Here is a 45,498-nt window from a genome sequence, read left to right on the forward strand (position 1 = left end):
GCGCTTAAACTCTTCGCTGAAATTCGATTTGCTCATGATGCTCTTCTTGCCTCAAAATTAGGAAAGAAGGCGTCTACAAATCTTGGGGCTATTCAGAATGCCAGTGGAACAGTCCCTCATGACGCAGCGGCCCATGCCAACTTCGATAGACATCTGCCATCATCTCGGCGATCCCCCGCTCTTGGGGGCGGATCTGTCTATCATCAGTGTTTAGCCCGAACTGTCGGCGGAGTGACGACTGGACACTCACGCGGTCCAGAAATTCCCCCTCAATCTCTGAGGTCTTGACCGCGTCGTCGCTCAGCAACTCAATGCGAAGTTGGTTGCTGTCGTCCTCGTTGAAATGCCGGACAGCACCGATAACCTCTCCGGCTGATTGCAGGAATTTCTGCTCCAGCGGTACCAGGCTTGCGGTGTCGCACCTGAAGTTTGGCCAATCAGTGTTTTGCCAGTTCCATTCCATGAGTTATAGAATCCCTCTCTATAACTCATAATTATTGCCATAAATGAGCTATTGCAAGCCCGTCTATCGCTCAGCACCAAAATCTGCAGCTCTCCATTCAAGAGGCAGCGATCGACAGCTAACCACTTGCCCTAAACATATTTTGTTAACGGGCGCTCAAGCGAAGAGCTGCAAAAACGATCCGTTCGTCGACCATGATGGCAGCTGACGGATTATCCGATTCAATAAGTGCGAAGATGACGTCTCGATCTTATCGCGCAAACGCTGAGCAAGTAAGCTTCACGACTTGCGTGCCACTGCTTTAAGCCGCGCTTACCCGCTACGTTTCTCAAACTATGCCTCGACTTTACCGTCCGAGACGCCCGGTCGAGAGAAATTAGTTCAGCCCCAACCTTGTTACGGGCGGGGCTGGTCAAATAAGTGCATGGATAAGGGCTTGCGGATAATCTATTGGGCCAGGTGCGTGAGGCGAGGTCTATGCTCGATCTCCTGCTACGCAAATCGCCCCCTACGTTTCGTCGAGGCGGCTTTGAAGAAGGTCCATTCTGCTTCCAAACGAATGTGGATTGAAGCAGGTTGACACCTGTCGGCGCTCAGTTTCCTTTGGCCTCGTTATCTTTCTTAGCCTGATCGTGATGCCACTTGATGGCGTAGTACATGCCGATGCCCAGTACGATAATTTTGAACGGCAAGAAAACTATTGGGAAAAAGTCTACCCATTCCAGGTCAGCCATTTCGAGTACTTCCAGTCTGTTGCTTGGAATTGTCTGTGCTTTTGCATAGGACCCACCCGAAATGCTCCTTTAACAACTCAATTACAAGATCGACAGGCATGGTCTTTTTGACGCAGCCTCGCCTCCTTTGTGCCGGCTGCTAACGTGATACAGGGCTCCTCAATCAGGAGCGACACGCCGCCGCGCGCAGGTGCATGCTGGCTATCAGGCCGGATGGAAAGACTGTTGACACCGATACGGTCGGACCGGTCTCGGCCTCGAATGCGAGTTGGCACGCGTTTGGATCGGATGGCCGCATCGCTCTCACATGCCAATCGGTTCACGCCCATAGGCGCAAGTTCGGTGACGATGTGCCCGGAAGCTCGCATGTCTACAACTGTTTCGAAAACCTGGCCGCCAGTGCTTCTGATCCGCGCGCCAGCAATGCGACATCGACACCGACGGCAGTGAACAGCGTTCCCAATTCCATGCAACGTGCCGCGAATTTCTCGTCAGGCGTGAGTATTCCTGCCGGCTTTCCGAGCCGTTTGAGTAGTGCGATCGTATTTTCAATCGCCTCGACCACTTCCGGGTGGCCTGGTTGTCCCGGATAGCCGAAACTGGCTGCGAGATCCGCCGGGCCGATAAATATCCCGTCCACCCCTTCGACCGATGCCATGGCCTCGATATGAGTAATAGCTTCCCGCGTTTCGACTTGAACGAGAACGCAAATCTCCCCCTCCGCCTGCTGGGCATAATTCTTTACCCTGCCGAAACGTGTGGCACGCGTAAGGGCCGAAACGCCTCGAATTCCTTTCGGTGGATAGCGGGTTGCTTCCACCGCGGCTTTCGCTTCGTCTGCATTTTGAACAAAGGGGATTAGAAGAGATTGTACACCAATATCTAGGAATCGCTTGATCAGCACTGGATCGTTGACAGCCGGGCGCACCACCGGGGCGACATCGTAGGCGGCGATCGCCTGCAATTGTGGCAGTACGGTCAGCACGTCGCTGGGGGAATGTTCAGTATCAAACAACAGCCAATCGAAGCCGGCTGGCGCCACGATTTCGGCAGCGTAGCTCCCTGGAAGCCCGCACCAAAGTCCTATCTGGCTTTGCCCGACCTGCAGTTTTGCTTTAAATTTATTGACTGGAAGATCCATCTCTACCTCACGTAAAAGAGACGCCGATCGAGCCAACTGGCCCATAATCAGCCTGAATGACATCGCCCTTTATGATGTCGACCGGTCTCGTAAATGAGCCCGCAAGGACGATCTGACCTTTTTTCAAGCCGCCGCCGACGGCATGAAGTTTGTTGACCAGCCATGCAACGCCGGCGGCCGGATGACCCATGATCGCGGCTGAAACCCCGGACTCTTCGATAATGCCGTTTTTCGACAGAGTTGCTCCGACCCAGCGTATGTCGATATCAAACGGGCGGATCACCCGCCCACCCACGACGATTGCTCCGAAGGCTGCATTGTCGGCGATTGTGTCGGTAATCGCACGCGGAACTTCGGTTCTGTAATCGATGATCTCGAGCGCAGGCAGAATGAACTCCGTCGCGCGCATGACGTCATAGATACGGGTGCCCGCTCCTTCCAGGTCTTCACCCATTACGAACGCCAACTCGACTTCCAGACGCGGCTTGATGAACAAATCCGCATTAATTTGCGCGCCATCATTGTAGAGCGCATCATCCAGGATCACCCCATAATCCGGCTCGGTCATCTTGGATGCCATTTGCATGGCGCGAGACGTCAGACCTATTTTGTGACCGACAATCCGCGCGCCGCGCGACACACGCAACTCGGCCCAAAGCGCCTGAATGCGATACGCATCCTCAATTTCGAGCTCGGGATAAGTTTTGCTGGGTTGGACAATGGGGGTCCGCGTGGTTTCGGCCTCCAGGATGGCCCTGGCTGCTGACAGGCGTTGTTCCTCGGTAATCATTATCCGGCTCCAAATAACGTTATTTGATTGGCGGGCGCGGCAAGAGCGCCTCGCCTGCTTCCATGACATAAGTGTAGTCGAGCGAGAACCACGGCGCCTGAATGTCTCGGTTGGTTGGATGCGGTTCGTCGTGGCGAATGAAATCGCCGGTAAGTGCCGCAGTCACGCCAAACTGAACGTCGGATTCGATATTCGGATCGCTCGGATCGAAAACCTGCGAAATCAGCGTCTTATAACCCCGCTTGAAGATCAGCGCGTGCAAATGTGCCGGTCGAAAAGGATGACGGCCCTGAGCCTTGAGCATGCGTCCGACGACTCCATCGACGGGGATGGGATAACCAATCATCTTGACTGTCTGGAACCAGAAACGTCCCTCCCCGTCCGTCGTGAATTTGCCGCGCAAGTTCATCTCCGCCTGATCCGGATCCTGGTTCTCATAAAGACCGACAGGGGATGCGTGCCAGACGTCGACTTCGGCACCTGATATCGGATTGCCTTCGCGATCGATTACACGAGCATGGACGAAAAGCGGGGTACCAGGCGTGTAGGACCGGATGATCGTGCCGCCGTTTTCAACTCTTGGAGAATTCAGGCGCCAAAATGGTCCAAGAAGCGACTGTGAAGTCTCTGTTTGCCCCTTGTCACCGTTATTGAGCAGGCAGACAAGGGACGAAACGCCAAGTGAGCCGGACATGAGGACAAATTCGTTATGACTGTCGGTTTGCATTTGGCCGATCTCGTTGAGAATAGCAGTCGCTTCCCGGAATTCCACCTCGGTCAGCCGCACTTCGCGAACGAAAGCATGGAGATGTTTCACCAGCGCCATCAGGATGTCCCGCATCCTTGGATCAGAGGTCTGGCCCATGGCCGCAATCACGGCGGGCGTTAAGGCTCTTTCAGATTTAATCACCATCGTTACCTCCCAACGCTCGAGTGATACGTAAATAATCGATTATCTGTCAAGCGCTCATCAACGCCCCCAGCGTCGGGATTTGTGAAATTACAAAATTGTGAGATAAATAGCCGATATCGGCGTTTTTTTCTCGATATTCTGAATTGTCCGGTCAAACGATGATGGAAAACTCCAAATTCGTTGACAAGAATAATCGTTTATAATATCGCCCATCAACCAAGCGCGACATTCGCGTGGGAGGTTTTATGAAGCGACAGAGTGCCTCACCCGACGCACCCAGCGAGCAAGCTGGAAATGGTGACTTTGCCGATGACGGCAAGAATACGATTGGAAGCCAACTAGCATTCCGGCTGCGCGAAGCAATTATTTCCGGAGGGCTGGAGGCTGGCAGCAAGATCAATCTCGACAAGGCGCGACAGTCATTCAATGTGAGCCTCAGCCCCTTGCGCGAAGGGCTTGCGCGCTTGATTTCCGACGGGCTGGTAGAGTTTGAAGACAATCGCGGCTACCGGGTCGCGCCAGTATCACTGGCAAATCTGGAAGAGATCACGAGTCTTCGCGAGGAGTTGGAGGTTTTCGCGTTGAAAGAGTCGATTAGGCTCGGTGACGCGGAGTGGGAGAGCAATGTCATGCGCGCGCTTCACAAGCTCAACCGTGCCGACCGCGATGCGAACAAGCCGGAAACTCTCGAATATTGGGAGATGGCGCATCGCGACTTCCATCTAACCCTTATTTCGGACTGCGGAAAGCCGCTTCTCCTGCAGTTCTGCAGGACCCTACTCAATCTAAATGATCGATATCGCAGAAAATTCCTGACCCAGACTTCAGGCGATCGAAATGTCAGCCAGGAGCATAGTGAAATCGCTCAGGGCGCTGTGGCGAGAGACAGCGATTACGCGACTGACAAGCTTCGTCAGCACATCCATCGCACCGGCGCTAACCTGCTTGATCATTTGGCTCGTACCGGAGTTGTGCGATGACCGATGCGGTGAAAGAGTCGCCCGTCGGCATCGCCCATTTCTCTGCGATCCAACTGCCGCCCCAGCAGTTCGTCAGGCATGCTGCAGTCGCAGGCTTCAATTCCGTAGGGCTTCGGCTGCATCCCGCTTTCCCTGGGGCACCCTATTACAAGCTGCCGCAGGGCAGCAGGGATGCAATGGAGTTTCGAACTCTACTCGACAGCGAAGGCATCAACGTTTTTGATATCGAGTTTTTCATTATCGGCCCGGAATTTAACGCTGCCCTCGTCGAACACATCGTTGCCGGCGCCGCCGATATTGGAGCCAAGCGCCTGTCCGCATGCGGCGACGATGGCGACTTGCAACGGCTAATCGGCAATTTGACGGAGTTCTGCCAGCTTGCCGCACGATATGGGCTGGCTGTCGACGTTGAGAACATGGGTTGGCGCACTATCAACACCTACAGCAAGGCTGGTGCGCTGGTCACGGCGTCCGGCCAAGACAATGCAGGTGTCTTGGTCGACGCCATTCACTTTTTTCGAAATGGCGGAAACATTGACGAGATCAAAACTGATATCGTACGGCACGTGCAACTCTGTGACGTAGTAGGGCCGGCACCCAAGCGTCCAGAAAACATGATGACCGAGGCCCGTGCAGGACGGTTGGCGCCAGGTGATGGCATATTGGGGTTGAGCCAATTGCTAAACAAAGTTGTTGGCCATGCCACGATATCGGTAGAGGTTCCATTGGTTGGCGACATCGATCCGCTGGTTCATCTGACAACGCTCAATATGAAGTCCCGGAAAATTCTTCAGCGGGTAGCCGAACAGTTTTAAAGAAGCCTTTGTCGGACTCCCCCTGCCCCGCTCAGCGGCGCCCTATGGCTCGCCGTCCGATCGCCACGACAGTTCACCAGTCCTTGCTTTGGTTCAGGGTTTGGGCAATCGAACTTGGCGGCCATTAGGCGGGAGGCTAAACGAATTACGAAATCAGGTTAGTGGCCTAGAAGAATATGGTGGTCGCAGCCCTCTCGCCCTCTCGCCCTCTCGCCCCCTCGCCCCCTCGCCCCCTCGCCGTATTCATGTCCATTTTACCTCGGCGGTCAGATTTCATAGTTTCCGTTCCTACGCGCGCTGTTGGTGACCTTGGGTCGAGGGATCGAGCAGCAGAGGTTATCCTCACACTGAAGTGCACATTCTGTCACAGCACAATCAGATCCGTCTGTTGCGGCAGCTTAGGGGCTCGGATGTAAATGCATCAGGAATGCCGGTTGTCCACGTCCCTGCCCTGCTCAATTGGATATTGTCTCTTGGTGTAGGTCGTCTGAGTGCGGTGAGGGTTTTGCATGAGATCAACCTCCCCCTGCCCCCTGCGCCTGCCTTGGCCTTGGTATGACTGTTGACCGTTGAAGTTGATGGGGGACTGCAAACCTTGTCAGCTGACAAGGTTGTCGGTAGCGAGCGTCGTAAACCGCTGGCACTGGTAGCTGCGCGAACTTAGCGTTCGCGGCAACAGATGATCTGGTATCTCGACTTCCCCAATAGAAGAGCCGATCAGTTTCCAGAGCCGCGTCTTAAAAACCTTGTCAGCTGACAAGGTTTTCCGATTGGTCCTGGGACGTCAACTGTCGCTAAACCATCGATGACGCGCTCACGCCTTCCCCGCTTGTACCGTCCGGATCAATTCTGTCCGTTCACCGATATCAGCGGACAAAAAGTCGCCTCTTGTCGCGTCAGTCCTTCTGGCTGCGGCTTCGAGCCGGCTTTGCGGTTCAGGGCGCATGAAAGCCGTTGTCGCCCGTCCCGGCTCCCAGGGAGCGAGCCTGGCAGGGTAATAAACCAGTTTTGACCCGGGCAAAATTGTTAAAGGCCGGGCACCGGGGTCTAGCCGAGGAAAACGTCCGACGAAGTCTAGCCTTTTCCGGAGCCGTCTACACCGCGTTGATTGGCTCCTGGCGCTTCTCTTGAAAAGGCTGCATTTTTGTCAGGTTGATGCAGCCTTTGCCGCCATGAAAGCTACTTGCGTGCGCTCAATAATCAGCTTTGGCGCCAACTACACGACGGCGCAAAAGAACGGTCAAAAAACAGACTTGTTTAGCGAACGTATCGATCGGATTGCCGATGTACCGAAAAAGGACGCCGCGCTTCGACGATCTGTGCCGTTTGAAAGACTTATTGGCCAGCCAAGGGAGCTCATCAGAATATCCCAAGCACATGGCAAGTGAGGAATTTGACTACCAGAACCACCAGAACGATCGAATCCTCGCTGCGCCCATTATTTGCTCTCGAAATATTCCCCTTGGTAGCGGGGCATCTGCAGCGGAAATACCTACTAAAATTGGAATGGGGAGAACTTCAGAAAGCGTGCTTATCTGGAGGGACAGCAGAGAGATTTCTGCCTGTCGGCAGAGGAGGGCGGTCACGAGGGTAGAGACCGTTTGTCGGATCCCGCTCCTGATTTTTTCCAGACTGCAAATTTTCCTGAAGATAGCAGGTTCTTTTCGCTGTTCTTAAATGGAATTGGGTAGAAGCGGTCACAGATCTGATCGAAACTCGAAATGAGCAGCGCAAAGCCGGCCTTCCGTTGCCCTTTCGTCCACGAAGAAAATATCCCCTTGGGTCGATCATCTCAAATACTGCAGGCTGTGCTGGACTAAGGTGCTGTCGGAGATCGATGATATACCTGCCTGCGTACCAAAATCCTCGCGCAACGCATCATCGATGACGGCATCCAACGCATAAGTGATAGTTTGGCTCTTAGCTCTATCGTCGAGAAACGCGAGAGATCGCCTCAACAGCCTATGCTGCAGCCAAAGGACAGGCCAGAGGATCCGAACGCCATATCGGACGCCGATTTCTTCAAAAATGTTTAGGCGGCTGAATAATTTCACGCTGCCGCTCTTGTGCTCGGCATACATCGTGGGCCAACCCAAGGAACGAGCCTTGCTTGCCTTTCACAATTCGCGAGTGCTCATTCACGTGATGGATGACTTCATACAGCCAGATAATGGGCGTGTGGTCAGCAATAAGAAGATTACGGCGTGATTCCTGAGCATTTTGTAGGAGAGCATTCAGTCCAGCCCTTTCAATCGAAAAGCAACGGCCAGATCAGTCCACCCACTGATCACTGATTTGTATTCCGAAGCCTTCTAAATCCTTGATGTTTCGCGTCGCAAGGGTCAATGGGTGAGCGAAGGCTGTAGCAGCGATCAAGCCATCGCGACCATTTCGCTTGGCAAGCGTCATCAGATCGCCCCAGGCGAAGGCGACATGACCTGCCACCGGAATAATCCTGTTTTCTTAAGCGTTGAGGCAGATTATTCGTGAGCCATTCGTCCAAGGCGCCACCCGTTATCCATCAGCGCGACACCGCGGCGAATTTCAGCAATAGAGACGATGCTGATTAAGGTTCGATCCACGTCCAGCCTCTGAAGGCGCTTCAGACACCCTTCATCAGGGCGAGGCTCTGTAACTTCCGACAGAACATTCGTATCGAGCAGAAGTCTCTCAAGGACAGGTCACGGGGCTCGTCGTCTTGTCTCTCGGTATCCAAGTCGGCGCCGCATAGGGTGATGCCGACAGAAATTCCTCAAGCGATCCCCTGTGAGTAGTTTTCGTCAGCCGCTCTTCTGCAGAAACAACAACCAAGCTCGGTTTTCCATTGCGGGTAATCGTCTGAGGCGCCAACTGGGCGCACTCTCTTTGATCGTCTCTGGTGAAGGCTGCCTTGCTTCTGCACGTATCGATCATCGACTGAGGCAGAGGAGGCCATGCCAGCCTGTGGAGAACGTCAGAGAAGCAGGTTTTCCGACCCTGCCTATGTCGTCAACGAGACCGATTGACTGTGCAACCAGTTCCCAAAAGCCGGGGCGTCTGATGCTACACATGAGCGCCATTACAGAATGCATGCCGCACGTCCGCTTCGCCGTGTGGCGTTGTTATAGTAGCTGGAAGCCTGCTGCATCGACCGGTGTCTGGACTGCTCCATCGCCTCGAGAAGGGGAATTCCGCGATTGGCGGCCTCCGTCAAATATCCCGATCGTAACCCGTGCGCCGAAAACTCCCCACTGTCTAGCCCGGCCATCTGTGCCCGCTGCTTCAGGATCGCATTGACCGACTGCGGATCGAGCGCACGCCGTGAAACGGTGCCCCATCGCCCAATTCCCCGAAACACGCTGCCCTTTTCGATCTTTGCGGCCGCCAGCCAGGCGTTCAGCGCCTCGATAGGTCGGCCTGTGAGATAGACGACATCGTCCTGCTCGCCTGTCGTCGTTTTGGTTCGACCAAGATGGATGGCAAGTGAGGGGAGGGGAGGACCGTCGTTCACCTCGATCGGTGGCTCGACTGTCAGCTGCTCGACGCGTAGCCTGGCGATCTCGCTGCGTCGACGGCCGCCGGAAGCAAAGGCGACCAACAGGATTGCTTTGTCGCGTAGATCGCGCAGGCTGTCTGACTCGCACGTCGCCAGTAGCTTTGCCAGAACGTCGCCAGTGACGGCCTTTGCGCTCTTGCGCGCACGGGTTCGCGGAACGGCGCGCACGGCCAGACGAATGGCTGACTTAAGAGCAGGGGAGGCGAAGGCACCCGTAAGGCCGCGCCACTTACTCAATGTCGACCAGCTGGCCAGCCGGCGCCGTACCGTGTCAGGCGCGTGCGGGCCGACGGATTTCAGGAAACCCTGACGCCTTAGATTTTTGTCGACATCATCGGGCATGCCGTGGTTGGGGTCACTTGCGCGCTTTTCCGGATCCCACAGATGATGGGCTACGAATTTGAGCAGCAACGCCTCGGGCGCCGGCCAGGGCAGGGACTGTCCGGTGGCAGCGAGACCCCAGGCCTCCAGGTAGGCAAGATCAGACGTCAGGGCCCTCAGCGTATTGTCGCCCATTCCCTGATTAACGAGATGCCGCAGCGTCTCGATGTCATCATCGGTCAACAGCTCGGCAAGCTCGTCGCGGCGTTCGAGCGGCAAAACGGACGCGATGGTATCGAGCTCCTCGGCGCGGCGCTCGACGGACGTGTGTGATGTCTTCGCTTTAGGCACGATAGGCTCCAGAATCGCGGGTTTCGGCAGCCGCTGGCACCGTGATTTGCCCCGATTTTCCTCGATTTGCGCCGCGAAATCAACTACCATCGATAATTGGTACTTATCGATGGTTAGCACACCAACCCGCAATCATACCATGTGAGGAACCACAATTATCATATAGAGTTCCTTTAGCAAATCATTTACCATGATTTCAATGGCTTACAATCTCGCAAAAATCAGCATTTCAAACTTGATGGGGCCCGCTTTTGAGGCGGCCGTCGCGTTGACTCGTCTCGACGAACGTTTGGCCCGATCGCCGGTCGGCATGGGCTTCCTCGAGCGGCAGAATTTCGCCGACGCTTGCGCCTCGTTGTGGATCGACGGCGAACTCGTCCACCTCGAAGACCTCGTCCTCCACGACGCGTTTCGCGATACCCGCACGCCAACCCACGAGTTGACGATCGCCCGGGACGTGCTGCGCATTCGACGGCGGATCGCCGGCCAATCTGTGGATTGGGCGCTCTCCGCCGACGGCATCCGCTCGCTACGGAAAACCTCGGAGATAGGGTCGGGCGGCGGGGACGAGGCGACGACAACCGGCGCCACGCGCCCCACGCTTATGGCTGATCCGGAAGGGGAGGGGGAGGATGACGATACCGTCGAAAATCTCTCGGGCGTAGATTTCGCGGATATCGATGCGGTGCTGGCCCGGTCGGAAGCGGCGATCGACAACGCAACGCGGCCCACCAGCGCCGGCAGCCGTGCGACGGCCAGCCGTCCCGAGAAGGATCCGATGATCTATGATCTCGACTGGGACGAGGACGCGCGGCTCGACGAATGGCGCGGCGTGCTGCGCCAGGCCGAAGATCTGCCGGCGATGCTGCAGGCGATTATCGCCCTCGATGCCTGGAACGAAATTTTGGTCCTGGAGCATGCGCCCTGGCTCGGCCGGCTGTTTTGCGCTGCGATCTTGCGCCAGGCCGGCGTCACCACCGGCGGTCATCTCGCCGCGATCAATATCGGCCTCAAAACCATTCCGGTCGATCGGCGCCGGCATCGCAGTTGTGAGGTTCGGTTGCTGGCAATCGCCCACAGTTTTTTGGCGGCCGCCGAGATCGGCATGAAAGAGCATCATCGGCTGATGCTGGCGAAAACGATGATGGATCGAAAACTTGAGGGGCGCCGCACCTCCTCGAAGTTACCGGAACTCGTTGAACTCGTGATGTCGAAGCCATTGGTGTCGGCCGGGATGGTGGCGAAGACGCTCGAGGTCACGCCGCAGGCGGCGCGACGGATCGTTTTCGAGCTGGGCTTGCGCGAGATGACGGGGAGGGGGAGGTTTCGGGCATGGGGATTGTTGTAGTGGGTTTAATGACGGATGCCATGATTTTTTATAGTCATGGCAGTCGCCGCTTGACTGATGCTCTCGCTAGGGTCGACGGCAGGAAACTCACAAAAGTGGCGCACCTCGATCTAGCAGCTCGCTGAGAATTTGGACACGTGTGGCTGACCCGGCAGGCGCTTGTGCGACGAGCGCCTCCGTCATTCTTCGCGCGAGACGTCTGGCGCTCAGGCGCATGGGGGTAGGTATTTTCGCTAAACCCGCCCTTCCATGGACATAACTGCTACGTAACTCAAACAGCTCGCGATAAGCAATTGCTGCATTGGCGTCGTTCAGGAGCGCGGCCAGCCTTGCTGCGGCTCTGTCAGATGCGCAAACATTCCGATGCGCGTCAGGTTTGGGTCGTAGGCCTCTCCTGTGATCCATCTCCAATCCCAGGCCCGCCTCGATGGCGGTCATATGGGCCATGACTTCGTCCATACCGTCGGCCAGAAAAGCTCGGACAATGAAATGTACGATCGGCGTCTCGAACAAGGTGCTAGCGCGAGCGTGTAGGACATTTTGCCAGAGGCTCTCGTTCAGGCGCTTGAAATTAGTCCTTGCCTCGTCCTCTAGGTTGTTGACGGTCGGGCGTTCTATTTCCACCTCATCGCCATATTGGTCATAAGCGATGTCCGGCTGCAGGGAGAGGGTGTCGGGGCTCGGGGGTGCCATCGGCCTTACAAAAAGATCGTCGTCAACGGTATGAAGCCACGGAAGACGGAAGGCGCGCCAGTTCACTTCAGGATAGACGGCCCAATCTTCCCAAGGTGCAAGCAGCAGAAAGAAAATCGCAGCCTCGACTACAGGCGGAAAGCGCCCGAGATGGGGATCGATCTCGCCGAAGTCCTGGCTGAGATCGACGAATAGAATGGGCAGGGCCCGTGCTTCCGGCCTTGGGTCAACTGCGACATACTCCTCGACGACCAGCCAGCGAAATTGCGTGAGTTGGCGTACCGGCGGTTTATACGTGGGGTAGAATCGCGCGAGCCTTGGCACGTCCAATAGCTCCGCCAGTTCCAATTCGCTAAATTCTCCAACCACGCTGTTTCCGAACCGGATTGATGGAAGTTCATCGCACAAATCGAGGGGACACAGATGGCGCCGGCGAACCGTCTGGTTTGTCATTGCTTCATGCAGTTTGAGCGTAAGCATCCGGTGACTACCGCGGTTGGCGCTGATGGTTTCCAGCTTCAGCGGCCTGACTGAAGTTCCACGATAGCTTTGGCAGCCTTATCGCAGCGCTCTGTAAGTTCTGGGTGTGAGAGCCCCATGTGCTCGGTCGCGATCCTGAAGAGATACTGCGCGATGGCATCAACTGAGGCGGTTTGGTTGGCCAGCATGCCAAAGACGGTATCGGCATAGGCATCGTATTCGTCTTGCGCTTCTGGAATGTCCGAGACCCCGATGGGGTCCCACTCGGTGAGCAATGTTTTCCGAATGATAGCTCGGTCGGCTTTGCGATCCATCGTTGATCCTATGCCGCAACGGCTGCTGTTTGCGTCGGTTTCCAGTTCCACGGCAGCAATTGCTCCAGCCTGCTGATCGGCGTGTCGGCAATGTTGGCGAGGACATCCGCCAGCCAGGCCTGTGGGTCGATGTCATTGAGCTTGGCCGTGATGATCAGCGTGGCCATGAAGGCTGCACGATCAGCACCACGATCCGATCCGGCAAACAGCCATGACTTCCTGCCGAGTGCAAAGCCTCTGAGCGCTCGTTCGGCGGCGTTGTTCGTCATGCAAATCCTGCCATCGTCGAGGAATGACGTGAAGCCATCCCAGCGCTTCAGCATGTAGTCGATCGGCTCAGAGACAGGAGAACTGCGCGACAGTTTTGCCCGCTCGATTTGCAGCCAATCATGCAGTTCTTCGGCGAGTGGCTGGCTGTCTTTGCGGCGGCGCTCTAAGCGCTGCTCGGCAGTAAGACCGTTGATCTCCCGTTCGATATCGAACAGGGCATCGATCCGTTTGACGGCCTCCAGCGCCATTGGTGAGATCGGCGCGGCTTTGCTACCACGTTTGGCATTCGCGGCGATGTCGGCCAGCACGAAGAACTTGCGGCGTGAATGTGCCCAGCAAAGTGCTTGTCGCAGAGGCGCGGGATCGCGATCGAGCTTGAACAGCGAATTGTAGCCGCCATAGGCATCCGCCTGCAGAATGCCGGAAAAGGTCTTCAGGTGGCGTTCGGGATGCTCCTGTCGCCGGTCTCGCGATGCGTAGAACAAAGCCGCAGGCGGTGACAGCCCGCCAAATGGCCGGTCATCCCGGACATAGGTCCAGATGCGGCCCGTATCGGTCTTTCCCTTTGCCAGGATCGGCACGGTCGTGTCGTCGCCATGCAGTCGCTCGGCGGCCAGGACATGGGCCTCGATCAACGAATGGATTGGCTTCAAGGCCGCGGCACACGCGCCGACCTGGTCGGCAAGCGTCGAAAGGCTGAGGTCGATCCCCTCACGGGCATAGCGCTCGCTCTGACGGTTCAGCGGCTGATGCTGGGCGAACTTCTCGAACAGGATCATAGCCAGCAAGTTTGGTCCGGCAAAGCCGCGGGGTGTCACATGGAAGGGTGCTGGCGGCTGGGTGATCTTCTCGCACTCGCGGCAGGAGAACCTCTCCCGCACTGTCTGGATAACCTTCCACTGACGCGGAATGACTTCCAGGGTCTCGGTGATGTCCTCACCGAGCTTCGACAGCTTGGCCGATCCACAGCAGGGGCAACTGGCTGGGGTGGCGATAACGACACGTTCGCGCGGCAGATGTTCAGGGAACGGTTTCCGTGAAGGTCGCTTGCGCTCGAAGGCCCTGACGGTCGAAGCATTGGCGGCGATCTCTGCTGCCAGTTCATCTTCGCCAGCATCGGCCTCCAACTCCTCGAGCTGCAGTTCCATCTGTTCGAGAAGCCGCGCTTTGCGCTCCGAGCGACTGCCATAGAGCTCGCGGCGGACCTTCTCGATCTCCAGCTTCAGCCGCGCAATCAGCGCCTCGGAGTGCGATACGAGCGCCTTTGCGCTGGCTGCCTCCGCCTTGGCGGTCGCCGTCGCTGCCTCGGCTGTGATGCGTCGGGCACGCTCCGCCGCCAGGGCCGCAAGTGCGCTGGCAAGGTCGTCGGGAAGCTGTTCGGCCGTATCGTTCATGGACTGATGGAATCATATTCGACCCCGCCATTCCAGCGTTTTTGCTCATCCAACTGAGGTCGGTCGCCAGGTCTTTTGTGGCATCCGCCAGTCGATACCTTCCAGCAAATAGCCGAGTTGCCCAGGGGTAATCACCACCGTCCCATCGGCCGCCGACGGCCATATGAAGCGTCCCCGTTCCAGCTTCTTCGTGAACAGGCAGGCTCCCTGGCCATCATGCCAGATGACCTTAATCAGGCCACCGCCACGACCGCGGAAGACGAACAGGTGTCCGCACATCGGATCACGCTTCAACGTCTCCTGCACCATCAGTGACAGACCGGGAAAGCCCTTTCGCATGTCTGTATGGCCCGTCGCCAACCAGACCTTCACACCAGCAGGAACCGGGATCATCGCCGAGCCAGCACACAATCGAGAATACGGCCAAGTGCCTCCGTGTCGATGTCGCTGTCCACACGTACACGACGACCGCGGCCCAGCTCAATCGTCACATCGCTACGCTTCCGGCGCGACTGCGATGGGGCTGGCGCTTCTAAGGCGGCGGGCCGGGCTGTCGGCGCGGCCTCCGACACGATCACGGGCACCAAGGTGTTCGCCACCTGAAGCGACGGCTCTTCGATCCGGCAGAGTTCCTTGCGCCACCGAAAGAGCTGGCTCACGTGGATGCCGGCCGATCGCGCAATCTCGGAAAGAACCGCACCAGGCTCAAGGCAGGCGGCAACCAGCCGCTCTTTGTCCTCGCGAGACCAGCGCCGACGGCGCTCGACAGACGTGATCACTTCGATCGGATGCTTGGTCATAGGACTACACCTAGTGTTTGCACTAGGACTTCCGATGTTCACCTCAACCTCGCAAGACGGCCCTCACCGTGGGCTTACGTTTGAGCGCAGCCAATTCAGGATTCAACGCTCTGTCTCGACAGTCCCTTCGCAGATTGTAAGGGGCTCCCAGTGACCGTAGTGCGTTCGAAAGGGCGGAGTCGGCATGCGGGAAACCGTAGATTTCTCCGCACACCTCCGTGAGTTTGATGAATGCCGGCGTTTTCGTAAGGCTAACTGTTCCGGGCGGCGGCATTCGCCAGAGATTTTCAACTGCGATGGCGAGCTGTACCGGAACTGTCATTGTGATCCTATTCACTGCAGTGGGTGCGATGCCAAACGGATGGTGGCGATTGATAAGCTCTAATCATTCTCTCACATAAAACGTGTGAGGATAGGGTTGGTCGAACAGATCACAAGACGTCGTGAGCCACGGGTCATCGCGACGTAGAGATTTCGAGCATCGAGCGCGTCGGTGTCGATTACGATGGATACGTCGGCCTCGAGACCCTTTAATAGAAGAGTGCTGCCGACGGCGCGGTTGGGAACACTTCTGCCAAGAACTCTAGACTGCTCGCGCGCGCGCACCGCCATATCATGAAATTCCGCGGCTGATCTTGAGGCGTTGAGAGCTTGGATACATGCTCGCAAAATTGCCGGTCGAAGCTGCGATACCCCCGCTTGTCGATTGATTTCTACAAGGAAATCTGCAGCCGACTTTGGGTTCGGATTATTCGAAAAAGAGACGGCTGCCATCTCGGCGTCCGTCGGCGCCTTCTGGGATCGACCTGCGAGCAATGTGGTGAGACGCTGCTTGAGTTGTGCTGGTCCAACACCGGTAAGCGTTTCACCGGCAAAATCGATCAGAGCATTCGCAGCTCCCGGGGCTGCGAAATCAAAATGTTCCGCAAACCTTATGAAATCGGACAGATCTGCATTTTCGACGACGACCGCTCCTCTCACCCTGCTCGCGATATCTCTGTGCCTCCGAGGGACACGGCTATCGCAGACAATCAACGCACCTCCGCCATTGACTGGCGATGACGTGTATGCGGCACGCGTGAGCGCCTGAACGTCATCCGGCCCCGTAATTTGCACCCATGATACCTCACTCGGCGCGAGCCGCAGATCGACTGGCTCTCCCCGTGTCAGTGCCCCTCGAACCCAAAGGAGCCATTGGCCGAAAGCCGAGCATCCTGCATTGTTCCAGCGCCAAGGTGTGCTCATGGGAGGCAGTGGCGGAAAAGTCCTTTCAACCTCGGCCCATCCGACCAGGACGTTTGTCCCCCACCCGAAGATTGCTTGCATGTCGTCGCCCAGCACGCATGTGGGCAAGATATCGGCCAGCCGGCAAACCATCTGATGCTGCTGCGTAATGCAATCTTGATATTCGTCGACGAGTACCCTTGAATAGGTAGCGTGTATAACATCGCTGAGGTGACCTCCCTCCAAGATGTTGAGGGTACCTTGCCGGACAGCAGGATAGTCATTTGCCGGGAATTTCAGGGAAAGAATTTGTGGGTCCAGGCCGCTGCGTCCGGGAAACGTTCCAACAAGCCGCAGTGCCCAGCCGTCTATCGTCGTGATGCGATATCGACCCCGGGGAACACCGGCTGCGTCCAGGCGTGAACGGAGAGCTGCAACGCCGGCGTTCGTGTGCGTAAGTATCAAAACCGGCTTGACGGGACCCTGGGCTAGAAGGCTGGTTGCAATGAGATGCGTCTTGCCGCATCCCGCTGGCGCTGCGAGACTGCCCCTGTTGCAGTGGAGGATATTTACCTCATCCATAGGTCGTTTGTGCCCAGCCTAACAACTCGTTGATTTTACTTGTTAGCGCCGGGTTGATCCCTCCCTGGTTCGGACCGAGGATGTGAAGCGCGACATGCTCCATGTGCGTGACCGACTTAAACCAGGCATTTTTTCCGCTACAGGCGCGAGCAAGAATGTTTCGCTGTAAAGGCGAGCTTGAATGTTGCGGTGAAAAGAGGAAGTTGCGGATATTTTGAAGGTTGTCTGACCCCTGAGATGCAGATGAGATATGCGCCGCGATCAGATCGATACCGTGGATAGAAACCGCATAATCCAGCATCTGCAGAAGGATGTGATCGCTTACATTGAACACGATCGCGCTTTCAATATCCTGACCATCAAACCATGTGAAAGTGGTCCCGCCGAGAGAGGTCACTTCGGTCTGAAGCGCTTGCGAAGGTCTTACGTCGTCATCGCGAAATATTGCCGTGCGATATCCGAGTGCGATAAGCGCCTTGGCGCGTTGATACGGTCGATCGGCATGACCACCGCCACAGTCGACTACAGCGACGCCGGCGGCTTGCATAGATGTTTGACCCTGCGCGGTACAGTATTGGTCGAATCCGCGAATAAAGCCGACCTCCGTTGCACCTTCACATAGTAAAACCGATGGGGCAAGAAACGCTTCCGGGAACGCGCGTAGCGTTCCTTGAGTGTCTGCTGGAATCGCATAAGGATGATGCGAGCCGTGCACGTTTTTCCTAACTACGAAAAGCTGATGATGACCCAATTCTTTGAGAACCACAGGAGAATGGGAGGTCGCGAAAACCTGCTGCGGCGCAGGTGTTGTTTTTGCCCCAAGCGAGCCTATCAGACGCACAATACGATGTGGTTCGAGCCCATGTTCAACTTCGTCGACAAGAAGGATTGAAGACTTCTCTGCGACCTCGCGCTGCAGTCCAGCGATCAGAAGCCGTGTTGAACCAATACCCAGGCCGCGAAGAGGCACGCCCATGTCGTTGTGCAGCGCAATCGTCCCGCCACTGACGGATACCGAGTGGGTATCAAGCAAAGCCTTTGCGGCAGTGCCGACGGGTACTCCGAGCTCCCGTGCTGCCTTGTTGACGATCGCCAATGCTCCACCCAGCTGCTTTTCAGCTTCTGCGCCAAACGCCTTTCGGGCCTCTCGTGCTGCATTTGAGAGCGCTTTGGAGGCATCAGGCTTCTCCTCGCTTAAGCGATTGAGGACCGATCCCCGCCGCCAAGCCAAGTTATTCTCAGCCCAGTCCCCCAGCCGTGTAGGCGACAGTGTCAGACGATCCCCCCAGTTCAACCCTCTATCGATACCTCGATCCTGTGCCCGCTTAGACAACAAGCGCCACCGAGGTTCAAGGTCACCGGATACGGTGAGGTTGAGCCGCAAAACCGTTTCGAGATCATGTCCTGGCTCCTCTTCGACAACACCATCGGACCGCAAGCCGGAGAGGAAGTCGCCATATGCCTCGTAGTTGCGTAAACTTTCATCCAATCGTCCCAGAACAAGCGTGACGGAAATCTCATTCTCAACTTCGAGATTGTGGAAATCGGAGTCGCTGAGCGTCAATGAGCGCCTGGCACCGAGGCAAAAGTCGATAGCATCGAGGATGCTGCTCTTGCCGGCATCGCCGGCTCCGATCAGGCAGTTCATCCCGTCGGTTGGCCACCAGTCCAACTGTCTAATGGACCTGAAGTTTCTTATCTCAAGTTTGCGAATAACCGCCATAGCCCCCCTCACGCAAACTGCGCTCCGCTGACGCCACGATATTGGCCAAGCTTAGTTTTTCATAACAATAAATTGTGGCTCATCGTCACTGGCTTCGATGAATAGTCCTGTATCAAGGTCGGGCCTTACGGTGATCGACGCATTATCATCGTCCGGCTTGTCGTCCGTTTTCACGGCGAATGCTATTGCTCTGCCGGTCTCGATCACCTCCTTCATCCACCGCTCGATCACGGACGACTGGCTTACAACGGTCCCTATCCAAGCGCCTTTGACCATACTTGCGAATGAAGAATTATCGAAATAGCGTCGCACGTTAGAGTATGCTAGACGGCGGCCGCCGCGAGGGCCAACCATGCCATCGTGGTCCGCGAGACGCTTCCAATACGATAGCGGCACATACATACCCTTCGTGACACCGCTTGAATCAGGGTCAAATTGGATGCGCGGACAAAATTTCAGGAAGAATGGCTCGTTGTTCAAGCGAAAGTCATCGATTGTGCCTTCCTCCTGAAGCTTATTGATCTCTGTGACAAAAGCGTCCATCCGAGCAATCTCTTCTGAAAGCTGTTTTTCGGGAAATCGAAATACGGCGCCTTCCGCTTTGTCGTTCTCCATTGCTTTGTACTGGACTAGTATAAATGACTTGAAGGTCTCATTGTAATAGATGAGATCCGTTCCGGTCTGTTCTTCGAGCGGGAGACGATTGGCGAGAACGACGGTCAAGCGCGTTCCGCTCTCTTCATCGACGAAGAGGGCAGCCGAGGCCTTTGGAACGCGGCGGATAAAGTCGTATCCGGGTACGTCCGCCATATCGCGGATAATCATTTCATCTTCGCGCTGTCGTGATTGTTTCAAGCCGTCCAGAAAAGAGCCTGGTGCTTCATCATCGCGAAGCACCCATTCTTGCAAGGGCGATCGCTCGATGCCGGCTAGTAGCATGGCTGTCGCTACACTTTCCTTTTGCGCACCCAGTGCCTCTCGAGCGCTGCGATCAAGTGTCGCAAGCCGACGGCGCGTAGCCTTCGTAAATCGATCTATTGATGGTGCCGTTTCAGGAGCCAAACGGGCGACAAGATCTACGACTTCCTCAAATGCCTTTGGCGTTAAGAGACCACCATGCTTGAACCGCTCCTCCACCACCTTTCGATTTCTGGCTGGAACTCCTTCAATGATGTCTTGCGCGGTCAATTTGGTTTGAAAGGGTTCGATATCCGAAAGATTGAGCCGACTTTGGAATGTTCCTGCATTAACCCCGCGACGGCCGTTGGCAATATGCGAGATCCGCCCGCGAGAATTCAGTATGAAACAAACAAGCGGTGCTCCTCTGGCATGAGGAAAGGACGGTACCGCCTCAGCAAACATTTCTCGGTCTTCTAGTGCCTCATGAAAAAGCGCCTCGCGGTCGCGCGTGAGCTTTAATACATACGCTCCCGGTTTCGCCATGTGTCACTCCTCTCACACCGTCAGGCTTGTCGCATCACGTTTCCGTGGGTACGTCGATCATGCAATCACGAGGTGTGTGTTGCCAATCCCTCGGATCTTTCCTTGCAAATTTCGGCCGTCGATTCGAACTTCGGCCAGTTGAAAACAATCCGCGGACTTTTGTAATTTGAAATTTAAACCTTGCCGGCTTCACAGAGGCAATGACGGCCGATGAAGTATGACGTTGTTTTGCCGTCTCGACACACAACCGCTCAGCTTGCCTTTCGTTACAATACGCCAGCCGAGGTGTTCCGCCAGAAACGTTTCGCTCGATTGCGGAAGCTTCAACGCCTGCTCAACATCAGAAGACGCTGATATTGAACATCCTTTTCAAGCTTTGGTGAAATTTTCTTGATGTGGAACAGCGCCCTCTCCAGGCCACTCGGAATGATCGCCCCTTCATCTCCGGCAACCGACCGATCTAAGATCGATAGAAACGCCGCCGCTTTTTTCGGGTCATCGATAATTTTGAACTCACTGCGATCCTCGTCTAGATCGATGACGCCAAAGTCGTAAAGTGACCAGCAGTCAAAGGGTGTTAGATATGGGAGAACCATTTCGGTTGCTTCAACATAACAGGGTGCAGCCTCAGCCGGCAGTCGAGCGAGCCGCTCGGAAACGGTCTTCGAGCTGAGAGTGAGTTCCTTCGGCCACACGTCCAAGAATACGGTTTTGACGATCTCGAAACTTTCCTCCTCTGTTAAGCCATCGTCTGGTGCAAGATACTGCGAAAACGCACGCACGGCCTCGGTGCGGACTTCATCTTTCCCCAACCTCAACATCTGCTGGATCAGATCGATTGGCACAGCGGGTTCGGCCTTCTCAGCACGATCCGTCAGTGCCGACCAGATGACGCGTTCTGAGAGATCCCCACGAACCTCACTCGACAAGCGGTCAGATAGTGCTGCTGCGACAAGTGACGGGGCCAGTTCAGCAACGACCTCCTTTTGAGGCAGGTGCGCCATCGAAAACGCTTCCCACAAGACGGTGGTTTCGTGGCTTTCAAGTGCGTTGATGAGAGGCAGAAGAAGAAAATCTTTCGACCACTGTTCTGCGGCCGCAATGAAGTATGCCAGTTCCCTGACAAGAACGAATTGCGCATGAAGCCGCGCGATTCCGACGGTCTCACCCATTGCTTGAAGCATTTGTGGCCAATAGCCATCTGCCAGTGGACTATCGCCCTTCTTTACTGTCGGGCAGGTCTCGACGAAGGCTAAGGCGAGCTGGCCGGCAGGGGAGTTGAAAGCCTCCTGACTGTATTCGGAACGATCTGCTTTGCTCGAGTTCGTTTTCTCGACAGCGAAGGGCCACAGCCGCAGCCAGGCATTCTGGAATTCCTCTCGCCTCGCGAGTAATCGATCCCAACTCGTCATGAACGACGCGAGGCCGTCAACGGCCTTCGACACAACAGTCGCGCGCTCGTCGACAAGCGAAACACAGATGGAAAGCGCGATCTGGATCTTATCCTTATCTTCCTGCGAAGCCGTGTCCGGCGCGGTGTTGAGGTTCTCGGGCCGGTAAGCGTATCCTAGTGCTTGCCACACTTTGGCGGCGACAGCACCCTCGGCCTTCGGCAGAAGACCGAGCACTACAGATGCATTTTCTGCGATAAACTCCGAAGCATTCTGGCTTTTGTCGTCCCAGCCCGTATCCGCGAGCGATTTCGCCAGTTCGTCCAGAAGTTTGGTTGTCGGGATCGCGTCGAATGTTTTCTCGACAGTCCTCACGCGATGGATCAGGCGGACACCCTGATTGAAGCCATGCGTCAATTCAATGGCCGGCAGGTCTCCCGACCGGGTTGCAAAGTCCTCGAGCCATTTCTGACCCTTATCTGTAAGGTTTCCGCCCACAGCCTGGATTCGTCGAAGCTCCACGAATATATGGTAGTCCTTGTAACCTGCCCTATCCGATTTCTCGATCCTGCTGGAAATGAGCTTTGCGGGCTCCCCTTTCAGGACTCGCTGCTCGATGCGATTTTGGTCGTCGGGCGATAGTGTTGCCCATCGAAGAGCTCGCAACTCAGCGAATTCCGGATATGCGCTCGCCCACCAGAATTCTCGGTCGGCAAGCTCAATAAGGAATGCTGCAACCTCATCACTATCGACGAGCGCCGGGTTCCGGGCAGCCGCAGCCCAAAGCCGCCGATAAAGCATCCAGCCTTCCCGGTCCCAATTGTCGATAACCCTTCGGGCGGCATGAAGATCAAGGCTACTGAGACGCTCCATCACCGCAAACATCAGCTTGGTCGATGGTGCGAACCCATCACTATGACGATCCGGCTCACCGCCACCTTCCGGATATTGGTCCGGAGGTACAAAATAGGCTCGGTGAACCTGCCAGTTTGTGACGTCCATATCCTTCGAAATTGAACCAATCATATGGCCGAGGTTCAATCCTGCGAGTAGCGCTGCGTTCAGGGCAGTCGCCAATTCGAAAAGGAAGTTGCGATCTTCGTTTTCCTCAAGCCGGATGTCGGCCGGCATCAACCGGCTGCCACTGGAGATCGACGCGTAGATGAGATGCTTGAGATGCCGCGGTCTGGCGGGCTGTGCTTCACCCGACAAGGCCCTTAATCGTTTCGAGGTGTCGATCTGGAGCCACGGCCGAACCGCGTCAACAATCAGACGAATCATCTCTCGCTGGCTACCACCTCCCTTTAGCTGCTTCCGGATCTCATATTTTTCGCGGTGCGTCTCGACATCAGGCCTCTCCCAATGTTCGAAGACACATCTCCAAGCCAGATTGTAAGGGTAGCGAACCTGTTGCGGTTGGTACTCAAACAAATCTCGAAGAGATTCGCGTTCGGCCATCTGGTCTGACGTGAGCTCGATTGCCCATTCAAGAACCGATATGTCTTCCAGCCGACCGGTAGCGAAAGCTCTGGTTATGAGGTTAATTCTACGCTCGGTATCGGAAAGTTTGAGCCTCGGCATTTCAGCGCCCTCTCCCTGAATCGCGGATAACCCGATTCAAAAACGTTAGCCAGCGAGGCGATCGGTTCGCTCCAGAAAGGATTCGCGCAAGATCGGCCTGTTCGCTCGGGGTGGACCTCCGCGCGTAATATCTGAGAAACGATTGGGCAGCCAAACCTTCGGTACTGTCTGGGTCGAGGGCAGCCAGTTTCTTCAGGTAGGACTTCGTCGCCTTCTCATTCCGTCTGTCGGGGATGATGTCCGCCCATCGCACTAAGATATCACTCAACGCCTTATGTTCGTCGACCTTGTCGTAGACGATTGGTGTGATCCCCCGGCTCTGCCACTCGACGGCCATCCGCTCATCACCCGGCTCGCAACCAACGAAGGCGTAACGCCGCTTAAGATCCACAAAGTGCCGCTCGTCAGCAGCGATCGCATTAAGAAGGTAGCGGACCGGCGAATCACTTGCGCTATAACCGACAAGCACGATGTGAAAAATTCTTGCGGCGTCATACAGGAACGACGTGATGAGATTGCGCCGGAGATATGAGTCCCCGAAATCTTGATCGGTCAGAATTAGCGCGGACCCCTTTTCTTTACGCCAGCTGAGTTTTCCATGAATGTGAAGGATACCACCAAAATCCCGGCTGCTACTGGGATTAGGTATTTCGCCTCGAGCGAAGGCTTCATGCTGGACACGGAGCTTCGAAGCAGCCTCGCTTAGGAGCCTGTCGAAGTTGGTAGTAACGAGGAGCGTTTGACCATAGCGCTGCCCAAGGCGCACCAGCGCATCATGAACGGGGTTCGGTTCAATCGTCTGCGACAGCACTTCTGTCGCTGCTCGACGCATCGTACTTTCTTTGCTCGGATCTCCGTCTATCCGACGCTCGAGCATGCCAAGAACGACGTCGAATTCGCGCTGGCAGAAGAATTTCAACTCCGTTCTCTGCTCGTGGCTGAGCAGATCGGTGACCTCATCCCATTTAGGGCCGCCCTTTTTGGAGACGGCTGCCATGGCAGAAGACATTGAAGGGTCAACTATGTCGTAGATTTTCGCGACGAGCCCGCCGAAATCGGGGAGCTGGGTCGGTTTCGGGTATGAGGCGCCCGCGCCGACGACGAAAAGAACGCGTCCTTGATCCCTTGCAAGAAGAAGGTCTTCGGGAAGGCTGGGAAGGCCAGGCCCGAATATGACTTCACTAGACATTCCGGCCCCCTCAAATCCACCCTACGTTGAGACGAAAGGTACACAGTCGCGCTACCACTTGAACGCTCAGCTTGCAACGACAACTGGACCGCGGTGGTCACCAGCACGCAACAAATCGAGTACTTGTGCCGACGTGCAGCCTGAGCTTGTCACCCAGCTCCCGCAAACCTGCTCGGCTTCCCCGGTGGTGGATCCGATCGCCGCCCTTATACTTGGCGGGAAAACGATGTTGTCCGGACGACTCCCGTCGCCCACAGGTCGGTCGTAGGGGTGCATGACGCAGACCAAAACCTCACCTGGTTTCCTGGTGTGCTCTTAGGGCTGCGAACGCGTGATTTCAGGGCATGCTGCGCTCGCAGATGATTGTAAAGGCGGCCAATCGTCTGTCGTCGATGACGCGGGTCCGGATACCCATCCTCTCCACCTCGCCAAGTGTCTCTCTCAGGCGAGCGACGCGATTACGGGATTCGACTGTAGTCGCGAGCGCGAACTGTAGCGCTCCGAATTTGAGTATGTCGGCGTGAAAGTTGTTGGCCGATCCGTGATGCGGCAATGTCATGACCGAAATTCTGTCGCCGAAGTCCTCGAAAAAATCCAGCCAAGGCCGCCGCCATTTATCATGGCGGAGTGCGGCGTCGCCCGTGCTTAACCAGCCGATAGCTGTATCTTGCCAATGGAGTCGACCATAAGCGGGCTCTTCCAAGGAAGAGCGCCACGACCGTAACGGAAACCCCGGGATGCGTCTTGTCTCTTCGGCTCGCGACAATGGCCCGGAATAAAGCGACATCGAGATCGCGTTGTGTCCCCCCGGAAAATGCCGATTATAAATTTCTACCAGTATCTTTGCGCGTTCGACAGACCTTAATTTTTCCAGGATGCGCTTCTCGAGTTTCGCTTTGTCGTTTCCTCGGAAGCCAAGCGCCTTTTTGACATCCGACAAAAATCGCTTGCGGGTCGAATCAATGACTGGATGAACGTAGGGAAGGAGTATCCAGTCCGCCTTGGACCAAAGATCCTCGGCGGAGTTCTTCCATTCGAGCTGCAGATAAGAACCGGACGCGGCAACAAAGGCGCCCCGTTCGTCGTCACGGGATGTCGGATCAGCCGGGATGAGCCTATCGTCGATCATCCCGTGCGGCGCGCGCAAGTGAGGAGCCAATCGGCTCATAGGAGTTTTTTTCCGTGGGGCTTCGTCAAGCGCTATCCGACGGCGGCCCGTGGGACCATCAATTGGTCCATCGGGCGCTCCACCGCGGGGAGGGGGAACGTCGTTGGGCCCGCCCTGCTGCAGAAAAATCACGCTCTCTGCACCTCTTGAAAGCCACCATGTCGCAGGGTTTTCGAAGTAGTCGAGTGAGCTTCTGGATGCGGTCCCTAGCTCAAAATCTGAAAGCACGAACAAGAGGCGTTCCAACGTGTCGAGATAGGGTACGACGACAGTTTTGGCCGGTGCCATCGCCTGCAGGCGGTCGATGCCATTGATATGATCGGCATGGAGATGCGAAACGAAGAGAATATCTGTCTTACCAGACGATGCTATTCGATATAGCGACAATTCGACGTTAAATGCATCGCTCCGCTCCGATCCACAATCGTAAACATAGGAAAAACTGGCGATTGGGCGCTCGCTCGACGAACGGATGCCGTCGTCCCCTCCCTCAACTGTCGAGATTAAGCCGGTGTGGAAGCCTCCGTGACCGACAGGATGTTGCGTTCGAGTGATTTTTGCGTGCTGCATGGATCTCTTGACTACGACTGCGTATCGAAAAGACGAACCGTACATCCCGAATTCTAGAAAGCGAATAGGGGGCTGATGATTCTGTCTCGCAAATTTGAGCGGGGATACCGCGGTCAATCTGCACCCGAAACTTGCGCCTTTCGCTGCCGCGCAGATCACAGATTTCTATGAGCAGGTCGACAGTGTGCGCCTTGGGGCGAAGAGGGCGTTCGTTGTCGACACCTACGCATGGCGAACCGTCGGTGATCTTCCCCATCCCGCTGCTTGGGAATAATCAACGTACTACCATTCCAGAGAGTGGGGCAGTCGGACGACGTGCATCTATCATATCTCGATAGACGTACTCGATCAGATCGCGGATGAGTTCGAGCAAGCCGCTCCAAGGCAGGCCGTCGAAGGGGTCGCCGTGTGCAAGCCCGTTGCGGATGCTGAGCAAGGTCGGCTGGGCCGACCGGCCTTGGGCCTCTCGTTCCTTTCTTGTCGCCTCGCTTTCATAGAGCAGATCGGCCGCTTTGCCTCCATAACGTCTTGTGAAGGGCAGTTCGGTGTTCCCTAGCCCATCGCTGAGAACGAGATGCCGCAGCAATCCCCCCAGCATCGGCCGCTCCTTTCGAGATACCCCGGCAAAACGCTCCTTCAGTGCTGCCTCAAGGGCGGTAATCGCCACTAGCTCTGCAGCTTTCATCAAGTCGAGATCGAGCCAACTCAACGCGTAGAGCCTCTGCGCACGGGCGTATTTGTTCGACACAATCTGCGGAACGTCGTTATGCAAATCACGTTCGCGAAGAAATGCGAGCCATTCGTCGGGTGTAGTGAACGCCAGAATTGCCCCAGGATTTCCTTCGATAGGCCATGGCACGTAAAAAGGCGCGGCCATCTTGGCACCATCCAGAACATCCGCCTCGATCACAACAGAACGCGCCTCAACGCATAAGTTTACATCACGACTTTACCGTCCAGCTCGATATCAACATCCCGGAACCTCGACCCCTTGGCAATAAATTTCGAGATGCCGCGTGTGAAAGAGCTTCCTCGCGTTAGGCGTGCTGACCGAGATATCACCTCTGGTGTTATATAAGTTGTTCTTATGCCCGCACCTGCCACCGCGCTGCTGAAAATACTTGAATTTCGACTTTTTAAAACACGGGAGATTGGGTGAATGGTTCCGATCCCTTCGAGGTCCAGGTCCTAAATTTTGCGCATCACTTCCGCCGAGTTCGTGATTGAGCTGTGTGATCGCAGTCCGGGTACTGGGTGCATGCCAGAAATAGGCTACCCCTGCGGCTCTTCTTTTCCACTATATGGCCGACGCGGCATTTTGGGCATTGATCAAGTGCTTCACCATCAATCGTCTCAAGCCGGAGATTATCGCCTGCAATTTCTGCCAATTCCTGAACGTATCGCGACGGCTGGCGTGCGTTCATTAAAAGGAAAACGCCGCGGCTTGCCCTTGTTAGCGCCACGTAAAATAAGCGCCTTTCCTCTGCATAACCGAATGTCTCTGGCTGCGGCATGACAAGATTGAGGAGCTCGTCATCTTCGATACGGCTGGGGACGCCATAATCGCCTTCGCTGACGTCTAGGAGAATCGTGTAGTCCGCTTCGAGCCCTTTCGCTCTATGGAAGGAAAGACCCGAGACTTCGATATACTCGAAGCGCGGCAGGGCGCTGACAAATGGGTCAAGTCGATTGTAGCGCCAAAGCACCATGACTTTCAGTTTCTGGTAACTGGCATCACGCCATTGCTCGGAAATACCGCCAAGGAATTGGTCAAGACGCCGCAGCAGACGAAGGCAGGCCTCACCGAAGTCGGGCTTTCCCTGGTCTGCCGTGATCGGGATCACTCGGATCGAACGCGCTATCGCAGGTCGTGTCGAGCGGACAGTCTTCTTCAGTTGCGCAGCGTTCTTTTGGATAAAGCTCGCTGCCGCTTCGGCGATGACCGGATTGCAGCGGTAGGTCAACTCGAGCCGGCCTTGCCAGCTCGGACCGAAATTCGATTCGAATTGCGTGAATATCGAGATGTCTGACCCGGTAAATCGATAGATCGATTGCCAGTCGTCACCGACGGCGAACAGTTTTGAAAAAGCCTGCTGATGTCTCAACGCTCTGACCAGATTGGCGCGGGGTTCAGACATATCCTGGAACTCGTCGACGAGAATAAGCGAGTAGGGTGACTTGTATCGGGCCTCTTCAACCAATCGGGTTGCGTTGGAAATCATGTCGTCGAAATCGATACGTTCGTCGTCTTCTAGCTTCTTCGAATAAGCGGATGTGATCTTCCAAATCGCATGTGCGAAGATCCTTGCGCGCTTCTTGTCGTGGAGTTCGTTCGCGCGTTCCATGAGCATGTCCAGCGTGATGTGTCCTGCACGGATGTGTTTGATGCAGACCGCAATCAGCTTGTGGAAACGCTTGATGATGATCGGCTCGACGGCCTTGAGTGTTTCTTCCTGGCTGCGCGGGCGAACAGGAACGCTTCGATGCTCCAGTTCGCCTGCTAGCCGAAGCAGAAGTGATCCGTCGCTTGCCTGAGCCGAAGTGGTTGTGAACACATCGAGCTCGGCCCGCCGGTAAGCCGCCATCTTCTGGTCGGCGTGAGTGACATAGTTGGCGAAGGGCGACGAACCGTCGGCGTCGATCGCAAAATGCTCATGAATGGTGTTGCTCGTCGGATAATAGAAGTCGGGCTCCACATGCCTGACGCTTCCATCATTATCCGCCACGCCAATCAGCCGCTCGTACTGGAACTCGACTGAATTGAGCCACAGCCAGTTTGCGATTGTCTGTTCCTGTAAAGATTTGACGAAGGATCCGCTCAGCGTGCCAATCGTTGCGCTGCCCCCACGCATGCGTAACCCAATGTATCTATGATAGTCCGCCTGGCTGTCGAAGACAGATGCCGCGATATCGGCCTTTGGGTAGAGTACGAGGAGTTCAATCCAAAGCTTCGCGAACTCCGGATCCGAAATCATTAGGTTCTGGATGATGGCTTCGATCACCCGTGCCTCGCCGGCAGGATGCTCAACCCAGTTTGCTAGTTGAGGTGGCTTGCCCTCGACCTCTTTAATAATCCCAAGCCCGAGGGCATGGAATGTCACAACCCTGCAAGCGAGATCGTCGACATTCACGCCGAGCTGGCGTGCAATGCGCCCGCTCAATTCTTCTGCGGCGGTCTTGTTGAAAGCCAAGACGAGGATCTCGTCAGGGCGATACAATCGCTTATCCAGCACATAAGCGACCTTGCCAACAATGGTTGCAGACTTGCCCGAGCCTGCAGAGGCGATTAGCAAGTTGCTATCCTCAAGGCGTATGCAAGCCTCCCTCTGCTGCGCGGACAGAGATCGGCCGTCAAGATCGTCAAAAAATGGCGCATATCGGGTGAGCTCGGCAGTCACGAACTCATCGTTATAGCGATGGCGCCGTGCCGGATCCGTGAGAAAGGACAAGGATCGCGGGAGCGATTCTTCCATGTGTGCAGTTATGCCACCGGGATCGAACAGCGGATGGGCAAGCGCTGCGGATACCTGGCCCGATACACTTGCAACGGCACGGGCGAGGTCAGCGTGCGCGAGGTACTGGCTTTTGCCCTCGATCAGCGGTTCAAGCTTTGCATCGACCTGCGCCAATGCCTCCCGATCTGATCCTATCAGTTCAAGGAGATAGCGGTTGATAAACCGATGAAGGTCACTCGAAAGGCCACGCGCTGCCTCCTCTCCCAGACATGAAAGCGTCTCGACACGGCTACGGGTTCGAATTTCGACAGTGTGCCATAGGAGGGCCTTTTTGACGCCGACTGCAACGATATCCAGACAAGATAGTTCGAAATGCCTGTCGGTCTGAACATTGACCACAGGCGATGTCGATTTCGCGAGCTGCAATTTCCATCGGCCGGAAGGGAGCAGTCGGGCAAGCAAGCCGGGTCGATAGGTCGTGTAGCGATCAAAAATCACAAGTCGCCATCGTCCTGGTTTTCACCCGGCAGCCACATGCAGTTGGCCCAGAAGTTCCTGTGACGATCAGAAAACTCCCGGATCGCGGGCGCGTTTGCTCTCGGTGACTGGCATGCCTTGGCGCAGGTGGAGGCCACGTCGCGGTAAAGCGTCGGATCGACCCGGCGGATGCCGTCGAAGTTCAACAAGAGATCTTCCAGCCGGTCGGCTATCTTGTCGCCGCGTGCGACCATGAGGATTGATGGCGGCCGGCTATGGGGATTGATCAGCACATATCTCCAGCTCGGATCGGCCTGTCCTTTGGTCGGGACGAGTTCACACGGCCAGGCATCGCCGCCGCCGGTCATGTCTGTGTAGATGTCCTCAAGTGGACCGGGCTTCTTGGCCATAAGGACGCATGGGCCGCTTGCGGCATAACAGCCGAGACGTTCGTCGAAATCGATGCGGAGCATATCGAGAAGAGCGAATCGCCTAGAGCGGTCAAGGCTGGCCTTGTCGTCGAGAAACCATTGCAGCGCCTTGACTGTTGTCCCGATAGATTGCGCGATCTCCTTTGGGGGATTTGGCCAGCAGGCAACGACAGTGCTTGCGATTTCCGGCGAGTTATCATAACCGCCCCCGAAATCCTCCTCTTCGTCCTCCATTTCGTCGCGAGGTTCCTGCCCGGTCAGCAGCCACGTTCTGCGTTCAATTCCGCTATAGCTAAAGTAGCGCTCACGATCCGGCGGGATCGAAGTTTCCCACGAAGTCAGCCACGGCCCCGGCTTCCATACCTGCTCAGTGGCGAAGGATGGATCCGGCTCGCGGTAAGGCAACCCAAGCCAAGCTTCGATGCGTTCGTTCAACTCGCGATCGCCGAGATCGCGTTGCCAGTCCCTCGACCTCCAATTATGGTCGATCAGCGCGTCGCCTGAAAATGCTGTGATCACCTGATCAGCCGGCGAAGCCTCTGATCTGCTGCTGCTAGAAATCCATCTGGCTTTGTCTTGAGCCGAACGAAGAGAAGCGGGCAAAGACTTCTCATGCGGGCCGGCAATCTCGAGGCCGACCTCAATCTTTGCGAGATCCGCTTCGAGGCTTGGGTCAGATTGCGCCAGGTTCCGGCTGACCATCAGGGCATCCGGCTGGCCGCGGAGCCCCTCAGCTTGGGACCAGGCTGAAAAAAGCACCCTACGAAACGGCTGCGGGTTATCGCTCGATGAGAATGTTGTCCAGCGGATGGGCGTGCCGGGTACGGTCAAGCCGTATATCAGGAGCGGGCTCAGACCATATTGGCTCGCGTCGCTAATTCGAATCGGGTCGCGGACGGACACGATACCGTGCTGCGGGTGCACAAACAGGAATTTCGCGGTCGCGACGTAGAAATGGTGAAGACGTTTCATGGCAATTTCCGCGCTCGGTATCAGTATCTTTGAATTCAAACAGTATGTTAAATCTACATGGTCGCGAGCTTCGCAACCAAAGCACTTCTGACTTTGGCAGTGCATTCGCGACGGCTACTCGGTCGTTCGATCTAGCCGTCATCCGGCGAGAGCATCTTTCGCTGTCCGGGTTCGCTCGGCGTCAAATTTCTGCAAAAGTTGCGTGGCGAGACCGGGGGCCTCAAGGTGAAGGCCGATCTCGTCCAATGGGTTCTCGAGTGACGCGGACTGCGAACCCCAATTGAGGCTGCTCACGACGATATGATCGTCATCCCATGCAAGGAACTTTGCGTGAAGTTGAGGCTCTGCGACGCCGATAATCTCGACGTTCCCCTTCAGCCGCTCACGATGCTCACTGACATGGCCACGCTTCACCGGACCGCCGCGCCTGGAATAAAAGATCGACACTTCGCCGAGGCGCTGGCTTGCAACTTCGGCTGGGTCGAAAAGTGCCGGGACCATGTTCGCGCCGACGCGATTGGTGCAGCAGATGAACCGGGCTCTTGCATCGTGGGCAGCGAGCCTCAGAAGACGGTTGTGATCGGCCGCATGGAGGATCCGCATCGTTGCTCTTAACGAGCCCGTCACTGTCGAGGGGGCAGACAGCCGGCTGCGGTCGCGCCGCAGCTCAGATGCCATGAACTGAAGTGCCTCAATCGATTGGCCGGCAGTGGAAACCTTAGAAATGATGGATTGCAGAATGTCCATCGCTGCGCCAGCGGCGCTCGCCTCTGTCAGCTCGACCGAGGCTTCGACTGCACTGAATGGCGACGACAGCCAGTTACATGATCCCATGGAAACGATGGCTCCACCTTGGCCATCATCTGCGACAAGGAATTTCGCATGGCTTTCGACTGTGTCGCGATGTGCAAGAACATAGCCACGCGTGCGACGTATCGCGGATAGTCTCTCGCCCAGGTGATGCATGGCAATTGCGTTCTTCGGCACGTCGATCGACGTGCCGAAGAACAGATGGCATTTCACGCCACGGCTGCACGCCTCTTCCAGCGCCTGCCACATCCGTTCGCGGTTCTCTTTGCATCGATCGTCATCCTGCGATGCGACGAAGGTCGAAAGAATGAAAACATGAGATCTTGCGGCTTTGACGATCTGCTCGAAACGCTCCAACTGCTGATGTGCCCCAACCACAATCTGGTCGGCGTTGATCTCCGTCGAGATAGCAGGTGGCTCATCCGCGACCGGCGGAGCGGTAAGCGGCAACAGCCCTGTCTTGATCGTCGCCCTGAGCGCCTCGACAAGCTTCTCACTTGCGCCGGGTGGGATCGCGCCGTCTCTCACGTCATCGAGATCCAGCACCAGAAACTTGCGCTCAAGATAAGAGCTATTCGCCTGTATCCCGCGCAGCCATTCACCCGGTCGTAGCGTCCCGGACATATATTGAGTGACGCGCTGCATCATCGAATAGTCGGTTTCCAAGGGTTCGCCGACCGGGAAGGTTACGATTTTGCCCGATCTTGGGAGCTTGGTGATCGGGATCGTATCGACATCCCGATTGCGGAAAACGGATTCACCGACCTTTTCATAGATAACGCTGATCCCAATCTCCCTGTCGGCAGAGCGTTCGGGTAAAGCGCGGCTTCCCCGGATAAAGTCACGTCCGACAAGGTTGGTTGACAGCATCGGCCGCGGCGACATACGAACTTCGATCAATCCAAACTGCATCAATCGTGCTACCGTCGATGCGGCTACCTGGCGAGGAATGTGGAGCGTCGAAGCCAGGTCGTCGATCGTGCCGGGCGTTGCATCCAATGTCAGCAACACCATTTCCTCGATCGGGCTCCAGCCCCAGACGCGCTGGACAAGTCCTGGGGCTTTGTAGTGCCAAGCAGGAATGTAGATCTTGTTCACGGTGCCAGCCTCCCGTTTTCATCGACAGGAACAATCGTGACGCCCATCCCCATTTGCGGAAAGTCTTTTTTTTCCAGGAGCGAAATCTCGTTCAGCATCCGGGTAAGAAACCGCAGTTCCTCATTCACACCATCTGGATCGATCCCGTTGACGGCATTCCTGATGAACTTCCTGCTTGTCGCAAGGATAAGCTTTTGTCTCGCCCGGCTGAGCAGAACATTCATACGCTGTGGGTTCTTGATAAATCCAAGCGCGCGCGTGCCCACGTGAATGCTGTTACGAACTAGGGTTGCTAGGACGACGTCTGCTTCGCCACCTTGGAAGCTGTCGCTGGTATAGACAAATTTGCCGTTGCCTCGGGGGCTGGCAAAGCCGAGCAGCGTGTCAGTCTCGATGTTGATAAGGGGGCTGAGCTTCCGCTCCAGGTGATCGACTTGGGCCAGATAAGGCGACAGGACAACCAGCGTCGGACGCCGGCCATCTTTGCCGGGTATCGGTTTGAGATCCTTTAGGGCTGCGATGAGGGCGTTTGCCTCGGTCTCGTTCTTGTAAGACTTTTTCACCTTCTGCTCGAAAGCGTTACGCCGGGCAACGCTCAACGATGGGAGGTCCAGAAGCACGATTGGTGAGGTCGGCATCTTGTTGGTGACGCCCACCTTCTGCTCCCGCTCGGTGACGCGCGGTGAAGAGACCAGCTTCTTCTGGTAAAATGTATTCGAGACCAGTTCGCATATCGCCGGATGCATCCGGCTCTGCTCAAGGAGGGTGGTCGAGATCGAGCTTACCCGCTCTGTCGTTAACTCGCGCTCATCTTCACGTTCAGCAATCGCGCGGAACGGTTCTTCGAGACGGGCTGCGATTGCCAGGACGTCTCTGAGCAGGAACTCGTCAGACGTCAGCGTGCCAAGAGCCTCGTCTAACTCTGGTGGCAAGTCCGATATTGCCGCGAGCTTATCCTGGGCATCGAGCAGCAGCTCCGCTGCGGCCGCAGGATCGTAATATCGTTGCCGCTCGCCGGAGTCGAATGGTGATAATTGCTTATGGTCGCCAATCATCACACGCCGGTTGCCTAGGAGCAGTGCGCCGATCAGCTCAGCGCCATTGGCGCGGGCGGCCTCTTCAATGAAGACCCAGTCGAACTGTTCGCCGTCAGCGATCATCTCCTCGATCGTGTTCGACGACGTTGTCGCCAGGGTGACATCGGCTGACCGCAACATCAGATTATCGGTATCGCGCAATACCCGCTCAGCCAACGACCGCTCGGCATTGTCGACCGGCCGCAGTGTCTGGGCGATTTGGCGACTTTGATTTTGTATGAGCGCGGAACCACTCCCACCTGTTTGCGAAGCCGTTTGGAGCAGGTCGAGCGAGCTCTGTCGCAAAGTGCTTTCTTCGACGCTGACCTGCGACTTCTCTACCCGCACAATGATCGATGCCTGGCCCGCAAGGATGTCGCGCAGTTCTTTCTCCATATGCACGAGCGTCTCATGGTTTTGTGCGGAAACCAGGATTCTCGCATCCGGCGTCTTCTCCATAATGCTCTGCACGAGATTGGAGATAAGGTAGGTTTTACCAACACCCGGTGGGCCAACGATGACGTTGATTGATCGTCCGGCCACGATACTGTTCCAAGCCGACAGCTTGGATGCGTCCATGTTCGGTACCGCCGAACCGGGCGCGGCGACTTCGCGCAGGACATCATCCAGAGCAACCTGAGCCGGATCGTCCAGAGCTCTGAGCAGCTCCAGATTCTGACGAGCCGCGACGATATTGAGCAGCCGGCGGCGAATTGCCCGTTCCGTACCGGCGTCTCGCCTTGGGCGAAGGAAAAGCCGCTCGCCCTGCATCGGAAGGTGGCTGGTGGTGAATGTGAGCGTCAGCTCTCCCTCGATCAGTGAGCTTTCGTCGAAACTCAGTTCAGGGCTTCGTTCGCGACTGAAGACAAGTTCCTCGCTGGCCGAGAGCGTCCAGTTCGGTTTGCCGTCATCGTAGCGCATTTCCTTCTGCAGGGCGGTGAGCGCCTTCGTCAGGCCAAGTCGCTCCCGACGCTCATCGCGCTCGGGGTCCGGCTGGAGACGGACGCTGACGAGATCCTTTTCTTGACTATCAATCGAAGCGATAACCTGAACAGGATAGATACGGAATTGCTCCCGCAGCAAGGTGAAGGCTTCCAGCAGGACGAGGGCGTACCAGGTTGGAGCGTCGTGCGGCTGGCGTGAAGCTTCCGGGTCGCTAAGCAGATCGTTCCAGCGCTTTGCACCATGCCCAAGCCTGCGTACTCGCTCGTCTGCGCCGCCGCGGTGTCGTGACAACTGTAGGCGATGGGGGATCTCGACCGCGCCATCCAGCCAATCGCTTGCCTGCCTTTTGTGGGCGCTTTCGATCGTCGCGGTAAAGTCGCTCTGCAGTTTGAGATCGTAGATCGCCACGTCGGTTATCAGTCTGATTTTGTCCTGTCCGGCTGATTTTGCCCGAATAGACGGGTTGAGCAAATCGCCCTCGACAAAACCGAAAACCTCATCCATCTCGCTTGCCTGGATGGTGCCGGATGTGAGTGTGGGAAAGTCTCTCTGGGCGACGCCATGGGCAGGATAAAGGACGAGCTCGCCTTCCGCGCTCGTCCCGGCGCGACCTATCTCTGTTATGACCTCGTCCAGCTCTCCAATGACGACGCTTCCGTCGAAGAGCTGGAATCGGGGAGGATCTCCCATCCGGTCCAGCAGTTTGCGTTCGATTGCCAATAGAGCAGGACCTTCGGCGTCATCGACGCCCAAGAGCGATTTCGCTGTTCTAGCGAGGTCTATCCAATCTTGCCTGAAAGAGATGGCCGTCAACGGGTCGAAAAGGTGGTCATTGGCACCGAGCGCGCCATCAGAAATGTGAATGCATGCTTCGAAGCCGCCAAGCCGATACCCCTCGACGTCATCACTTGCGGCAAAAATGGTATGCTCTGAAACGGACCCATGGACGATGCCAGCCTCGTGGATGAGCCGCAAACCTTCGACGACCCTCCGGAGGTTTCGCCAGAATATGGCTCTTCCTGCGCTTGTCAGAAAGCGGCTCTTGCGCGTCCGCGTCCGATGCGATGAGCCCGCGACCGGAGTGCCAGGATCGAGCATGACGATGGCTATCTCGTCGGCATCTTCGGTGACCTCAATTACATGGACTAATACCTCACGTGCGACTTTTGACGTCATGACGCGACGGACCCGTCTTTGGGCACGCGCAATAATGCCTATCAAGTCTTGATCGAGTGGCGTCTTCGTCTTCGAAAACAGGCGCAGGAGATAGCGTTCTCCGTCCTCGATCCCCGTCGCAGGGCGGAGGAGCGAGTTCCATCTGTCTGGTCGACCGCGATAGGAATCCTCCCAGAACTGAAACCGGCTATCAAGAGGCAATCGGTTAGCATCTTTCTTGCGGGCCATTCTTGCCATCTCTGCTGGTGTACATCACAGAATCATCGCAGAAATAGTAGGTTCTCCGTGGCTACAGTTTCAAGCGGACATATCCTGGGGAGCATGCTATTCGCATGAAAAATATGGAGCAATGTTGCATGCGCTGCGGGAAACCGAGGACGGACAGGGATGCAGCGGCGACCAGGTCCCTAACTCATACGGTTGTCTTCGATGCGGGCCAAATCTGAAACGGCAAGCGTCAGGCTTCGATCACCGCGATGGCTAAGTCGATGAAATAATCGAGCTTAGCAAAGATAGTTGACAGGCCGAGTTTACACAAAGTTGAGCGTTCGGCTTTCAAAAAATGTTCGTAACCTCAACTGTTTAGCGATCTGAGTACATGGGGTCTTAGGTTCTAGTCCCATCAAGGCGAAGCACTATCGAGAGACCCGTACTAAGCTACTGGATTATATATGCTAAGGACATCATCCTAATTAGATCGACCTGCAATGCGCCAGCGCGGACGCCGTGGATTGGCACATAAACCCCTATTCTGCGACGCTGCAAACTCGTTCGCAAAATTCAAATTTTTTTCGGGAATTTTGCGACCGCCCCCATTTTGTAAGCTGGATCGACTTTCATGGCAGAAATCGGTGTTTGAGTACAACGGAACAGAAAACCTACATAAGCGTACAGCCGTTGATCGTGTGTCGGCAGGCATCACCCCTAAACGAGAAGATTGGTGGACAACGGCCCGTCAGCTTCGGGTGATTGGAAGGGACAGACCGCCGTGCAGTGTCGCTATTTCAGCGGAAGAAACAACTCCGCGACGGCCTCACGCTCCGGCACTTCCGGGAAGAAGGTGAGGCGTTGGCAATAGAGGGGGAAGTCTCCCGCTTCCTCGCCGCTAGCCGGCAGCCAGTCGCGATAGAGGTAGAGCGCGGCAGGCTCCAGGTTGTCGGTGTTGCCAACGACGCGCAGGACTGCGCAGCGTCCGCCGGGGATCATACCGGCCTCGATTTGCTCGCCGTTTGCCTCGATTGCCCTATCAGTGCCGACACACAGGTCTAGCCGGTATTCGTCCCGGGGGGTGGTGCGCGGATCGGAATGAAAGACGTTGAAGGTCGGGCTGGTCTTCCGAGACAGGCCGGTGGTCTTCCGCCACGCGATGAACCGCTGGATGGTGGCGCCGATCGTCGCGGGGTCGCCGCGATGTTGCATGATCGCCACCGGCGTCGCGGTTACATCGCGGATCGTCACGTCATTGGGGGTATAGGTCTTCTGCATGAGTTTGCTCCTGGCGTTGTCGATAGGCCCGAAGGCCGCAAGCCATGGCTCCCAGTCGGGAGATTTCCGGAACGACGAAGGGGATTGCCCGAACCGTTGCCGAAAGGCACGGGCGAAGGCATCTGGCGCGTCGTAACCGGCATCCATCGCTATGTTCGTGACGCTTTGGACGTCGTAGGCCAGCCGGTATGAAGCGCGCTTCATGCGTGCCAGCTGGACATAGCGATGCACGGACAGGCCGAAGGTCGCCGTGAACTGCCGGTGGAAATGGTATTTCGAGAAGGCTGCGACGTCGCTAATCGCTTCCAGATCCAGATCGTCGTCCAGATGCCGGTCTATGTGATCGAGCACCCGCTGCATCCGGTCATGGTAGTTTTCAAGCGCCGCCTTCATCGCTTCTTCCTCCGTGGCGACACCAATTAAGCGCTTCTGGATACAACTCGCTCGACCGATCTTGCGGTTTGGCGGGGTCTACGGGGTGAACGGCAATATCTGGGAATAAGCTGATGAATCCCTTCTTCCAACAGACCTCGGTTTATCACGTCGAGCAAATCTTGGGAATTTCGCGACACGTCGAAATTAATGAAAAATTTAGATTAAATTTAATCAATTTCTTTATGTCTTATCGACGGGCTGTAGAAGGCTTAAGAATTAGTTGCCGACCTCCCAGCAACAAATTCTGGCAGATGCCCATGTTCCGATACGTCACTAAACCTGTGCTTGCCTTAGCTTTCTTCGCTGCGAGCTGTTCGTTTGCATTTAGCCAGTTCGTTTCTGACGGAGAAGTATTCGATCCCGAGGCAGCAACGCAGGGGATCTCGTATTCGCGGGAAGCATGCTCGGCTCTTGAAAAGCAGAATACCGCCGTATGGGTCAAAGCTGACGGAGAAAATTACTGCCTCCGATATTATGCCGCCGGTCTGAAGCCTGATCACAACCCTGTCGCGGTACTCTGGCTCCATGGCGACATCATGGGTGCACATGAAAGCCCACCCAACAAACGGCTCAAGGGATTGAGCGTTGATGCCATGATCAAACAGGAGCGCAAACTTTCGGAGCGGTTCGGTATCCCTTCCGTCTTTCTCGGTCGTCCCGGCAGCTACGCTAGTGCCGGTCGCCATTATACGATGAGAGAGAGGAAGATAGAGGCAAATATTGTCACAGCTGGCGTAGACGCATTGAAGGAAAAGTACGGGATTGAAAAATGGTCCTTGGGCGGTCACAGCGGCGGCGGCGTTCTCGGCGCGGTCATATCTTCTGCGCCCGGCGCTTTCCGAGATTACCTCGCGACCTATAATAGCCCTGATACGAACAATCCTGTTGTTCTCGATCCCATCGCATCAACAAAAATGATACCTACGGACCCTAATAGACGGGTTTTTATCCTCGCGACCCCCGCGACACCAACGTGAAATTTGCTGTTCATCAACGGTATATAGGGGCGCTAAAAGGCCAAGGAGTTTCAGTCCAGTTCCTCTCGCTTGAAAAGGCGCTTGGTCCCGACTTTCACGATATGGTTGATGCGGCGGAGACAGCAACTGAAATGTGTGCTGCCGGTAAATCGGACAGCGACATTGTCAAAACGCTCAACGAGATGCCTTCTCAGGAAAAGCGGAAAACGAACTGACAACAGTTTGTGCGGATTTTGTCTTGAAAATGCTGAATTTCGGATGCTGCAGAAGTCAGCTATAAAATTCCGGATTATCGCGACAGGCTCTTGGAAGGTGGCGGATAGCGAAGGTCTCTTTCCGAGACACCCGAATTCGTAAAGCGAAGACACTGAGGCCATGCTTGTGCCGTGATGGTCGATAAAAGCTGTCCTTTTTCTGCCAAGGTCATTTTATGCGTACAGTTGTTTTTGCTATCGTCTCAGCTTTCATGATTGCTTTAGTGGGCGGCGCGAGCGCACAGCCTTGGCAAAGCGTCGATCCTGCATCTGTTGGGTGGTCCGTTTCCAAGCTAAAGGCGGCACAAGACTATGCTGCCAGCTTGAAGCCCACGGCGGTCATGGTGGTGCAGGACGGCAAGACGATTGCCAGCTGGGGCGACGTGTCCCGCAAGGTGAATGTCGCCTCTATCCGCAAGAGCCTGCTCAGTGCCCTCTTTGGGATCGCGGTGGCAGAACGCCGGATTGATCTCGGCAGCACGCTTGCCGATCTCGGTATTGACGACAAGCGCCCGGCGCTTACGGCGACCGAGAAGCAGGCGACAATCCGCGATCTGCTCATGGCGCGATCTGGAATCTACCACGTCGCCGCCTACGAAACTGCTGATATACGCCAGAAGCGACCAGAGCGGGGGCGTCATGCGCCCGGCGCGTTCTGGTTCTACAACAATTGGGACTTCAACGCACTCGGCACGATCTACCGGCAGCAGACCGGCGAGGACATTTTCAAGAGCTTCGCGCAGCGCATCGCCCAGCCGATTGGCATGCAGGATTTCTCAGCGCGTGACGGCAGCTATTCCCTCGAAAAATCGTCGGTTCATCCGGCCTACCCCTTCACCATGAGCGCCCGCGACCTTGCGCGTTTTGGACAGCTTTTCCTCAACGGAGGCCAGTGGGAAGGCCGGCATGTCATTCCCAATGCTTGGGTGCGGGAATCCACCACGGCGTTGTCGCAGCCGCCCGACCACAATAGCGGCTACGGCTATATGTGGTGGACGTTGCGCACTGATCAGTGGGGACAGGGCGGCGCATTCAATGCCGGCTATGGCGGCCAGGTCGTGGCCTATATGCCGGAGAAGCGCCTGGTTGTGGTGCAGACCGTGGACCCGGCCCAAAACAAGCGCGGCATAGACATGCGGGATTTCTTCCAGCTCATGCGGAAGATCGCAGCCGCTGCTCCATAGAAGAGGCTAGGTGCATTCATGCGTTTTTCTTCCGTTGTGCGATCTGCCGCGACCTTCATTCTCCTTGCACCGTTCTTCCTGTTCGGAAACTCGATTGCTTCAGCCTATCAGCAACGCAGCGTCGAGAATGGGAACGGGAAGCCCATCAAAATTGCCATATGGCTTCCCGATACGGCTAATCCAAGGAGCACGGCAATTCATCCGCTGGTCCTTATCTCGCACGGAAACGGAGGCGGCCTTGCGGCTCATAGCGATACTGCCGAGGCGCTTGCGGATGCCGGCTACATCGTCGTTGCAATCGCTCACCCCGGCGACACCAAGGGCGATGATCGTGACCCTGCACGCAAATGGCTGATCGAACGCATCGGCCATGTCACCCGTGTTCTCGACTACATGCAATCCGAATGGGAGGGCCGCGCCACGGTTGATCGTTCCCGTATAGGAGCATTCGGGTTTTCTGCTGGCGGCTTCACGGTACTGGTTGCGTCCGGGGCGTCTCCGAGTGCTGCTCTGGCACGGGAATATTGTCGGAAAGCCATAGCCGAATTTGCTTGCAGGTTGAAGCTGGACGCTGAACTTTCGCGGTTGGGCGGAAAGGACGCGGTTTCATATCAATGGCCTCATGACAACCGGATCAAGGCTGCTGTCATCGCTGCGCCCGCGTTGGGGTTTTCATTCGATCGAGATGGGTTGGCTAAGGTGCAGATACCGATCCAGCTTTGGGCTGCAGAGAAAGACGACAGAGCACCCGTGTCGACAAACACGGCGCCCCTTTTGGAGAGGCTTCCAGCCTCGCCAGAATACCAACTCGTAAAAGGTGCAGATCACTTCGCATTTTCCCGGCCATGTGAGCCCGGAGACAAAAACAGGCGCAGTTGCAAGGGGCCGGCTGGCTTCGATCGCGCAGCCTTCCACGAACAATTCAACCGGAAGGTTGTCGTTTTTTTTAATCGAGCGCTCAACGTCGCGCGGAGACAATGAGCGTTTGGAGGTAGTATGCGGCCGTATCGTTGGAATCTCTTTGCCATTCTGATTTCTCTTTTTTCATCTGTGATCGCAGGAAATGCGAGCGCTCAGCCGTGGCAAAGCGCCGATCCTGCAGATGCCGGCTGGTCGAGCGATGGATTGAAGGCGGCACAAGACTATGCCGCCAGCCTGAAGCCTACGGCGGTCATGGTGGTGCAGGACGGCAAGGTGATCGCCAGTTGGGGCGATATCTCCCGCAAGATGAATGTCGCCTCTATTCGAAAAAGCCTGCTCAGCGCCCTCTATGGCATGGCGGTTTCGGAAGGCCGGATCGATCTCGGCAGGTCCCTTGCTGATCTCGGCATTGACGACAGACCGCCAGCCCTGACGGCGACCGAGAAGCAGGCGACCATCCGCGACCTGCTCATGGCGCGATCCGGCATCTACCATCCGGCCGCCTATGAAACCGGCGACATGCGGCGAAACAGGCCGGAGCGGGGAAGCCATGCGCCCAGTACGTTCTGGTTCTACAACAATTGGGATTTCAACGCGCTCGGCACGATCTACCGGCAGCAGACCGGCGAGGACATTTTCCAGAGCTTCGCGCAGCGCATCGCCCAGCCGATCGGCATGCAGGATTTCTTAGCGTGGGACGGCAAGTATGTGGCTGAGCGGCATTCCAGCCACCCCGCCTATCCGTTTCGCCTCAGCGCCAGAGACGCGGCCCGCTTCGGCCAGCTCTTTCTTGACGGAGGACGCTGGAGTGGCCGGCAGGTCATTCCTGCGTCCTGGGTGAAGGCGTCAACCACGGCCTATTCCTCTACCGATCGTGGCAGCATGGGATACGGCTATCTTTGGTGGACGTTGAACCCCGATGTCTTCGGCCCCGGCGCGGCGTTGGCGTCCGGTTATGGCGGTCAGGCGATTGCCGTCGTGCCGTCAAAGCACCTGGTTGTCGCGCAGACCGTCGATCTGGCTCAGAACGCGAAAGGCGTGAGGACAAGCCATTTCATCAAGCTGTTGCAGCAGCTCGCCGCTGCAGCGCCGTGACGCGTGGTGATGCGGCGGGCGGGGGTGGAGGATCAGTTGAGCAGATGGAGCTTTGCTGCATCTGCCTTTCTGCACATCGCGCTTTGCGCCCTCGCATTGCTCTTGCCGGTTCCTGTGCAAATGCCCTTGCCACAAGAGGATAGCATTGAGGTGGAGATTGTGAATCTCCCGCCCCCAGTTTTGCAAGAGAAGCACGAACCCGCGCGCCAGCAGCCTCTTGCCGCTCAGGAGGATGCTGTTTCGGTCGGCAAATCCGAGGAAAAAGCGACGCCGACAGTTCCTCAGGAAGCCGAGCCACAGGATGACACGCCCGCGATGGTGAAGCCGTCGCGCATGTTGTCGGAGAAGGTTCTCGATGATCCCCGTAGCCGAAAGGCGAGAAAGGAGTTGGCGGCGCTTGCACCCGCTGATCAGGTCGAGCAGCTTTGCGGCCTCGAAGCCATGGCCCAGGTCGGCGCATGGAGCAAGGATCTTCGGCCCGATCGTTTGGTAGCCTATGCGATGACGGACCCGAAGATGGTCGGGAATGCCTTTTCAGCGGATGGCGCAGCGCTCCACAGCAAGCGGGACTGGTACGCGCTTAAATTCAAGTGCGAGCTGACCCCGGATCACAAGAAGGTTGCCGCGTTTGAGTTTCTGGTGGGGGAACCCATTCCGCAAGAGGAGTGGGGCGAGCATAGCTTGCCCGATGAGAGTGGATCACTCGATTGAACGTTATCCCTTGTTCGGAAGCACGAGGCACGCATAAGAATGGCTTTTAAGCGCCTTGCAGGCTGAAATGGCCGCAGACCGGCTGCCGAAACCCGTAAATCTTGCCCGATAGAGTGTGTCAGAGCGGCTTGTGGTCCTCTGCGTATAGGGGGAGATCGCGCCATATCTACCAAGAGCATCCGCCTTTGCCTTGGCAAGCAGGTTTTGGGCGGCTGCATCGGAGTCGGATGCGGCGATCTGGATTTCCCATCCGCCACGCTCGCTTGTGGCTGGTTTTGCCACCGATGCAGAGATCGAGTTCGTCATTTCGTTGCTGATCGAAGCGACCTCAGTTGGAGCTGCTCGATCGGCCACTACAGGGAGGGGGATAGTTTCCTGGGCAAGGTCGAAATCGGTTTTGACGGAGAGACGAGCGATCGCTGTACCGTTCCGAACGGATGCTCTCGGCATTGTGGCATCCAGCAGCGAGGCCATCCGAGCATCCCGGCTGCGAGCTGTCTTTCCACCGAGGACGACCCCGACAACATGTCTGTTATTGTCGTTCACGGCACTGACGAGGTTGAAGCCGGAGGCATTGGTGTAGCCGGTCTTGATGCCATCCATACCCTTGTAGCGATACATCAGATTGTTGTGGCCGGTGATCTTTCGTCCCCGGAACATGAAAGAGCGCTGCGCAAAGAGCTGATATTCTTTTGGATAGTCTCGCATCAAGGCGATAGCGAGGGTCGCCATGTCGCGCGCTGTCGTTACTTGTCGGCCATCGGGAAGGCCAGAACCATTCCGAAACGTGGTGCGGCTCATACCGAGCTGGCGGGCCTTACGTGTCATGATATCAGCGAATTGCGCTTCCGATCCGCCAAGATGATCGCCCATCGCTTCGGCCGCGTCATTGGCGGATTTGATGATCATGCCGAGAACCGCCTCACGGACGGTAAATGTCTTTCCGGCCGGGACACCAAGCTTTGTGGGAATGGTGTTCGCTCCGTTTTTGGTCATGGTGATGGACTGCGCCCACGACAAGCGGCCATTATGCAGTGCCTCAAAGGTCAGATACAGGGTCATCATTTTCGTGAGCGATGCGGGATAATTTATAGCGTCCGCATTCTCAGAACTCAGCACCTTGCCTGTGTTTGCATCAACAACAAAGTGCGCAGACCCGGCATAGGCCTGCGCCGCGTAAATATTCATTGCGGCTGCAACAGCGAACGCGACCAAAGACCGCTTTTTTAGTCTGCAAAATACATTGCGCATCGTCACGCCACCCTGATGCTGATGATTGATGGCGAATTAATAGTGCCGTATTTGCGCAACAAGAAAGCTAAAATTTTACGAATTGGATTCGTATTTAAGAAAGCATGAATCCTCTACCCTGTCGTGGAAATGCCAAGAGCGATGTCAGCGGGTTCGCATTTGTCGCGAAAATCCTGACTTTTCAGCGTACCAGCCGCTCGCTGAAATCATTCGAGAATTGGTGGCAAAAGTCGCTTGCAAAAGTGAGTGAATTGGCAGGGGGTTTTTGCGACAGGATTCCAACCTGTGGCGCATTTGGGTGTACCTAACAGTGACAGTCGAATGTGACGTTCCCCCTCCGTCACAATAGGGTTGATTTTGCCATTTTGCGACGAGCGGACGCGCAAGCCGCCTAAAGCTACAGTTTCCTCGTCTGTTCTTCGAGATGGCCAAAATCACATATGTGGAACGGCCCGCTTGGCAAGATCTTTTCCTCCTGCATTTCCCAAATAAGGACGGTGCGGTCATATGTCCGGCCTGTTTTCTGGCCTTT

At 56.2% G+C, this 45,498-nt stretch carries 34 protein-coding genes and 4 pseudogenes; 10 read left to right on the forward strand and 28 right to left on the reverse strand.

Annotated features, from left to right (window positions below):
* Positions 1–94: 94 nt before the first annotated feature.
* The 5 genes and pseudogenes from FB593_RS25385 to FB593_RS25410 form a co-directional block, all read right to left on the reverse strand.
* A pseudogene (locus tag FB593_RS25385) lies at positions 95–463 on the reverse strand (DUF4172 domain-containing protein); the annotation flags it as partial.
* Positions 464–1,056: 593 nt separating this feature from the next.
* A complete protein-coding gene (locus FB593_RS25395; protein WP_003518781.1) occupies positions 1,057–1,197 on the reverse strand; it encodes a hypothetical protein in 141 nt (46 codons plus the stop codon).
* Between the two features lie 370 nt (positions 1,198–1,567).
* Positions 1,568–2,338 carry a 4-hydroxy-2-oxoheptanedioate aldolase gene (hpaI, locus tag FB593_RS25400; RefSeq protein ID WP_145167281.1) on the reverse strand — a complete coding sequence of 257 codons (771 nt, stop codon included), beginning with the start codon at positions 2,336–2,338 and terminating at the stop codon, positions 1,568–1,570.
* Between the two features lie 7 nt (positions 2,339–2,345).
* The gene (gene hpaH, locus FB593_RS25405; protein ID WP_112497638.1) at positions 2,346–3,128 is read right to left on the reverse strand and encodes a 2-oxo-hept-4-ene-1,7-dioate hydratase; all 783 of its coding nucleotides are present in this window, start codon (positions 3,126–3,128) and stop codon (positions 2,346–2,348) included.
* A gap of 19 nt (positions 3,129–3,147) precedes the next feature.
* Positions 3,148–4,041: an intradiol ring-cleavage dioxygenase gene (locus tag FB593_RS25410; RefSeq protein WP_145167282.1), complete on the reverse strand. Its 894-nt coding sequence runs from the start codon at positions 4,039–4,041 to the stop codon at positions 3,148–3,150.
* 245 nt (positions 4,042–4,286) lie between these two features.
* Between FB593_RS25410 and FB593_RS25415 the strand changes: the two genes are divergently transcribed.
* The 3 genes from FB593_RS25415 (at position 4,287) to FB593_RS25425 (ending at position 7,224) form a co-directional block, all read left to right on the forward strand.
* Positions 4,287–5,021: a GntR family transcriptional regulator gene (locus tag FB593_RS25415; protein WP_065688993.1), complete on the forward strand. Its 735-nt coding sequence runs from the start codon at positions 4,287–4,289 to the stop codon at positions 5,019–5,021.
* The gene (locus FB593_RS25420; protein WP_145167283.1) at positions 5,018–5,836 is read left to right on the forward strand and encodes a sugar phosphate isomerase/epimerase family protein; all 819 of its coding nucleotides are present in this window, start codon (positions 5,018–5,020) and stop codon (positions 5,834–5,836) included. Before FB593_RS25415 ends, FB593_RS25420 begins: the two co-directional genes overlap by 4 nt.
* A 1,127-nt stretch (positions 5,837–6,963) precedes the next feature.
* Complete coding sequence (locus FB593_RS25425; RefSeq protein ID WP_321186329.1) at positions 6,964–7,224, forward strand: hypothetical protein; 261 nt, start codon at positions 6,964–6,966, stop codon at positions 7,222–7,224.
* 399 nt (positions 7,225–7,623) lie between these two features.
* On the opposite strand, the gene FB593_RS27655 is transcribed toward FB593_RS25425, so the two are convergent.
* From FB593_RS27655 to FB593_RS25445, 4 genes and pseudogenes are all read right to left on the reverse strand, one after another.
* On the reverse strand, positions 7,624–7,917 hold the full coding sequence (locus FB593_RS27655; protein WP_186447978.1) for a hypothetical protein: 294 nt from the start codon (positions 7,915–7,917) through the stop codon (positions 7,624–7,626).
* Positions 7,918–8,107: 190 nt separating this feature from the next.
* Positions 8,108–8,499: pseudogene (locus FB593_RS25435) on the reverse strand (PIN domain-containing protein).
* A gap of 8 nt (positions 8,500–8,507) precedes the next feature.
* Positions 8,508–8,749, reverse strand: a pseudogene (locus FB593_RS25440) (type II toxin-antitoxin system prevent-host-death family antitoxin); the annotation flags it as partial.
* A 145-nt stretch (positions 8,750–8,894) separates the two neighbouring features.
* Positions 8,895–10,043: a site-specific integrase gene (locus tag FB593_RS25445; protein WP_186447979.1), complete on the reverse strand. Its 1,149-nt coding sequence runs from the start codon at positions 10,041–10,043 to the stop codon at positions 8,895–8,897.
* Positions 10,044–10,233: 190 nt separating this feature from the next.
* Here FB593_RS25445 and FB593_RS25450 point away from each other — a divergent pair, with 190 nt between their 5' ends.
* The gene (locus tag FB593_RS25450; protein WP_145167285.1) at positions 10,234–11,391 is read left to right on the forward strand and encodes an RHE_PE00001 family protein; all 1,158 of its coding nucleotides are present in this window, start codon (positions 10,234–10,236) and stop codon (positions 11,389–11,391) included.
* Between the two features lie 87 nt (positions 11,392–11,478).
* On the opposite strand, the gene FB593_RS25455 is transcribed toward FB593_RS25450, so the two are convergent.
* The 18 genes and pseudogenes from FB593_RS25455 to FB593_RS25535 all read right to left on the reverse strand — a co-directional run bounded on the left by FB593_RS25455 (position 11,479) and on the right by FB593_RS25535 (position 38,531).
* Positions 11,479–12,564 carry a hypothetical protein gene (locus tag FB593_RS25455; RefSeq protein WP_186447980.1) on the reverse strand — a complete coding sequence of 362 codons (1,086 nt, stop codon included), beginning with the start codon at positions 12,562–12,564 and terminating at the stop codon, positions 11,479–11,481.
* Positions 12,565–12,602: 38 nt separating this feature from the next.
* On the reverse strand, positions 12,603–12,878 hold the full coding sequence (locus FB593_RS25460) for a hypothetical protein (RefSeq protein WP_145167306.1): 276 nt from the start codon (positions 12,876–12,878) through the stop codon (positions 12,603–12,605).
* Positions 12,879–12,886: 8 nt separating this feature from the next.
* On the reverse strand, positions 12,887–14,542 hold the full coding sequence (gene tnpC, locus FB593_RS25465; RefSeq protein ID WP_145167287.1) for an IS66 family transposase: 1,656 nt from the start codon (positions 14,540–14,542) through the stop codon (positions 12,887–12,889).
* A 45-nt stretch (positions 14,543–14,587) separates the two neighbouring features.
* Positions 14,588–14,935: an IS66 family insertion sequence element accessory protein TnpB gene (gene tnpB / locus FB593_RS25470; RefSeq protein WP_095436757.1), complete on the reverse strand. Its 348-nt coding sequence runs from the start codon at positions 14,933–14,935 to the stop codon at positions 14,588–14,590.
* A complete protein-coding gene (tnpA, locus tag FB593_RS25475; protein WP_145167288.1) occupies positions 14,932–15,342 on the reverse strand; it encodes an IS66-like element accessory protein TnpA in 411 nt (136 codons plus the stop codon). Before tnpA ends, tnpB begins: the two co-directional genes overlap by 4 nt.
* Before the next feature lie 393 nt (positions 15,343–15,735).
* On the reverse strand, positions 15,736–16,323 hold the full coding sequence (locus FB593_RS27965) for a hypothetical protein (RefSeq protein WP_321186330.1): 588 nt from the start codon (positions 16,321–16,323) through the stop codon (positions 15,736–15,738).
* A gap of 333 nt (positions 16,324–16,656) precedes the next feature.
* A pseudogene (locus tag FB593_RS28100) lies at positions 16,657–17,148 on the reverse strand (UvrD-helicase domain-containing protein); the annotation flags it as partial.
* Positions 17,141–18,871, reverse strand: coding sequence for an ATP-dependent nuclease (locus FB593_RS25485; RefSeq protein WP_145167290.1), 1,731 nt, complete (start codon positions 18,869–18,871; stop codon positions 17,141–17,143). The gene FB593_RS25485 and the pseudogene FB593_RS28100, both read right to left, overlap by 8 nt.
* Before the next feature lie 51 nt (positions 18,872–18,922).
* Positions 18,923–20,314, reverse strand: coding sequence for a hypothetical protein (locus FB593_RS25490; RefSeq protein WP_145167291.1), 1,392 nt, complete (start codon positions 20,312–20,314; stop codon positions 18,923–18,925).
* Between the two features lie 323 nt (positions 20,315–20,637).
* Positions 20,638–23,286: a hypothetical protein gene (locus FB593_RS25495; protein WP_145167292.1), complete on the reverse strand. Its 2,649-nt coding sequence runs from the start codon at positions 23,284–23,286 to the stop codon at positions 20,638–20,640.
* A gap of 1 nt (position 23,287) precedes the next feature.
* Positions 23,288–24,475: an SIR2 family protein gene (locus tag FB593_RS25500; protein ID WP_145167293.1), complete on the reverse strand. Its 1,188-nt coding sequence runs from the start codon at positions 24,473–24,475 to the stop codon at positions 23,288–23,290.
* 337 nt (positions 24,476–24,812) lie between these two features.
* Entirely contained in the window at positions 24,813–26,213 is a 1,401-nt protein-coding gene (locus FB593_RS25505; protein WP_145167294.1) for an MBL fold metallo-hydrolase, read from the reverse strand.
* A gap of 274 nt (positions 26,214–26,487) precedes the next feature.
* Entirely contained in the window at positions 26,488–27,123 is a 636-nt protein-coding gene (locus tag FB593_RS25510; RefSeq protein ID WP_145167295.1) for a hypothetical protein, read from the reverse strand.
* Positions 27,124–27,415: 292 nt separating this feature from the next.
* Complete coding sequence (locus tag FB593_RS25515) at positions 27,416–30,166, reverse strand: UvrD-helicase domain-containing protein (protein WP_145167296.1); 2,751 nt, start codon at positions 30,164–30,166, stop codon at positions 27,416–27,418.
* Positions 30,163–31,548, reverse strand: a complete 1,386-nt coding sequence (locus FB593_RS25520; RefSeq protein ID WP_186447981.1) for a hypothetical protein — start codon at positions 31,546–31,548, stop codon at positions 30,163–30,165. The genes FB593_RS25515 and FB593_RS25520 overlap by 4 nt, the downstream gene beginning before the upstream one ends.
* A 138-nt stretch (positions 31,549–31,686) precedes the next feature.
* Complete coding sequence (locus FB593_RS25525) at positions 31,687–33,456, reverse strand: phospholipase D-like domain-containing protein (protein WP_145167297.1); 1,770 nt, start codon at positions 33,454–33,456, stop codon at positions 31,687–31,689.
* Positions 33,453–36,890 (reverse strand): DEAD/DEAH box helicase, encoded by a 3,438-nt coding sequence (locus FB593_RS25530; protein ID WP_414896269.1) that lies wholly within the window; start codon positions 36,888–36,890, stop codon positions 33,453–33,455. The genes FB593_RS25525 and FB593_RS25530 overlap by 4 nt, the downstream gene beginning before the upstream one ends.
* 762 nt (positions 36,891–37,652) lie before the next feature.
* Entirely contained in the window at positions 37,653–38,531 is an 879-nt protein-coding gene (locus FB593_RS25535) for an AraC family transcriptional regulator (protein ID WP_145167298.1), read from the reverse strand.
* A gap of 113 nt (positions 38,532–38,644) precedes the next feature.
* Here FB593_RS25535 and FB593_RS25540 point away from each other — a divergent pair, with 113 nt between their 5' ends.
* From FB593_RS25540 to FB593_RS27970, 6 genes are all read left to right on the forward strand, one after another.
* Positions 38,645–39,550 carry an alpha/beta hydrolase gene (locus FB593_RS25540; protein ID WP_145167299.1) on the forward strand — a complete coding sequence of 302 codons (906 nt, stop codon included), beginning with the start codon at positions 38,645–38,647 and terminating at the stop codon, positions 39,548–39,550.
* Positions 39,547–39,765: a hypothetical protein gene (locus FB593_RS25545; RefSeq protein WP_145167300.1), complete on the forward strand. Its 219-nt coding sequence runs from the start codon at positions 39,547–39,549 to the stop codon at positions 39,763–39,765. The genes FB593_RS25540 and FB593_RS25545 overlap by 4 nt, the downstream gene beginning before the upstream one ends.
* A gap of 215 nt (positions 39,766–39,980) precedes the next feature.
* Positions 39,981–40,988 carry a serine hydrolase domain-containing protein gene (locus FB593_RS25550; RefSeq protein ID WP_145167301.1) on the forward strand — a complete coding sequence of 336 codons (1,008 nt, stop codon included), beginning with the start codon at positions 39,981–39,983 and terminating at the stop codon, positions 40,986–40,988.
* Between the two features lie 18 nt (positions 40,989–41,006).
* Entirely contained in the window at positions 41,007–41,969 is a 963-nt protein-coding gene (locus FB593_RS25555) for an alpha/beta hydrolase family protein (RefSeq protein WP_145167302.1), read from the forward strand.
* Between the two features lie 15 nt (positions 41,970–41,984).
* Positions 41,985–43,004, forward strand: coding sequence for a serine hydrolase domain-containing protein (locus tag FB593_RS25560; protein ID WP_145167303.1), 1,020 nt, complete (start codon positions 41,985–41,987; stop codon positions 43,002–43,004).
* A 36-nt stretch (positions 43,005–43,040) separates the two neighbouring features.
* Entirely contained in the window at positions 43,041–43,715 is a 675-nt protein-coding gene (locus FB593_RS27970; RefSeq protein WP_321186331.1) for a DUF930 domain-containing protein, read from the forward strand.
* A gap of 3 nt (positions 43,716–43,718) precedes the next feature.
* Here the strand turns inward: FB593_RS27970 and FB593_RS25570 are convergent, their stop codons facing one another.
* A complete protein-coding gene (locus FB593_RS25570; protein ID WP_414896270.1) occupies positions 43,719–44,903 on the reverse strand; it encodes a serine hydrolase in 1,185 nt (394 codons plus the stop codon).
* Positions 44,904–45,498 lie beyond the last annotated feature (595 nt).

This window comes from Rhizobium sp. SJZ105 (assembly GCF_007828365.1).
In the GTDB taxonomy this organism is placed as follows: Bacteria; Pseudomonadota; Alphaproteobacteria; order Rhizobiales; family Rhizobiaceae; genus Agrobacterium; species Agrobacterium tumefaciens.

Coding starts and splice junctions, on each gene's coding strand:
- FB593_RS25505 (WP_145167294.1), bottom strand. CDS start 26,213: ATGCAGCACGCAAAAATCACTCGAACGCAACATCCTGTCGGTCACGGA.
- FB593_RS25555 (WP_145167302.1), top strand. CDS start 41,007: ATGCGTTTTTCTTCCGTTGTGCGATCTGCCGCGACCTTCATTCTCCTT.
- FB593_RS25535 (WP_145167298.1), bottom strand. CDS start 38,531: ATGAAGGCGGCGCTTGAAAACTACCATGACCGGATGCAGCGGGTGCTC.
- FB593_RS27655 (WP_186447978.1), bottom strand. CDS start 7,917: ATGTATGCCGAGCACAAGAGCGGCAGCGTGAAATTATTCAGCCGCCTA.
- FB593_RS25420 (WP_145167283.1), top strand. CDS start 5,018: ATGACCGATGCGGTGAAAGAGTCGCCCGTCGGCATCGCCCATTTCTCT.
- FB593_RS25550 (WP_145167301.1), top strand. CDS start 39,981: ATGCGTACAGTTGTTTTTGCTATCGTCTCAGCTTTCATGATTGCTTTA.
- FB593_RS25410 (WP_145167282.1), bottom strand. CDS start 4,041: ATGGTGATTAAATCTGAAAGAGCCTTAACGCCCGCCGTGATTGCGGCC.
- FB593_RS25495 (WP_145167292.1), bottom strand. CDS start 23,286: ATGCCGAGGCTCAAACTTTCCGATACCGAGCGTAGAATTAACCTCATA.
- FB593_RS25415 (WP_065688993.1), top strand. CDS start 4,287: ATGAAGCGACAGAGTGCCTCACCCGACGCACCCAGCGAGCAAGCTGGA.
- hpaI (WP_145167281.1), bottom strand. CDS start 2,338: ATGGATCTTCCAGTCAATAAATTTAAAGCAAAACTGCAGGTCGGGCAA.
- tnpC (WP_145167287.1), bottom strand. CDS start 14,542: ATGAACGATACGGCCGAACAGCTTCCCGACGACCTTGCCAGCGCACTT.
- FB593_RS25570 (WP_414896270.1), bottom strand. CDS start 44,903: ATGAATATTTACGCGGCGCAGGCCTATGCCGGGTCTGCGCACTTTGTT.
- tnpA (WP_145167288.1), bottom strand. CDS start 15,342: ATGACCAAGCATCCGATCGAAGTGATCACGTCTGTCGAGCGCCGTCGG.
- FB593_RS25560 (WP_145167303.1), top strand. CDS start 41,985: ATGCGGCCGTATCGTTGGAATCTCTTTGCCATTCTGATTTCTCTTTTT.
- FB593_RS25485 (WP_145167290.1), bottom strand. CDS start 18,871: ATGGCGGTTATTCGCAAACTTGAGATAAGAAACTTCAGGTCCATTAGA.
- FB593_RS25490 (WP_145167291.1), bottom strand. CDS start 20,314: ATGGCGAAACCGGGAGCGTATGTATTAAAGCTCACGCGCGACCGCGAG.
- hpaH (WP_112497638.1), bottom strand. CDS start 3,128: ATGATTACCGAGGAACAACGCCTGTCAGCAGCCAGGGCCATCCTGGAG.
- FB593_RS25500 (WP_145167293.1), bottom strand. CDS start 24,475: ATGTCTAGTGAAGTCATATTCGGGCCTGGCCTTCCCAGCCTTCCCGAA.
- FB593_RS25460 (WP_145167306.1), bottom strand. CDS start 12,878: ATGGATCGCAAAGCCGACCGAGCTATCATTCGGAAAACATTGCTCACC.
- FB593_RS25455 (WP_186447980.1), bottom strand. CDS start 12,564: ATGCTTACGCTCAAACTGCATGAAGCAATGACAAACCAGACGGTTCGC.
- FB593_RS25520 (WP_186447981.1), bottom strand. CDS start 31,548: ATGAAACGTCTTCACCATTTCTACGTCGCGACCGCGAAATTCCTGTTT.
- tnpB (WP_095436757.1), bottom strand. CDS start 14,935: ATGATCCCGGTTCCTGCTGGTGTGAAGGTCTGGTTGGCGACGGGCCAT.
- FB593_RS25395 (WP_003518781.1), bottom strand. CDS start 1,197: ATGGCTGACCTGGAATGGGTAGACTTTTTCCCAATAGTTTTCTTGCCG.
- FB593_RS25540 (WP_145167299.1), top strand. CDS start 38,645: ATGAATCCCTTCTTCCAACAGACCTCGGTTTATCACGTCGAGCAAATC.
- FB593_RS25530 (WP_414896269.1), bottom strand. CDS start 36,890: ATGGCAAGAATGGCCCGCAAGAAAGATGCTAACCGATTGCCTCTTGAT.
- FB593_RS25450 (WP_145167285.1), top strand. CDS start 10,234: ATGATTTCAATGGCTTACAATCTCGCAAAAATCAGCATTTCAAACTTG.